58 protein-coding genes and 3 tRNA genes (1 of these 61 only partly in view) are annotated in these 54582 nt (G+C 64.8%); 36 read left to right on the forward strand and 25 right to left on the reverse strand.

Annotation, left to right across the window (positions count from 1 at the left end; all coding sequences use genetic code 11):
* Nucleotides 1-73 precede the first annotated feature (73 nt).
* Nucleotides 74-715 carry a hypothetical protein gene (locus Q4G14_RS02220; protein WP_303360093.1) on the forward strand — a complete coding sequence of 214 codons (642 nt, stop codon included), beginning with the start codon at nt 74-76 and terminating at the stop codon, nt 713-715.
* Nucleotides 716-837: 122 nt separating this feature from the next.
* Here the strand turns inward: Q4G14_RS02220 and Q4G14_RS02225 are convergent.
* Nucleotides 838-912 (reverse strand) — tRNA-Asn (locus tag Q4G14_RS02225).
* A 59-nt stretch (nt 913-971) separates the two neighbouring features.
* A complete protein-coding gene (locus Q4G14_RS02230; protein WP_303360094.1) occupies nt 972-1844 on the reverse strand; it encodes an MBL fold metallo-hydrolase in 873 nt (290 codons plus the stop codon).
* Nucleotides 1845-1878: 34 nt separating this feature from the next.
* On the opposite strand from Q4G14_RS02230, the gene Q4G14_RS02235 reads away from it, so the two are divergent.
* The 7 genes from Q4G14_RS02235 (at nt 1879) to Q4G14_RS02265 (ending at nt 9444) form a co-directional block, all read left to right on the forward strand.
* The gene (locus Q4G14_RS02235) at nt 1879-3237 is read left to right on the forward strand and encodes an ATP-binding protein (protein ID WP_303360095.1); all 1359 of its coding nucleotides are present in this window, start codon (nt 1879-1881) and stop codon (nt 3235-3237) included.
* Nucleotides 3238-3302: 65 nt separating this feature from the next.
* The gene (locus tag Q4G14_RS02240; RefSeq protein ID WP_303360096.1) at nt 3303-4607 is read left to right on the forward strand and encodes a DVUA0089 family protein; all 1305 of its coding nucleotides are present in this window, start codon (nt 3303-3305) and stop codon (nt 4605-4607) included.
* Between the two features lie 155 nt (nt 4608-4762).
* Nucleotides 4763-7180, forward strand: coding sequence for an endopeptidase La (gene lon, locus Q4G14_RS02245; protein ID WP_303360097.1), 2418 nt, complete (start codon nt 4763-4765; stop codon nt 7178-7180).
* Between the two features lie 211 nt (nt 7181-7391).
* Nucleotides 7392-7691, forward strand: a complete 300-nt coding sequence (locus Q4G14_RS02250; RefSeq protein WP_303360098.1) for an HU family DNA-binding protein — start codon at nt 7392-7394, stop codon at nt 7689-7691.
* Between the two features lie 58 nt (nt 7692-7749).
* Nucleotides 7750-7824, forward strand: a tRNA-Val gene (locus Q4G14_RS02255).
* A gap of 156 nt (nt 7825-7980) precedes the next feature.
* Nucleotides 7981-8826 (forward strand): calcium-binding protein, encoded by an 846-nt coding sequence (locus Q4G14_RS02260; protein WP_303360099.1) that lies wholly within the window; start codon nt 7981-7983, stop codon nt 8824-8826.
* Nucleotides 8827-8895: 69 nt separating this feature from the next.
* The gene (locus tag Q4G14_RS02265) at nt 8896-9444 is read left to right on the forward strand and encodes a histidine phosphatase family protein (protein ID WP_303360100.1); all 549 of its coding nucleotides are present in this window, start codon (nt 8896-8898) and stop codon (nt 9442-9444) included.
* A gap of 6 nt (nt 9445-9450) precedes the next feature.
* On the opposite strand, the gene Q4G14_RS02270 is transcribed toward Q4G14_RS02265, so the two are convergent.
* A tRNA-Thr gene (locus tag Q4G14_RS02270) sits at nt 9451-9525 on the reverse strand.
* Nucleotides 9526-9635: 110 nt separating this feature from the next.
* On the opposite strand from Q4G14_RS02270, the gene Q4G14_RS02275 reads away from it, so the two are divergent.
* From Q4G14_RS02275 to Q4G14_RS02285, 3 genes are read left to right on the forward strand one after another with little or no spacing between them, the layout of a single operon-like run.
* Nucleotides 9636-9809, forward strand: a complete 174-nt coding sequence (locus Q4G14_RS02275) for a hypothetical protein (protein ID WP_303360101.1) — start codon at nt 9636-9638, stop codon at nt 9807-9809.
* Nucleotides 9809-11092 carry a UDP-N-acetylglucosamine 1-carboxyvinyltransferase gene (gene murA, locus Q4G14_RS02280; protein WP_303360102.1) on the forward strand — a complete coding sequence of 428 codons (1284 nt, stop codon included), beginning with the start codon at nt 9809-9811 and terminating at the stop codon, nt 11090-11092. Before Q4G14_RS02275 ends, murA begins: the two co-directional genes overlap by 1 nt.
* Nucleotides 11082-11558 (forward strand): DUF2948 family protein, encoded by a 477-nt coding sequence (locus Q4G14_RS02285; RefSeq protein WP_303360103.1) that lies wholly within the window; start codon nt 11082-11084, stop codon nt 11556-11558. The genes murA and Q4G14_RS02285 overlap by 11 nt, the downstream gene beginning before the upstream one ends.
* Before the next feature lie 28 nt (nt 11559-11586).
* On the opposite strand, the gene Q4G14_RS02290 is transcribed toward Q4G14_RS02285, so the two are convergent.
* On the reverse strand, nt 11587-12381 hold the full coding sequence (locus tag Q4G14_RS02290) for a peptidoglycan-binding protein (protein ID WP_303360104.1): 795 nt from the start codon (nt 12379-12381) through the stop codon (nt 11587-11589).
* A gap of 141 nt (nt 12382-12522) precedes the next feature.
* Between Q4G14_RS02290 and hisD the strand changes: the two genes are divergently transcribed.
* From hisD to Q4G14_RS02305, 3 genes are read left to right on the forward strand one after another with little or no spacing between them, the layout of a single operon-like run.
* Complete coding sequence (gene hisD, locus Q4G14_RS02295; RefSeq protein WP_303360105.1) at nt 12523-13842, forward strand: histidinol dehydrogenase; 1320 nt, start codon at nt 12523-12525, stop codon at nt 13840-13842.
* A gap of 24 nt (nt 13843-13866) precedes the next feature.
* On the forward strand, nt 13867-14346 hold the full coding sequence (locus Q4G14_RS02300) for a UPF0262 family protein (protein ID WP_303360106.1): 480 nt from the start codon (nt 13867-13869) through the stop codon (nt 14344-14346).
* 1 nt (nt 14347) lies between these two features.
* Nucleotides 14348-14821 (forward strand): low molecular weight phosphatase family protein, encoded by a 474-nt coding sequence (locus Q4G14_RS02305; RefSeq protein WP_303360107.1) that lies wholly within the window; start codon nt 14348-14350, stop codon nt 14819-14821.
* 42 nt (nt 14822-14863) lie between these two features.
* Here Q4G14_RS02305 and purF read toward each other — a convergent pair whose 3' ends face one another.
* The 3 genes from purF to radA form a co-directional block, all read right to left on the reverse strand.
* The gene (gene purF, locus Q4G14_RS02310) at nt 14864-16348 is read right to left on the reverse strand and encodes an amidophosphoribosyltransferase (RefSeq protein WP_303360108.1); all 1485 of its coding nucleotides are present in this window, start codon (nt 16346-16348) and stop codon (nt 14864-14866) included.
* Nucleotides 16349-16463: 115 nt separating this feature from the next.
* The gene (locus Q4G14_RS02315) at nt 16464-17063 is read right to left on the reverse strand and encodes a CvpA family protein (RefSeq protein ID WP_303360109.1); all 600 of its coding nucleotides are present in this window, start codon (nt 17061-17063) and stop codon (nt 16464-16466) included.
* A gap of 41 nt (nt 17064-17104) precedes the next feature.
* On the reverse strand, nt 17105-18469 hold the full coding sequence (gene radA, locus Q4G14_RS02320; protein WP_303360110.1) for a DNA repair protein RadA: 1365 nt from the start codon (nt 18467-18469) through the stop codon (nt 17105-17107).
* 110 nt (nt 18470-18579) lie between these two features.
* Between radA and Q4G14_RS02325 the strand changes: the two genes are divergently transcribed.
* From Q4G14_RS02325 to Q4G14_RS02340, 4 genes are all read left to right on the forward strand, one after another.
* Nucleotides 18580-19881, forward strand: a complete 1302-nt coding sequence (locus Q4G14_RS02325) for a lipoprotein-releasing ABC transporter permease subunit (protein WP_303360111.1) — start codon at nt 18580-18582, stop codon at nt 19879-19881.
* Complete coding sequence (locus Q4G14_RS02330; RefSeq protein WP_303360112.1) at nt 19874-20533, forward strand: ABC transporter ATP-binding protein; 660 nt, start codon at nt 19874-19876, stop codon at nt 20531-20533. Before Q4G14_RS02325 ends, Q4G14_RS02330 begins: the two co-directional genes overlap by 8 nt.
* 90 nt (nt 20534-20623) lie before the next feature.
* Complete coding sequence (locus Q4G14_RS02335; protein ID WP_303360113.1) at nt 20624-21031, forward strand: c-type cytochrome; 408 nt, start codon at nt 20624-20626, stop codon at nt 21029-21031.
* Between the two features lie 3 nt (nt 21032-21034).
* Nucleotides 21035-21538: a phosphatase PAP2 family protein gene (locus Q4G14_RS02340; RefSeq protein ID WP_303360114.1), complete on the forward strand. Its 504-nt coding sequence runs from the start codon at nt 21035-21037 to the stop codon at nt 21536-21538.
* Here the strand turns inward: Q4G14_RS02340 and Q4G14_RS02345 are convergent.
* The 6 genes from Q4G14_RS02345 to Q4G14_RS02370 all read right to left on the reverse strand — a co-directional run bounded on the left by Q4G14_RS02345 (nt 21516) and on the right by Q4G14_RS02370 (nt 26312).
* Nucleotides 21516-22235 (reverse strand): gamma-glutamylcyclotransferase, encoded by a 720-nt coding sequence (locus Q4G14_RS02345; RefSeq protein WP_303360115.1) that lies wholly within the window; start codon nt 22233-22235, stop codon nt 21516-21518. The two genes, Q4G14_RS02340 and Q4G14_RS02345, sit on opposite strands and share 23 nt — an antisense overlap.
* The gene (locus Q4G14_RS02350; RefSeq protein ID WP_303360116.1) at nt 22219-22824 is read right to left on the reverse strand and encodes a hypothetical protein; all 606 of its coding nucleotides are present in this window, start codon (nt 22822-22824) and stop codon (nt 22219-22221) included. The genes Q4G14_RS02345 and Q4G14_RS02350 overlap by 17 nt, the downstream gene beginning before the upstream one ends.
* A 90-nt stretch (nt 22825-22914) precedes the next feature.
* Nucleotides 22915-24876: a DNA topoisomerase IV subunit B gene (parE, locus tag Q4G14_RS02355; RefSeq protein ID WP_303360117.1), complete on the reverse strand. Its 1962-nt coding sequence runs from the start codon at nt 24874-24876 to the stop codon at nt 22915-22917.
* Nucleotides 24877-24978: 102 nt separating this feature from the next.
* Nucleotides 24979-25356, reverse strand: coding sequence for a type II toxin-antitoxin system death-on-curing family toxin (locus Q4G14_RS02360; RefSeq protein ID WP_303360118.1), 378 nt, complete (start codon nt 25354-25356; stop codon nt 24979-24981).
* A gap of 5 nt (nt 25357-25361) precedes the next feature.
* Entirely contained in the window at nt 25362-25607 is a 246-nt protein-coding gene (locus Q4G14_RS02365; RefSeq protein ID WP_303360119.1) for a hypothetical protein, read from the reverse strand.
* 54 nt (nt 25608-25661) lie between these two features.
* Nucleotides 25662-26312, reverse strand: coding sequence for a glutathione S-transferase family protein (locus Q4G14_RS02370; RefSeq protein ID WP_303360120.1), 651 nt, complete (start codon nt 26310-26312; stop codon nt 25662-25664).
* A 142-nt stretch (nt 26313-26454) separates the two neighbouring features.
* On the opposite strand from Q4G14_RS02370, the gene ppk2 reads away from it, so the two are divergent.
* The 5 genes from ppk2 to ccoS all read left to right on the forward strand — a co-directional run bounded on the left by ppk2 (nt 26455) and on the right by ccoS (nt 32028).
* On the forward strand, nt 26455-27516 hold the full coding sequence (gene ppk2 / locus Q4G14_RS02375) for a polyphosphate kinase 2 (protein WP_303360121.1): 1062 nt from the start codon (nt 26455-26457) through the stop codon (nt 27514-27516).
* Between the two features lie 147 nt (nt 27517-27663).
* Nucleotides 27664-29109 (forward strand): cytochrome c oxidase accessory protein CcoG, encoded by a 1446-nt coding sequence (ccoG, locus tag Q4G14_RS02380; RefSeq protein ID WP_303360122.1) that lies wholly within the window; start codon nt 27664-27666, stop codon nt 29107-29109.
* Entirely contained in the window at nt 29109-29651 is a 543-nt protein-coding gene (locus tag Q4G14_RS02385; protein WP_303360123.1) for a FixH family protein, read from the forward strand. Before ccoG ends, Q4G14_RS02385 begins: the two co-directional genes overlap by 1 nt.
* A gap of 1 nt (nt 29652) precedes the next feature.
* Nucleotides 29653-31857: a heavy metal translocating P-type ATPase gene (locus Q4G14_RS02390; protein WP_303360124.1), complete on the forward strand. Its 2205-nt coding sequence runs from the start codon at nt 29653-29655 to the stop codon at nt 31855-31857.
* A 9-nt stretch (nt 31858-31866) separates the two neighbouring features.
* Nucleotides 31867-32028 carry a cbb3-type cytochrome oxidase assembly protein CcoS gene (gene ccoS / locus Q4G14_RS02395; protein WP_303360125.1) on the forward strand — a complete coding sequence of 54 codons (162 nt, stop codon included), beginning with the start codon at nt 31867-31869 and terminating at the stop codon, nt 32026-32028.
* Nucleotides 32029-32229: 201 nt separating this feature from the next.
* On the opposite strand, the gene Q4G14_RS02400 is transcribed toward ccoS, so the two are convergent.
* Entirely contained in the window at nt 32230-33876 is a 1647-nt protein-coding gene (locus Q4G14_RS02400; protein WP_368661291.1) for a D-alanyl-D-alanine carboxypeptidase family protein, read from the reverse strand.
* A 202-nt stretch (nt 33877-34078) separates the two neighbouring features.
* On the opposite strand from Q4G14_RS02400, the gene clpS reads away from it, so the two are divergent.
* The 3 genes from clpS to Q4G14_RS02415 are packed head-to-tail and all read left to right on the forward strand — an operon-like array spanning nt 34079 to nt 36225.
* A complete protein-coding gene (clpS, locus tag Q4G14_RS02405) occupies nt 34079-34405 on the forward strand; it encodes an ATP-dependent Clp protease adapter ClpS (protein WP_303360126.1) in 327 nt (108 codons plus the stop codon).
* Nucleotides 34406-34408: 3 nt separating this feature from the next.
* Nucleotides 34409-35404 (forward strand): class I SAM-dependent methyltransferase, encoded by a 996-nt coding sequence (locus Q4G14_RS02410; RefSeq protein WP_303360127.1) that lies wholly within the window; start codon nt 34409-34411, stop codon nt 35402-35404.
* Nucleotides 35401-36225, forward strand: coding sequence for an SDR family NAD(P)-dependent oxidoreductase (locus tag Q4G14_RS02415; RefSeq protein ID WP_303360128.1), 825 nt, complete (start codon nt 35401-35403; stop codon nt 36223-36225). The genes Q4G14_RS02410 and Q4G14_RS02415 overlap by 4 nt, the downstream gene beginning before the upstream one ends.
* Here Q4G14_RS02415 and Q4G14_RS02420 read toward each other — a convergent pair.
* Nucleotides 36207-36629, reverse strand: coding sequence for a hypothetical protein (locus Q4G14_RS02420; RefSeq protein WP_303360129.1), 423 nt, complete (start codon nt 36627-36629; stop codon nt 36207-36209). The two genes, Q4G14_RS02415 and Q4G14_RS02420, sit on opposite strands and share 19 nt — an antisense overlap.
* A gap of 74 nt (nt 36630-36703) precedes the next feature.
* Between Q4G14_RS02420 and hemF the strand changes: the two genes are divergently transcribed.
* Nucleotides 36704-37558 (forward strand): oxygen-dependent coproporphyrinogen oxidase, encoded by an 855-nt coding sequence (hemF, locus tag Q4G14_RS02425; RefSeq protein WP_303360130.1) that lies wholly within the window; start codon nt 36704-36706, stop codon nt 37556-37558.
* Here the strand turns inward: hemF and Q4G14_RS02430 are convergent, their stop codons facing one another.
* Nucleotides 37559-38431 carry an EamA family transporter gene (locus tag Q4G14_RS02430; RefSeq protein WP_303360131.1) on the reverse strand — a complete coding sequence of 291 codons (873 nt, stop codon included), beginning with the start codon at nt 38429-38431 and terminating at the stop codon, nt 37559-37561.
* Entirely contained in the window at nt 38428-39456 is a 1029-nt protein-coding gene (gene hemE / locus Q4G14_RS02435; RefSeq protein WP_303360132.1) for a uroporphyrinogen decarboxylase, read from the reverse strand. The genes Q4G14_RS02430 and hemE overlap by 4 nt, the downstream gene beginning before the upstream one ends.
* Before the next feature lie 74 nt (nt 39457-39530).
* Between hemE and hemC the strand changes: the two genes are divergently transcribed.
* A complete protein-coding gene (hemC, locus tag Q4G14_RS02440; protein WP_303360133.1) occupies nt 39531-40463 on the forward strand; it encodes a hydroxymethylbilane synthase in 933 nt (310 codons plus the stop codon).
* 131 nt (nt 40464-40594) lie between these two features.
* Here the strand turns inward: hemC and lexA are convergent, their stop codons facing one another.
* The 4 genes from lexA to trpC all read right to left on the reverse strand — a co-directional run bounded on the left by lexA (nt 40595) and on the right by trpC (nt 43817).
* Entirely contained in the window at nt 40595-41290 is a 696-nt protein-coding gene (lexA, locus tag Q4G14_RS02445; RefSeq protein WP_303360134.1) for a transcriptional repressor LexA, read from the reverse strand.
* Nucleotides 41291-41383: 93 nt separating this feature from the next.
* Nucleotides 41384-42565, reverse strand: coding sequence for a gephyrin-like molybdotransferase Glp (glp, locus tag Q4G14_RS02450; RefSeq protein ID WP_303360135.1), 1182 nt, complete (start codon nt 42563-42565; stop codon nt 41384-41386).
* A complete protein-coding gene (gene moaC, locus Q4G14_RS02455) occupies nt 42562-43029 on the reverse strand; it encodes a cyclic pyranopterin monophosphate synthase MoaC (RefSeq protein ID WP_303360136.1) in 468 nt (155 codons plus the stop codon). The genes glp and moaC overlap by 4 nt, the downstream gene beginning before the upstream one ends.
* Complete coding sequence (gene trpC, locus Q4G14_RS02460) at nt 43026-43817, reverse strand: indole-3-glycerol phosphate synthase TrpC (RefSeq protein WP_303360137.1); 792 nt, start codon at nt 43815-43817, stop codon at nt 43026-43028. Before trpC ends, moaC begins: the two co-directional genes overlap by 4 nt.
* Nucleotides 43818-43948: 131 nt before the next feature.
* Here trpC and Q4G14_RS02465 point away from each other — a divergent pair, with 131 nt between their 5' ends.
* Nucleotides 43949-45145 (forward strand): MFS transporter, encoded by a 1197-nt coding sequence (locus tag Q4G14_RS02465; RefSeq protein ID WP_303360138.1) that lies wholly within the window; start codon nt 43949-43951, stop codon nt 45143-45145.
* Here the strand turns inward: Q4G14_RS02465 and Q4G14_RS02470 are convergent.
* The gene (locus Q4G14_RS02470; protein ID WP_303360139.1) at nt 45054-45824 is read right to left on the reverse strand and encodes a DUF599 domain-containing protein; all 771 of its coding nucleotides are present in this window, start codon (nt 45822-45824) and stop codon (nt 45054-45056) included. The genes Q4G14_RS02465 and Q4G14_RS02470 overlap by 92 nt on opposite strands.
* Before the next feature lie 86 nt (nt 45825-45910).
* Between Q4G14_RS02470 and Q4G14_RS02475 the strand changes: the two genes are divergently transcribed.
* From Q4G14_RS02475 to Q4G14_RS02495, 5 genes are all read left to right on the forward strand, one after another.
* Nucleotides 45911-46156, forward strand: a complete 246-nt coding sequence (locus Q4G14_RS02475) for a YdcH family protein (protein WP_303360140.1) — start codon at nt 45911-45913, stop codon at nt 46154-46156.
* Nucleotides 46157-46162: 6 nt separating this feature from the next.
* Nucleotides 46163-47608, forward strand: coding sequence for an FAD-linked oxidase C-terminal domain-containing protein (locus Q4G14_RS02480; protein ID WP_303360141.1), 1446 nt, complete (start codon nt 46163-46165; stop codon nt 47606-47608).
* Between the two features lie 4 nt (nt 47609-47612).
* Nucleotides 47613-48650 (forward strand): FAD-binding protein, encoded by a 1038-nt coding sequence (locus Q4G14_RS02485; protein WP_303360288.1) that lies wholly within the window; start codon nt 47613-47615, stop codon nt 48648-48650.
* Nucleotides 48650-49921, forward strand: a complete 1272-nt coding sequence (gene glcF, locus Q4G14_RS02490) for a glycolate oxidase subunit GlcF (RefSeq protein ID WP_303360142.1) — start codon at nt 48650-48652, stop codon at nt 49919-49921. Before Q4G14_RS02485 ends, glcF begins: the two co-directional genes overlap by 1 nt.
* A 391-nt stretch (nt 49922-50312) precedes the next feature.
* Complete coding sequence (locus tag Q4G14_RS02495; protein ID WP_303360143.1) at nt 50313-50765, forward strand: Hsp20 family protein; 453 nt, start codon at nt 50313-50315, stop codon at nt 50763-50765.
* Between the two features lie 96 nt (nt 50766-50861).
* Here the strand turns inward: Q4G14_RS02495 and recR are convergent, their stop codons facing one another.
* From recR to Q4G14_RS02510, 3 genes are read right to left on the reverse strand one after another with little or no spacing between them, the layout of a single operon-like run.
* Nucleotides 50862-51464 carry a recombination mediator RecR gene (recR, locus tag Q4G14_RS02500; protein WP_303360144.1) on the reverse strand — a complete coding sequence of 201 codons (603 nt, stop codon included), beginning with the start codon at nt 51462-51464 and terminating at the stop codon, nt 50862-50864.
* Nucleotides 51465-51809 (reverse strand): YbaB/EbfC family nucleoid-associated protein, encoded by a 345-nt coding sequence (locus Q4G14_RS02505; RefSeq protein ID WP_303360145.1) that lies wholly within the window; start codon nt 51807-51809, stop codon nt 51465-51467. It abuts the gene before it with no gap.
* Nucleotide 51810: 1 nt separating this feature from the next.
* Nucleotides 51811-53586, reverse strand: coding sequence for a DNA polymerase III subunit gamma/tau (locus Q4G14_RS02510; RefSeq protein WP_303360146.1), 1776 nt, complete (start codon nt 53584-53586; stop codon nt 51811-51813).
* Nucleotides 53587-53755: 169 nt separating this feature from the next.
* Between Q4G14_RS02510 and Q4G14_RS02515 the strand changes: the two genes are divergently transcribed.
* Both Q4G14_RS02515 and nudC read left to right on the forward strand, forming a co-directional pair.
* Nucleotides 53756-54115, forward strand: a complete 360-nt coding sequence (locus tag Q4G14_RS02515) for a translation initiation factor 2 (RefSeq protein WP_303360147.1) — start codon at nt 53756-53758, stop codon at nt 54113-54115.
* A 55-nt stretch (nt 54116-54170) separates the two neighbouring features.
* A protein-coding gene (gene nudC, locus Q4G14_RS02520; protein WP_303360148.1) for an NAD(+) diphosphatase crosses the window boundary here: on the forward strand, nt 54171-54582 show its beginning. The gene runs 533 nt beyond the window's last position; only the first 412 of its 945 coding nucleotides appear in the window; the start codon lies at nt 54171-54173; its stop codon lies beyond the right edge, outside the window.

A 54582-nucleotide genomic window follows, 5' to 3' on the forward strand; every position in this document is an offset into this window, starting at 1 on the left:
TAGCTTAAGATCTGAGACCAGGATCAAAAGGCGGTCCCAATCGGGCCGTTACGTTTGTTCCTACAAGAAGACCATGATCGGCCATCACAACGAGCGGGCGGCATCGGCCTCGGGCAATCCGAGGGATGTTCTGTTCAACTTCGTTGGTCGCCTGCTGCTTGAGCGCGTCACGCATTATGTGGTCAATGCCGCGCCCCGGCACGGCATCCGCGATCCGGTCTTGCGCATCGTCATGGCAAGCCGGAAGGGCCACCATTTCGGGCAGTTCAAGGCATACCTTGCCCAACTGATGAATCAGGCCGTGGCCGGAACAACCTTTCTCAACACCCGCGAAATCAAGGCCAACGTGCTGCACTGGAACGAGATCGACCGTGCCACGGCCTCGCAGGTTGCCGGGTTGCAGTTGGCGGATGTTCTGGTGAGCGCGTTCTTTCAGTCAATCGAGCGGGCTTCCCCGCACTATGGCGACAAGGTTGCCCGGTGCTTGCTGCCATTGATGGCCGAGCGGGCAGCCCGACCGGGAGTGCAGACGAGCCGGGCCAATGAAGGTGTGACCTTCTATCCGGCCAGGCGAGTCGCCAAGCTGCTGACCGATGAGCAAAGCACCTTCTTCGCCCATTTTGGCTACGACATGGACGCGCTGAAGGGGCGAAAAGCCGTGAAACACGTTCAGGCGCTCTCACAGGCCGACCGCATGTGGTCTCAAGGTCGCTGACGAGCGCGCAGCACGATGCAGCCCATTTCCGTCACGGTGATGGCTCGGTGGCGATTTAAGCCTGAACGAAAAAGTCCCTTGCGAGAGCTTGCTCATAATCGCCTAATCTTAAAGGGGATTTTTGGCTCCGGCGGTAGGGATCGAACCTACGACCAATTGATTAACAGTCAACTGCTCTACCGCTGAGCTACGCCGGAACACGGGTGGGCATATAGCAATGGGTTTCGGGGGCGTCCAGTGGGTTTTGCGGAAAATTTTACAGAACTGCAAAATTCGTGTCGGCGTGGATCTCGCCCTTTGGGGTGATGGCGCCCAGATCGGCCAGGACGATCAGATGGGCCAGCACGTTGCGGGCGGCGGCGGGCATCAGGGGGGCGGGCACGTCGTAGAGGCGGGCGGCCAGTGTGGCGGCGTCCGAGGGGCCGTCGCGCAGGGCGGCGATGATCTGCGCTGAACGTGCGCGGCGGTGGGCGGCCAGCTCGGCGATGCGGGCGGTGGGGGTGCTGATCGGGTCGCCGTGGGCGGGCAGCAGGCGGGCAGGGGCCAACTGCTCAAGCCGGGCAAGGCTGCGCATGAAATCGGCCAGATCGCCGTCGGGCGGGGAAATCAGCGTGGTGGCCCAGCCCAGCACCAGATCGCCGCAGAAAATCGAATCGCCCCATTGAAAGCACAGGTGATTGCCGAAATGGCCGGGGGTGTGATGGGCAGTCAGGCTCCATTCGCCGCCATCCACCTGCGCGCCGTCGGCCAGTTTCACGTCGGGGGTGAAACCCGCATCCAGCCCCTCGCCGCCGCCAAGCCGACCAAGGCCCGACAGCCGCTCCATCGCGGGCGAGCGGCCGGCCTGCGCCGGGCCAAAGGCCAGCAGCGGCGCGCCGGTCGCGCGGGCCAAGGCCATCGCACCGCCGGAATGATCCAGATGCGCATGGGTCACAAAGATATGGCTGATCTGCCCGCCGCGCGCGGCTACGGCATCCAGAATCGCTTGCCTGTGGCCCGGCAGGTCGGGGCCGGGGTCGATGACCGCAACCCGGTCGCGGCCCAGCAGGAAGGTATTGGTCCCCGGCCCGGTCAGGGGCGAGGGGTTGGGCGCCAGCAAAACGCGCAGGTCTTTCGGATCGTCGTTCATCAGGTTAGCCTAGCGCCGGCGCAACGGGGTTTCCATGGCGAACAACGGCGATAATGGCTGGCTGAAACGGCTTGTGCCGCGCGGCATCTATGGCCGGGCGGCGCTGATCCTGTTTTTGCCGGTGATTACGGTGACGCTGGTGGTGACGTTGATGTTCCTGCAACGCCACTTTGAAGGCGTCACCCGGCAGATGACCGCCACCACCGCGCGCGAAGTGGCGCTGGTGGCCGCGCGGATCGCGGCGGCCCCCGATGCGGATGCGGCGCGGGCGGCGGTGGCCGACATCGTTGGCCCGCTGGAACTGGTGCTGACCATGCCCGTTCCCGCCGCCGCGCAGGATCAGCGCGAGTTCTATGATTTCTCGGGCCGCGTCGTGATCGAGGAACTGCGCGCCGAACTGCCCGATCTGCGCGCGGTCGATCTGGTCGGCAATTACCGCGATGTCAGGCTGACGCTGGACGCGCCGGCGGGGCCTTATGGCATCAGCTTTGACCGGCGGCGGGTGTCGGCCTCGAACCCGCATCAGTTGCTGGTGCTGATGGTGTTCACCTCTTTGCTGATGACGGGGATCGCCACGATCTTCCTGCGCAATCAGCTGCGCCCGATCCGGCGGCTGGCCCGCGCGGCCGAGGAATACGGCAAGGGCCGGATCGTGCCCTATCGCCCGGCTGGCGCGTCCGAGGTGCGCAGCGCCGGCACGGCCTTTGTCGATATGCGCAACAGGCTGGAACGCAGCAGCGAACAGCGCACGATGATGCTGTCGGGGATCAGCCACGATCTGCGCACTCCGCTGACGCGGCTGCGGTTGTCGGTGTCGATGCTGTCGCCCGATATGCCCCCCGATGCCGAAGACATCACCGCGATGGAGGGCGACATCGCGCAGATGTCGCAGATGGTATCGGCTTTTCTGGATTTCGCGCGGGATGCGGCGCAGGACCGCGCCCCCGAATCTGTCGCCGCGCTGCCGTTTCTGCAAGCGATCGTGGCGGATGCGCAGCGCGCCGGGCAGGCGGTGACGCTGACCCGTGCCGAAGGCGGCGAGTCGGTTCAGATCGTCGCCCGCCCCGACACGCTGCGCCGCGCTTTGGAAAACCTGATCGGCAATGCCGTGCGCCACGGCACCCGCGCCGAGGTCGAGGCGGTTCTTGGCCCGCGCAGCCTGCTGATCGCGGTCGAGGATGACGGCCCCGGCATTCCCGAACACCGCCTGGACGAGGCGATCCGCCCCTTTACCCGGCTGGACCCGGCGCGCGGGCAGAATGTCGGGCAGGGCGGTGCCGGTCTGGGCCTGTCGATTGCGGCGGATGTGGCGCGGGCGCATGGCGGGCGCCTGCGTCTGACGCGCGGCAACCGGCTGGGCGGTCTGCGGGCCGAAATCATGCTGCCGCGATGACGGTTGCCTTGTGCGGGGCGATCAGCCAGCTTGCGCACAAACAAATGTAAAGCGGAGAATCGGTCATGCGTAATGCTTATAGCCGCCGGGGTCTGGCCCTTGCGCTGGGGTGCGGCCTTGCAGGCTGGGCGACGGCGGGCGCGGCGCAAGAGGCCGAGGCAGGGGATCAGCCGCCCGCCTGCGCCTCGGAATGGATCGGCGGCACGGCAGCCTTGTCCCGCGTTTCCGGGTCGGAGGTGCTGCTGCGCGAAGGGGTGTCGCTGCGTGGCGATGAGGCGCACAGCTTTGCATTCCGCGTGGCCGATGAGGGGGCCGATCTGCGGCTGGAACTGCATGATCCCGATGGAAACGGCGATCCGCTTTTGACGCTGCTGGATTCGCAGGCGAATGAGCTGGATGTAAACGATGATTTCGGTGGCACGCTGTCGTCGCGCATCGACCGGCATCTGGAACCGGGCGATTACTGCGTGCATGTGACTGCGGTCGCGGGATCGACGCCCTCGCAGGCCAGTTTGCAGATTGCCACGGATTCCGCCCCGCCTCTGTTCGAGGCGCTGCCCGAGGAGGAAACCAGCGTCGCCGAGACCATCCCGGCCTGTGTGGCCGCGACGCCTTCGCAGCCGTTCCTGCCTGCGGCGCTGAACGCCGATGCGCTGGAACAGGGGGCGCTGAGCCTGCCGGTCGAAGTCGCGCTTCAGCCGGTTTACCTGCGCTTTTCCGTTGAACAGCCGTCACCGCTGACGCTGCGCGCGACCAGCACGGCGGTTGATCCGATGATGACGCTGTTTGATGCGCAGGGGGCGGAACTGGCGCATAATGACGATTCGGATGACGGGCTGAACGCACGGCTTGATTTCCCCGCAGGACTGCCCGCCGGGGAATATTGCCTTGGCGTGACCGCCTATGAAACCGCCAACGCGCGGACCGGCCAGATCGAGGTGCAGGCTCAGGCCTATGACCAGGAGGCCGAGATGCGCGCGCTTTATGACCGCGCGGAAATTGCCCCGCCCACCGATGGCAGCGTCGAGGTGGAAACGCTGGACCTGGGCGAAACCAGGGAACTGGTGACGCTGGGCGGCACGACGGCGCGCTGGTTCCGGTTTACGGTTGACCGGCGCATGGCGGTGATGATCGCGGGCTTTGGCACCGGGCCGGGGACGGATGCGCGGCTGAAACTGTTTGCCGCAGGCCGCCAGATGGTCGCGGAAAACGATGATGCCAATGGCACGCTGGACCCGCAGATCGGCCCGCTGGTGCTGCAACCGGGCGACTACGATCTGGCCGTGCTGACGCATGGATCGGGCGGGCAGGGGCTGCTGTCGATGCGCCCGATCCGCCTGACATTCGAACGGTTCTTCCCCGAAGAATAGGGGGGCTGCAATTATCCATTGCTTAACCCGCGAACGGTAAGAGAACATGCAGACGTATTGAACGCGGCTGCGCCCGTTCTTAGATATGGGCGCAGGCAGAGGCTGCGGGCTGCCGTGATTGGGGTCGCAGCTTCGGGCATGAAAGGATCGAATAGATGAACGATTTTTCCACTCAGACCTATCCGGTGCTGCCGCTGCGCGACATCGTGGTCTTTCCGCATATGATCGTGCCGCTGTTCGTCGGGCGCGAAAAATCCGTGCGGGCGCTCGAGGCGGTGATGGACGCCGACCGTCCGATCCTGCTGGCCGCGCAAAAGGATGCCTCGGTCGATGAACCCGCCGAAGACGGCATTTACCGCACCGGCGTTCTGGCCAATGTGCTGCAACTGCTCAAGCTGCCCGATGGCACCGTCAAGGTGCTGGTCGAGGGGCGCGACCGTGTGCAGATCACCGGCTTTGTCGAAAACGAAAACCATTTCGAGGCGGCGGCGGTGATGCTGCCCGAAACCGATGGCGACGCCGAAATCGTGTCGGCCCTGCTGCGCGCCGTCCCCGAGGAGTTTGAGCGTTACATCAAGGTGCGCAAGAACATCCCGGAAGAGGTCGTCACCGCGATTTCCGATGCCCGCGACCCGGCGCGTCTGGCCGATCTGGTCAGCGGCCATCTGGGCGTGGACATTGAAAAGAAGCAGGATCTGCTGGAAACGCTGGATGTCGCCGCGCGTCTGGAAAAGGTCTATGGCCACATGCAGGGCGAAATGAGCGTCCTTCAGGTCGAGAAAAAGATCAAATCCCGCGTCAAGAACCAGATGGAGAAGACGCAGCGCGAATACTATCTGAATGAGCAGATGAAGGCCATTCAGAAGGAATTGGGCGACGGCGACGATGGCCAGAACGAGATTGCCGAGCTTGAGGCAAAGATCGAGGCCACCAAGTTCAGCAAAGAGGCCCGCGACAAGGCCAATACAGAACTGAAAAAGCTGAAATCCATGTCGCCGATGTCCGCCGAGGCGACGGTCAGCCGCAACTATCTGGATTGGCTGCTGTCGCTGCCGTGGGGCGTGAAATCGCGCACCCGCAAGGACTTGGGCCGCGCGGAACAGGTGCTGGATGCCGATCACTATGGTCTGGAAAAGGTCAAGGAGCGGATCGTCGAATATCTGGCGGTGCAGAACCGCTCGGCCAAGCTGAAAGGCCCGATCCTGTGCCTCGTCGGCCCGCCCGGCGTGGGGAAAACCTCGCTTGGCCGCTCGGTCGCCAAGGCGACGGGGCGCGAATTCATCCGCATCAGCCTTGGCGGCGTGCGCGATGAATCGGAAATCCGTGGCCACCGCCGCACCTATATCGGCAGTATGCCCGGCAAGATCATTCAGGCGCTGAAAAAGGCGAAAACCACCAACCCGCTGATCCTGCTGGATGAAATCGACAAGATGGGGCAGGATTTCCGCGGCGACCCGGCCACGGCCATGCTGGAGGTGCTGGACCCCGAACAGAACGCGACCTTCGTGGACCACTATCTTGAGGTGGAATACGATCTGTCGAACGTGATGTTCCTGACCACCGCCAACAGCTATAACATGCCCGGCCCGCTGCTGGACCGGATGGAGATCATTCCGCTGTCGGGTTACACCGAGGATGAAAAGCGTGAAATCGCGCGCCGTCACCTGCTGCCCAAGCAGATCACGGCGAACGGGCTGCGCAAGGGTGAATTCAGCGTCACCGACGAGGCGCTGAACCACGTCATCCGCTATTACACCCGCGAAGCCGGGGTGCGCTCGCTTGAACGCGAAATCGCCAAGCTGGCGCGCAAGGCCGTGACCGAAATCCTGAAAGGGACGGTGAAATCGGTCGAGGTCACGCCCGAAAAGGCCGAAGACTATCTGGGTGTCCGCCGTCACCGCTATGGTCTGGCGGAAAAGGACGATCAGGTTGGCGTGGTCACGGGGCTGGCGTGGACGCAGGTCGGCGGCGATCTGTTGCAGATCGAGGCGCTGAAACTGCCGGGCAAGGGCCGGATGAAGACGACCGGGAAACTGGGCGATGTGATGAAGGAATCCATCGACGCCGCGTCGTCCTTTGTGCGGTCGATCAGCCCTGAACTGGGCATCCGCCCGCCGGAATTCGACAAGCGTGACATCCACGTTCACGTTCCCGAAGGCGCCACGCCCAAGGACGGCCCGTCTGCCGGTATCGCCATGGTGACCAGCGTGGTGTCGGTGATGACTGGAATTCCGGTTCGGAAAGACGTGGCCATGACCGGCGAAGTGACCTTGCGGGGCAATGTGCTGGCCATCGGCGGGCTGAAGGAAAAGCTGCTGGCGGCGCTGCGCGGGGGCATCAAGACGGTGCTGATCCCGGCCGATAACGAAAAGGATCTGGCCGAGATCCCCGCAAACGTCAAAGAGGGGCTGAAGATCATCCCCGTGTCCAACGTGCGCGAAGTGCTGAAACATGCGCTGGTGCGGATGCCTGAACCGCTTGTCTGGGACGAGGCGGCGGAAGAGGCGGCCGAGGCAGCACGCCACGCGGCCACCCGCTCGGGCGAGGGCAGCAGCGGCGCTTTGACGCACTGACCTGTTGCCGAACTGAACTGCTATACAAAGGCCGGGCGCGCAGCCCGGCCTTTTTCATTTTCGGTTCAGAATCCGAACTGTTTTCCTTGACTTCTGGTCTAGTGCGCGTCCAAAATAGATTAATAGTTCATTTTCGGATTTGGGGGCGATCATGTCTGAGGTTAACAGAGCTGTCGCTAGTCGTGCTGGTCAACGCGGGAACTTTGGGGCGATGGCCCATGCCAAGGGGCGTGGCGAGCCAGTGCCCGCCCGCATCGTCCAGAAAAAGGAATTTCTGGATCGTGTGGTCGCCGCATCCGGGGCTGGCCGGTCTGCCGCGCGCCCGATTATCGACGCCGTTCTGGAACAGTTGGGCGAGGCGATTGCCGCAGGCGAAACCCTGGCGATCCCACCGTTCGGCAAGGCCCGCGTCAGCCATCAGCGCGACGTTCGCGGCAGCGACATCATCACCATGCGGCTGCGGCGCAAATCTCTTGATGGCGCAGACCGCCTTGGCGACGCCGACGACTGAAAGACCGGCGACTTTCGTCTTGCATCGGGTCGCGGCTGTCGCTAGAAGCCCCTCCACCGGGTGATTAGCTCAGCGGTAGAGCGCTTCGTTCACATCGAAGATGTCAGCGGTTCAAATCCGTTATCACCCACCATTTTTCGCAAGGGTCGTCCAGCGGGGCGGCCTTTGTTTCTTCTCTGCCCGGCGCTGTCACAGAAAAATTGCAACCGGGTGGAATAAGGCGCGCAGCCGGGCGTTATCCGGGCATCGGCGCGACCGATGCGAACAATTTTAGGCAAGGACCAGAAACATGGCGAGAATCACCGGCTCTAGCAGAGACAACATGATCCGCGGCACCAACGCCAATGACGTGATCCGCGGCCTGGATGGCGACGACACCATCTATGGGCTGAACGGCAACGACACCATTTACGGCGGCGACGATGATGATCGGATCTATGGCGGCAACGGCCATGATCTGATTTACGGCGGCGATGATGATGACGTGATCTATGGCGACGCGGGCAACGACACCATTTACGGTGGCGATGACGATGATCGGATCTATGGCGGCAACGGCAACGACCGTATTTTCGGCGACGAGGGCGAAGACCGTCTGTTCGGCGGCAACGGTAACGACTTCATCTCGGATTCCAGCGGCGATGACTATATCGACGGCGGCGCCGGCAATGACACCATCCGCTCGGGCGAGGGCAATGACACCGTGTTCGGCGGTTCGGGCAACGACCTGATCCGCGCCGGCGAGGGCAACGACCGCGTGACCGCCGGTTCCGGCAATGACACCGTTCACGGCGGCGAGGGCAATGACGTGCTGCGCGGCAACGAAGGTGCCGACCGTCTGTTCGGCGGCGAGGGCAACGACGTGCTGGACGGCGGGCGTGGCAATGACACCATGACCGGCGGCGAGGGCGCGGACCGCTTTGTCTTTAACCACGGCCGCGACATCATCACCGATTTCGACCGCGGCGATGACACCATCGACCTCAGCAGCTTTAACGCGATGAACAGCTGGTCGGCGGTCAAGAATGCCGCCAGCCAGGTGGGCAGCCATGTGCATATCGACATCGGCGATCACAAGCTGATTATCCAGAACTTCCGCGTCTCGCAGATGGACAGCGACGATTTCATCTGGTGATCGCAACCACTTGTCATCACGCAGCAGGGCGCCAAAACTGGCGCCCTGTTTGCATTTTCAGGATAGCCCATGCCGCCCGATCTTTACCTGATGCGCCACGGCCAGACCCAATGGAACGCCGTGGGGCGGATGCAGGGGCGGCTGGATTCGCCGCTGACCGCCAAGGGCAGGGCGCAGGCCGCCCATCTGGTGCGGCTGGTGGCCGATGTGCAAGGGCTGCGGATCTCCAGCCCGCAGGGGCGGGCGCTGGAAACGGCGCGGATCGTGTTCGGCAACGGTTTCGCCACCGACGACCGCCTGGCCGAGATCGACATCGGCGATTTCAGCGGCCATCTGGACAGCGACCTGCGCGCCGCTCACCCGGCGATTTTCGCCCCGCCCCGCCTTGGCTGGTATGATCGCGCGCCCGGCGGCGAGGGCTATGCCGGGCTGGCTGCCCGCTGCCGCACCTTTCTGGCCGATCTGAACGGCCCGGCCATCGTTGTCACCCACGGCATCACCCTGCGAATGCTGCGCCTGCTGGCCATGGGCCGCGACATGGCCACGTTCGAGGATATGCCGGTGGAACAGGGCGCCGTGCATGTGATCCGCCGTGGAACGCATGAGGTGTGGCGATAGGGGGGATGGTGCTGTGAGAGAGGATTGAACTCTCGACCTCTCCCTTACCAAGGGAGTGCTCTACCACTGAGCTACCACAGCATCGTGGAGGGGCGTTTAGCCAATGGCGGCGCGGGGTGCAAGGGGGTATCGGGCATTTTCATCATTCTGCCATGCTGGACTGTTGCGGGGCGCGGCGCTAACAGGGGCAGATGAAGCAAAACCGACGCAGCGATCAGGACAGCGACAGCCGCGAGGCGCGCCTTGCGGCGGCGCTGCGGGCGAATCTGGCGCGGCGCAAGGCGCAGGCCCGCGCGCGGGCGGCGGACGAGGCAGACCCCGAAAACGGGCAGGCAGATCAGGCAGACAAGGACGGGCAGAACTGATGGATCAGATCATCGTGCAGGGCAATGGCCCGCTCAGCGGCGAAATTCCGATTGCGGGGGCCAAGAACGCCTGCCTTACGCTGATGCCCGCCACGCTGCTGACAGACCAGCCATTGACGCTGACCAATACCCCACGCCTGTCCGACATCCGCACCATGACCGCGCTGCTGCAAAGCCTTGGGGCCGAGGTCGCCAGCCTGCAAGACGGTCAGGTGCTGGCGCTGTCCAGCCACGATCTGACCAGCCAACACGCCGATTACGACATCGTGCGCAAGATGCGGGCCTCGATTCTGGTGCTGGGGCCGCTGCTGGCGCGCTATGGCCATGCCGAGGTGTCGCTGCCCGGCGGCTGCGCCATCGGCGCGCGCCCGGTGGACCTGCATCTTAAGGCGTTCGAGGCGATGGGGGCCGAACTGGACCTGCGCGAGGGCTATGTTCACGCCAAGGCCCCCATGGGGGGCCTGCGCGGGGCGGTGGTCGATTTCCCGCTGGTCTCGGTCGGGGCGACGGAAAATGCGCTGATGGCGGCGGTGCTGGCCAAGGGCACCACCGTGCTGAACAACGCCGCACGCGAACCGGAAATCGTTGATCTGGCCGTCTGCCTGCGCGCCATGGGTGCCCAGATCGAGGGCGAGGGCACCGGCACCATCACCATTCAGGGCGTCGATGCACTGGGCGGGGCAACCCATCCCGTTGTCACCGACCGGATCGAACTGGGCACCTATATGCTGGCCCCCGCCATCTGCGGCGGCGAGGTCGAATGCCTTGGCGGGCGCATCGATCTGCTGGCGGCGTTCTGCGAAAAGCTGGACGAGGCGGGCATCAGCGTCGAGCAGACCGCGCGCGGTATCAAGGTCAGCCGCAAGAATGGCCGGGTGCGCGCGGTCAATGTGAAAACCGAACCTTTCCCCGGCTTTCCGACCGACCTTCAGGCGCAGATGATGGCGCTGATGTGCACCGCCGAGGGCGTTTCCGAGCTTGAGGAAACGATCTTTGAAAACCGCTTCATGCACGCGCCGGAACTGACCCGGATGGGTGCCCGGATCGAGGTTCATGGCGGGCACGCCCGCGTCACCGGCGTAGACCGGCTGCGCGGCGCGCCGGTGATGGCGACGGACTTGCGCGCCTCGGTCAGTCTGATTCTGGCGGGGATGGCGGCAGAAGGCGAAACCGTGGTCAGCCGCGTCTATCACCTCGATCGCGGTTACGAGCGGGTGGTGCGCAAATTGTCGGGCGTCGGTGCCAGGATCACCCGCCTGCGCGAGGTCAGCCATGACGAATGATGCCAGCTTTGCCGATGGCGCGCCGCTGGCGCTGGCGCTGCGGGCCGAGGATACCAATGATCTGGCGATCATTTCCGCGCTGACGCAGGATGCGATCCTGCCGGTATCGGAAATCATCGTCGATGCCCGCGCGCGCCAGCTTGCGCTGTTGCTGAACCGTTTCCGCTGGGAAGACGCCGAGGCCGCCGCGCGCGAGGAACGCCCCTATGAACGTGTCCGCTCGGTTCTGCTGATCCATGATGCGCTGCGGGTGCAGTCGGACGGCATCACGCGCGATGGCGACACCGTGCTGGAATTGCTGACGATCACATGGCAGCCCGGCGAAGACGGCACCGGGCGCATGGTGCTGGATTTCGCGGGCGACGGCGCGCTGGCGGTGGATTGCGAATGCGTCAACGTCGAACTGCGCGACGTGACCCGCCCCTATGCCGCGCCGTCCGGGCTGCGGCCTGCGCACCCGGACTGACGCGCCGCGCCGCGCCGCGCCGCGCGCCTTAGCCGCGCGTTTCGGATCGCAACCTGTGCACCTGATCGGCGGTCAGATAGCCGGTCTGGCGCAGCCCGTGATCGCCCTGCCAGCGGCGGATCGCGTTGCGGGTGTTGGTGCCGAACACGCCATCGGTGCCGCGCGTGTCATAGCCCAGCAAGGTCAGCCGCAGTTGCAGTTCCCGCCGTTCGGCCGCGCCCAGTGACAGCAGGCGTTCCTGCACCTGCGCATCGCTTTGCCGATTGCCCGCGGGGGTGCGGTTGGTGGATGCACCACCCGCCTGCTGGTTGATCTGGCGCACCTGCGCGGCGGTGACATAGCCCGTCGCCGTATGCTTGTGCGCGCGCTGCCAGCTTTGGATTGCGCTGCGGGTGCGGTTGCCCCACAGCCCGTCAGCCCCGCGCGTGTCATAGCCAAGCCGCGTCAACTGCCGCTGCACCCGCACCCGGTCGGATCGGCTGAGGTTCAGCCCCGCTTCGGTCCGGGCGGCGCTGCTGGCCTGCGTGGCCGGGGTCGAGATCACCGGCGCGGTGAAGGACGGGCTGCGGGAATTGCCGTTCAGCCGGTTCAGCGCCTGCCGCGCGTTGCTGGCATGGGCACCGTTGGGAAAGCGGTTCAGATAGCCGCGATAGGCATTGGCGGTATTCGCCTTGCGCGCCTCGTCCCAGGCGTTGCGTTCCAGTTCCTGCGCCAGCAGCCCCTGGGCAACGCCGGTGATGATCTGGCCCAAGTCCTGAGCCTGCGCGGCAGGCGCGGCACTCAGCCCGGCAAGCATCAGGGCGGAAAAGATGGTGTTACGCATGGCATCCTCATATGCAGCGCGGTTTCATCTGCCGTATAACGCGGCAACCGCGCCGGTAATTCCCCCGCTCCGCATAACGTGATCGGCTTGAGCGGGGCGGCGCCAGCGGCTAAGAAACCCTGACTTGCGCAAGGACAGCCGATGCCCACGATCCTGACCACCGATGATACCGATTTCGAGCCGCGCTTCCGCGAGGTTCTGACCATGAAGCGCGAGGATGCCGCAGATGTCGGGCAGGCCGTGGCCGCGATCATCGACGATGTGCGCGCGCGCGGCGATGCGGCGCTGTGCGATCTGACGGCGCGGTTCGACCGGCTGGACCTGACGCCGGATCAGTTGCGCCTGTCTGCTGCTGACATCGCGGCGGAAACGGCCAAGGTCAGCGCGGAAGATCGCGCCGCGCTGGAACTGGCGGCGGATCGCATCCGCGCCTATCACGAACGCCAGATGCCCGCCGACGAAAGCTGGACCGACGCCAGCGGCGCGACGCTGGGCTGGCGCTGGACGGCGGTGGATGCGGCGGGTCTGTATGTGCCGGGGGGCACGGCCAGCTATCCCTCATCCGTGCTGATGAATGCGATCCCGGCGCGGGTGGCCGGGGTGCGGCGGCTGGCGATTACCGTGCCGACGCCCGATGGCGCGATCAACCCGCTGGTGCTGCTGGCGGCCGAGCTGGCGGGGGTGGATGAAATCTATCGCATCGGTGGCGCGCAGGCGATTGCCGCGCTGGCCTATGGCACCGAAACCATCGCCCCTGTGGACAAGATCACCGGGCCGGGCAACGCTTATGTCGCCGCCGCGAAACGGCAGGTGTTCGGCAAGGTCGGCATCGACATGATCGCCGGCCCGTCCGAGGTGCTGATTATCGCCGATGGCGAACAGAACCCCGACTGGCTGGCGCTGGACCTGCTGGCGCAGGCCGAACATGACACGGCGGCGCAGTCGATTCTGGTTACGCCCGATGCGGCGCTGGCCCATGCCGTGGCCGGGGCGGTGGACCGGCTGATCCCGACCTTGCCGCGCGCCGACATCGCCGGGGCAAGCTGGCGCGATTATGGCACGGTCATCGTCACCCGCGATCTGGAACAGGCGGCGGCTCTGTCTGATCGCATCGCGCCCGAGCATCTGGAAATCTGCACCGATGATCCCGAGGCGGTGGCGGCCATGGTGCGCCATGCGGGCGCGATCTTTCTGGGCGGTTTTACCCCCGAGGCGGCGGGCGACTACGTCAGCGGCCCGAACCATGTGCTGCCCACCGCGCGTTCCGCCCGCTTTTCGTCGGGTCTGTCGGTGATGGATTTCCTGAAACGCAGCACGGTGGCGCGGCTGTCGCCGGGCGCGTTGGCGGCTATCGGCCCGGCGGCGGTGCGGCTGGCGCTGTCCGAAGGGTTGCACGCCCATGCGCAATCGGTGCAATCGCGTCTGGACGCGCTGAATCAGAACGGCCAATCTGCCGACTAACCACGACCAAGGGGGACGCTGCCTATGACCCGCCTCTGCCATATTGAAATCGACGATTCCGCCCTGCCGCCCGCCACGCCCGAGATGGAGCAGGAACGCCGCGTCGCCATCTTTGATCTGATCGAGGACAACAGCTTTACCCTGCCGGGGCGCGACGGGGCCGAGGTACCGCCCGGCCCCTATGTGCTGGATCTGGCGATCCGTGAAGGGCGGCTGGTCTTTGGCCTGACGACTGAAGCGCAGGCGCAGGTGGCCGAATTTCATCTGTCGATGGGACCGTTCCGGCAGGTCGTCAAAGACTATTTCCAGATCTGCAACAGCTATTTCGATGCGGTGAAACGCCTGCCGCCCGCCCAGATCGAGGCGATCGACATGGCCCGGCGCGGCATCCACAACGAAGGTGCGCGCACCCTGCAAGAACGGCTGGAGGGCAAGGCGGAACTGGACATCGACACCGCCCGCCGCCTGTTCACCCTGATCTGCGCGCTGATCCCGCAGGGGTAAGATGACAGGCAACGGCATTCCCCATTCGGTGCTGTTTTGCTGCGACCATAACGCCATCCGCTCGCCCATGGCCGAGGGGATGATGAAGAAATATTATGGCCGCCGCGCCTATGTGCAGTCGGCGGGTGTGCATAACGATCTGGAAATCGACGGCTTTGCCATCGCCGTCAGCGAAGAAATCGGCGTGGAGCTGTCGAACCACCGCAGCCGCTCGTTCGAGGAAATGCAGGATTGGGGCGACGATCTGGGCGGCTTTGATCTGGTCATCGCCCTGTCGCCCGCCAGCCAGCGGCAGGCGCTGGAACTGACGCGGCTGTATCATCTGGATGTGGAATACTGGCCGATCATGGACCCGACCGGCATGGGCGAAACCCGCGACGCCAAGCTGGAGATGTATCGCCAGACCCGCGACCAGATCCGCAAGCGGATGATCGAACGCTTTGGCCCCCCCACCGAAGGTCAGGGCCGCGTGTAGGGGATGAACGGGCGGGCCGTTCATCCCGGCAAGGCGGGGGGTCTATTCGGCGGCGTGGGCGGTTTCGCTGCCTTCCAGCATCTGGAAACCACGCTCGATCTGGTCTGACGGGGCCACGGGATAGTCGCCGGAAAAGCAGGCGTCGCAATATTGCGGGCAGTCATTCTTGCGGCCCCCGGCCTCGCCCGCGGCGCGATAAAGCCCGTCCAGCGACACGAAGGCCAGCGAATCGACGCCGATCCAGTCGCGCATTTCCGCAGGCGTCATCTGCGCGGCCAGCAGCTTGCCACGGTCGGGCGTATCGACGCCGTAAAAGCATGGCCATGCGGTGGGCGGGCTGGCGATGCGGAAATGCACCTCGGCGGCACCGGCATCAAGGATCATGTCCTTGATCTTGCGGCTGGTGGTGCCGCGCACCACGCTGTCATCGACCAGAACCACCCGCTTGCCCTGAATCAGCGCGCGGTTGACGTTCAGTTTCAGCCGGACGCCCATGTTGCGGATCTGGTCGGTCGGCTCGATGAAGGTGCGGCCCATGTATTGGTTGCGGATGATCCCCATGCCAAAGGGAATGCCGCTTTCCTGTGCATAGCCGATGGCGGCAGGGGTGCCGCTGTCGGGGACGGCGCAGACCAGATCGGCCTCGATCGGGGCTTCGCGGGCCAGTTCGACGCCGATCTGACGTCGTGTCTCATAGACCGACCGCCCGCCGATGATCGAATCGGGGCGGCTGAAATACACATGCTCAAAGATGCAGAACCGGCTGCCCGCCGGCGCAAACGGACGCGAGCTTTCGACCTTGCCGGGCGAGATGACAACCATTTCTCCCGGTTCGATTTCGCGCACGAATTCGGCGCCGATAATGTCCAGCGCGCAGGTTTCCGAAGCCAGCGCATAGCCATCGTCGCCCACCCGGCCCAGAACCAGCGGGCGCACCCCCAAGGGATCGCGCACGCCGATCAGCTTGGTGCGGGTCATGGCGATGACGCTGAACGCGCCTTCGACCCGGCGCAGCGCGTCTTTCAGCCGTTCGGCCAGATTGCGCTGAATCGAGCGGGCCATCAGGTGAATGATACACTCGGAATCGCTGCTTGATTGGAAAATGCTGCCGCGTTCGATCAGCTCGCGGCGCAGGGCGGTGGCGTTGGTGATATTGCCGTTATGGGCAATGGCGCAGCCGCCCATGGCGAATTCGCCGAAAAAGGGCTGCACGTCGCGGATCGCCGTGTTCGCCTTGGTCCCGGCGGTGGAATAGCGCACATGCCCGATGGCCAGCGGGCCGGGCAGGGTGGAAATCACCTCGGCCTTGGTGAAATTGTCGCGCACATAGCCAAAGCGGTGGGCGCCGTTGAACCCCTGTTCGGGGTCATGGGCATAGATGCCCCCGGCCTCTTGCCCGCGATGCTGAAGGGCGTGCAGCCCAAGGGCGACAAAGCTGGCGGCGTCGGCCACGCCGATAACGCCAAACACGCCGCATTCTTCGTGCAGGCTGTCGGAATCGAACGGATCGGCCAGAAAGGGTTTCATCCGGTGCGTCCTGTTTGCTGGGGTCTGGGCTGTCAGCCGCTGTGTAGAACCGCAGGCCGGGAAAGTCACGCCCCCGCGCGCGGCACGGGGGCGAAATTGTTACGAAACTGTTAAATCAGTTGGCAGGTGCCGTCGTCGCGGGCGCTGTGGGCGCATCCGCCGCCGGGCCGCAGGACCGCACCAGTTGTTCATAGCGCGACACGATCCAGCCCGGCGCATCGGCGGGGATCTGGTTGTCCATCTGGCTGGAAAGCCGCGCAAATACCTGTGCCGAGCGGGAATTTTCCACCAGCGGCACCGTCTGGCTGGTCATCACCCGGTCATAGACGATAAAGGCGATCGCCACCAGCAGAACGCCGCGCGCGACCCCGAACAAAAAGCCCATGCCCTGATCGACACCACCCAGTGCCGACCGCTGCACCACCGATGAAAACAGCGGCGTGATGATGGAAAACACCACCAGCGCCAGCGCGAACACCACCGCGAATCCGGCAATGGTGGCCAGTTCGCAACTGTCGCCCAGAAAGCGGTCCAGCACCGGCACCTGCGCGATCAGCGGTTTGACCGCCGCCGCGAACATGAAGGCCAGAATGGCCGCCGCGATCCAGCCCAGAATCGACAGCGATTCGCGCACGAAGCCCCGGCTCCAGGCCAGGATGGCTGACAGGATGATGACCGCGGCCACCACTGCGTCAATGATCGTAAATCCGTCCATCGTCCTCTCACGCGCCGGTTTTTTTGTTGTAACGGCGGGTCTTAGCCGGCGCCAAAGACTTCGCCCACAAATCCAGTCAGATCGGCCATCCGCGCAATGCGCATGGCCCCGTCGCCCTCAAGCCGCTGGCTTTCGGGCAAAATCGCCTGTGAAAAACCAAGTTTTTGGGCTTCTTTCAACCTGTTTTCCGCTTGCGCGACGGGACGCAGCGCCCCCGACAGGCTGATTTCGCCGAAAAGCACCGCCTCGGGCGGCAGCGGCGCGTCTTCGCGGGCGGACAAAAGCGCGCCCGCGATGGCCAGATCGGCGGCGGGTTCGGCCACGCGCATCCCGCCCGCGACGTTCAGGAACACATCCAGCCCGGCAAAGGGGATGCCGCAGCGCGATTCCAGCACCGCAAGGATGGTGGACACGCGCCCCGAATCCAGCCCGACGACCGTGCGGCGCGGGCTGGCAAGGGTGGATGGGGCGACCAGCGCCTGAACCTCGGTCAGGACGGGGCGGGTGCCCTCGATCCCGGCGAATACCGCCGAACCGGCGACCGGCTGGCCGCGTTCCGACAGGAACAGGGCAGAGGGGTTGGCCACCTCGGCCAGCCCGCCGCCGGTCATCTCGAACACGCCGATTTCGCCTGCGGGGCCAAAGCGGTTCTTGACGCTGCGCAGGATGCGGAACTGGTGGCCGCGCTCGCCCTCGAAATAAAGGACGGTATCGACCATATGTTCGACGACGCGCGGCCCGGCGATCTGGCCGTCCTTGGTGACATGGCCGACAAGGATCACCGCCACGCCGCTGCGCTTGGCGAATGTCACCAGTTCGTGCGCGGCGGCACGGACCTGCGCCACCGACCCCGGCGCGGCCTGCACCTGATCCGACCACAGCGTCTGAACGGAATCGACCACCGCCAGATCGGGCTTTTCTGCGTCCAGTGTCGTCAGAATGTCGCGCAGGTTGGTTTCGGCCCCCAGCCGCACCGGCGCATCGGTTAGCCCCAGCCGGGCGGCGCGCATACGGATCTGCGACCCGGCCTCTTCGCCCGACAGATAGATCGCCTGCGCCCCGCGCCGGGCCAAGGCCGCCGCTGCCTGCAACAGCAGCGTGGATTTGCCGATTCCCGGATCGCCGCCGACCAGAATCGCGCTGCCCGGCACCAGCCCGCCGCCCAGAACGCGGTCGAATTCCTCGACCCCGGATGCGGTGCGGGCGGGGGGCGGTTCGTCCGTTGCCAGCCCGGCCAGCGGCACCATGCGCCCGCGCGCGGCACCAAGGCCGCGCCCCGGCCCCTGCGCCAGCGGCGCTTCTTCGACGATGCTGTTCCACGCGCCGCAAGCATCGCAGCGCCCGGCCCATTTCTTGTGCGCGGCACCGCATTCGGTGCAGGTGAAAGAGGTGACAGGTTTGGCCATGCCGCCCCGCATAAGCGCAATTGCCGCCCGCCGCCAGTCATCACGCCATTGTCGGCTTGATCTTTTGGCCCCCCGCGTCCAGTTTGCCCGCGCTTTGACCCGAGGTGCGAATGGCCAGCCCCGCCCCCTTTTCCCGCTATGAGTTCCTGATTGCATGGCGATACCTGCGTGCCCGCCGGTCCGAAGGCGGCGTCAGCGTGATGACGTGGATCAGCCTGATCGGCATCGCCTTGGGCGTGATGGCGCTGATCGCCACGCTGGCAGTGCGGTCGGGCTTTCGCGCGGAATTCGTGGACACGATCCTTGGGGCGAATGCCCACACCTCGGTTTATATGGCGTCAACCAGCTTTACCAACGAACTGACCGGCGAGGTTTATACCCAGTCCGGGCGGATCACCGACTATGACGACATGGCCGCCCGCATCGCCGCGCTGCCGGGCGTTACCCGCGCGGTGCCGGTGGTCAAGGGGCAGGTCATGGCTTCGGCCGGGGATCGCTCGAACGTGGCCGAGGTGTTCGGCGTCACCCGTGATGCGCTGGCCGCGATGCCGCGCATTGCCGACCCGTCCACATCGCTGGGAAGTCTGGATCAGTTCGACAATGGCATCGCCATCGGCAACGGTATCGCCCGCGAACTGGGCGTGGGCATCGGCGACAAGGTCAAGCTGATTTCCCCCGATGGTGCCCGCACGGCCTTTGGCACCACCCCCCGGATCGAGGTTTACGACGTCGCCTATATCTTTTCCGCCGGGCGCTATGACATCGACCGCACCCGCATCTATATGCCGCTGCCCGAGGCGCAGTCCTATTTCAACCGCGAGGGTGCGGCGGACGAAATCGAAGTTTTCGTGAACGACCCCGAGCGCATCGACATCTGGACACCCGATCTGCTGCAAGCCGCCGGGCAGGGGGCCTTGCTGTGGTCGTGGAAGGATTCGTCCTCATCCTTTCTGTCGGCGCTGGATATGGAGGATGATGTGATGTTCGTCATCCTGTCGGTGCTGGTGCTGATCGCGGCGATGAATATCACCTCGGGGCTGGTGATGCTGGTCAAGAACAAGGGCCGCGACATCGGCATCCTGCGCACCATGGGGCTGACGCAGGGCGCGGTGATGCGGGTGTTTTTTCTGTGCGGTGCCTTTACCGGGGTGCTGGGCACCATCGCCGGGGTGATCCTGGGCGTGTTGCTGGCGCTGAATGTCGATAACATCATGGCGGGGCTGAATGCGCTGACCGGCGGCGGCGCATGGCAGCCCGAGGTGCGCGGCATCTATCGCCTGCCTGCCGAATTGCGGCTGTGGGATGTGGGCCGCGCCGTGGCCCTGTCGCTGTTTCTGTCCTTTATCGTCACCATTTTCCCGGCCCGCCGCGCGGCACGGATGAACCCGGTCGAGGCGCTGCGCTATGAATGAAGTCCTGTCCCTGCGCGATGTGTCGAAAACCTATGGCGCCGGCGGCCCCTCGCCGGTGCAGGTGCTGCGCGACATCAACCTGACCGTCGCGCGTGGCGAGGTGGTGGCGCTGGTCGCGCCGTCCGGTTCGGGCAAATCGACGCTGCTGCATATCGCCGGGCTGCTGGACACGCCGACCGGCGGGCAGGTGGTGCTGAACGGGCGCGATATGACCGGCCTGCCCGACAAGGCCCGGACCGAGGCGCGGCGGCAGGATCTGGGCTTTGTCTATCAGTTCCACCACCTGCTGCCCGAATTTTCAGCCGCCGAAAACGTGATCCTGCCGCAGCTTGCCAATGGCACTGCCCAAGGCGCGGCTGCGGCGCGCGCCGCCGATCTGCTGGCCCGCGTCGGCCTGTCGCATCGCGCCGACCACCGCCCGGCCGAACTGTCGGGGGGCGAACAGCAGCGGGTGGCCTTTTGCCGCGCGCTGGCCAATGCGCCGTCCCTGCTGCTGGCGGATGAGCCGACGGGCAACCTTGACCCGGACACTTCGGACAAGGTGTTCGGCGTGCTGATGGAGCTGGTGCGCGACACCGGCCTGTCGGCGCTGATCGCGACGCATAACCATGATCTGGCCGCCAGGATGGATCGCGTCATCGGTCTGGGCTGAGGCAGGAAAACCGCCTGTCCGGCGTGAAACGGTTGCCCGCGCGCACGGCCTGCGGCACAGTCCGGGCAGCAGATAAAACCGGAGAACCTGATGAAACAGGCGATTGTGGCAGGCACGGCAGCTTTGGCGATGGCAGCGATGATCGCCGCCTGCTCCCCCGACCAACAGATCACCACCGCGCGCAGCGACTATATGAACCTGTGCGCCGGCTGCCATGGCACCACTGGCAAGGGCGACGGCCCGGCGGCAGCGGGGCAAGACCCGCGCCCCTCCGACATCACCACCATCGCCGCGCAGCATGGCGGCGAATTCCCGCGCCTTCAGGTGATGAGCCATATCTACGGCTATACCATGGGCCGTTCCGAAAGCCCGATGCCGCAGTTCGGCGACCTGCTGGAGGGCCGCAGCGTCATGTATGACGCGGGCGATGGCCGCGAAACGCCGACCCCGCGGCGGCTGGTGGCGCTGATGGAATATGTCGAGGGGATGCAGGAATAATCCGTGTTGCGCCCCGCTGTCCTCGGTCTGGTCCTGACCACGGCTGCCGCCCCGGCCGTGGCCGATCCGTTTGAAAATTTCGGCACGGCGATGAAATACGGCCTGCCCGCCGCCGCCGCGCTGTGCGCGCTGCGCGATGATCGCGGCGAGGATTTCGCCGTGCGCGGCGCGGTGCAGGTGGGGCTGGTTCTGGCGCTGAAACATCTGTTTCAGGACAGCGCCATCGGCCGGCGTCCGTCGGGTGGCGGCGACGGTTTCCCCTCGGGCCATACGGCGGCGGCCATGTTCGGTGCGGCGGATCTGGCGGGCAAATGCTTTGCCGATGATCCGCTGGCCGGGGCGGCGGTCTATGGCGCTGCCGGGATGACGGGGCTAAGCCGCATCCACGCGGGCGAACATACGCCTGCGCAGGTCATGTCAGGCGCGCTGATCGGGTTCAGCCTTGGCGCGGCCAGCCTGGGTATCGGCACGGATAAGGTGTCGATCAGTCTGGGGATGCGGTTTTAGGCTCATCGTGCAGCCGGTCGATTTCGGCGGCAACCAGACGATCCAGTTCCCAGATATAGGGGTCAAAGATACCGGCATCGCGCAGCCCATGGGCGGTGCGGTGCAGATATTCGGCACCTGATCCGGCCGCACCATTGGCGCGGGCCAGACGGCTGGCCTGTTCATCGACACTCAGATCGGCCAGTTCGGTGCCAACCGGATCGGCATAAAAGGTCAGCGCCTGTTCGCGGCCCTGTTCGGTCGCAACCTCGATCCAGACGGCATTCGCGGCCAGCTCATGCGCCACCAGTTCGCGCCGCAGCAGAGCGCACAGCGATTCGCCCTCGGTCCCCGGCGCGATGTCCAGCAGCAGCCCGTCGCATTCCCCGCCCGAGGCAAGGGCCAGCATCAGCCCCGGCTGATCGGGCGAGCCGCGAAAGTGATCCAGATGAATGCTGAACCGCCGATGCCAGCCAATCGCCCGCGCCCGCCGCCGCGCCTGCACCTCAAAGCCGGGGTTCCAGATCAACGAGCCATAGGCGAACACCGGGATCGGACGCGGACGATCACGGGTCAGCGCCTCGGCCAGCCGGTCCAGATCGGCATCGTCCAGCATGGTGAAATGCGGGCTGTGCAGTGGGCCACTGCTGTGATGCCGCACCCGGTCAAGATGCGTCTGTGTCAGCAGGGGGCGGGGGATTTCATGCATGGTTTTCATCGTAACCGATGTGGCGCACGTCATAGCCGTCCGGCTTGATCGCATTTTCATAAAGAAAGAACTTCTGAGTTGTTTCTATGCTTTTGGGATTTGTTGCGCGAAGATTTAAATACACACTTTTCGTGTCAAAATTGGGATCATCGGCAGGGCCGATTTTCACTTCCTTCATGTCGTTGGTAGCGATATTGGGGGCGAATATAATGGACTGATGCATGGGTTCCTGGTTCCCGATCTGGCGCGCCTCAATTTGCAGGAGTGATGAAAAGCTTCCTGTATTTGTGAGGGTGATCTGCCACACGCCACTGTCATAGCTCGTAATCTTCGCAACAAAACAGGGTGCGCGATCTTCAAGGTCTAGCTGACGGCGACGATCTTCGCTTAGCTTTGCAACATCAATCGCCTGACGCTGTGCCTCGGCCTGTTCTCGTGCCGCGTTCGTAGCTTCTTCCATCTCTTTTACCTGATGGCGAAGCGATTCCGAGCTGTTTTGCAATTCTCTGCCTTGCTGAAAGAACCCTAAAACCAGCCATAAAAACGCAATGGGTGCAAAGGCGCCTGCCAAAAAATCCCCAAGTTCATTGAGGCGCATGGCGTGAAATTCTTCCCATATGTTAGGGGTGCGAAGCCATATTATGCCGATAAGGTAAGTGAGGGTTGCTGCGATCCCGATTATCCACATTCATACATCCAGATCTTCGGCGAATTGCGCGTTTTCCTGAATGTATTCAAAGCGCAATTCGGGTTTCTTGCCCATCAGTCGTTCGACCAGATCGCCGGTTTCGCCGCCGTCGTGATCGTCGATGCTGACGCGGATCAGCTTGCGCGTGGCGGGGTTCATCGTGGTGTCCTTCAGGTCTTTGGCGTCCATTTCGCCCAGGCCCTTGAACCGCTGCACGTCGATTTTTCCCTTTCCGCCCAAGCCCTTGGTCAGCAGACGTTCCTTTTCCGCGTCATCGGCGACATAGACCCGGTTCGCGCCCTGCGTCAGCCGATACAGCGGCGGGCAGGCCAGATACAGGTGGCCCTTGTCGATCAGCGGGCGCATCTGGGTAAAAAAGAACGTCATCAGCAGGCTGGCGATATGGGCGCCGTCCACATCAGCGTCGGTCATGATGATGATCTTGTCATAGCGCAGGTCATCGACGTTGAATTTCGATCCCATACCGACGCCAAGCGCCTGACAAATATCCGAGATTTCCGAGTTCGACCCCAGCTTGGACGAGGCCGCCCCCAGCACGTTCAGGATCTTGCCTTTCAGCGGCAGCAGGGCCTGAGTCGTCCGGTCGCGCGCCATCTTGGCGCTGCCGCCGGCGCTGTCGCCCTCGACGATGAAAATCTCGGTGCCGTCGCGGTTGGTGGCGCTGCAATCGACCAGCTTGCCGGGCAGGCGCAGCTTTTTGGTGGCGGATTTGCGGGCGGTTTCCTTTTCCTGACGGCGGCGCAGGCGTTCTTCGGCGCGCAGGATCAGGAAATCCAGAATGGCGCCCGCCGATTTCGTGTCCGCCGCCAGCCAGTTGTCGAAATGGTCGCGCACCGCGCCTTCGACCAGCCGCTGCGCCTCGACCGTGGCCAGCCGGTCCTTGGTCTGGCCAACGAATTCCGGTTCGCGGATAAAGCACGACACCAGCGCGCAGCCGCCGGTCAGCAGATCGTCGCGGGTGATATTCGCGGCCTTTTTGTTGCTGACCCGTTCGCCATAGGCGCGGATGCCTTTGAGAATCGCAGACCAGAACCCGGCTTCGTGGGTGCCGCCTTCGGGTGTGGGGACGGTGTTGCAATAAGACTGGATAAATCCATCGCGCGATGGCGTCCAGTTGATCGCCCAGTCCACCTTGCCGGGGGCGTTGAATTTTTCTTTGAAATCAACGCTTCCGGCAAAGGGGCGGTCGGCATAGGTGCTGGCCCCGGTCAGGGTTTCGGTCAGATAATCGGCCAGACCGCCGGGAAAATGAAAGGTGGCCTCGCGCGGGGTTTCGCCATCGTCGATCTCGCTTTTCCAGCGGATTTCCACGCCGCTGAACAGATAGGCCTTGGATTTGACCATTTTCATCAGCCGCGCCGGTTTAAAGCGGTGATGGCCAAAGATCTGGTCGTCGGCGTGGAAGGTGACGGTGGTGCCGCGCCGGTTGGGCGCCGCGCCGATCCTTTCCACCGGGCCTTGCGGAATGCCGCGCGAAAAACGCTGTTCAAACAGTTCCTTGTTGCGCGCGACCTGCACCACCATGCTGTCGGACAGCGCGTTCACGACCGAGGCACCAACCCCGTGCAACCCGCCCGAGGTCTGATAGGCATCGCCCGAAAACTTGCCCCCCGCGTGCAGCGTGCACAGGATCACCTCAAGCGCCGATTTGTCGGGGAATTTCGGGTGCGGATCAATCGGGATGCCGCGCCCGTTATCGCGGATGGTGACGCTGTAATCGGCGGCCAGCTCTACCTCGATCCGGCTGGCATGGCCCGCCACCGCCTCGTCCATCGAGTTGTCGAGGATTTCGGCGACAAGGTGATGCAGCGCGCGTTCGTCGGTGCCGCCGATATACATGCCAGGGCGTTTTCGGACGGGTTCCAGCCCCTCAAGCACCTCGATCGAGGCGGCGGAATAGGCGTCGGACGCCGTGTCGGACTGGAAAAGATCGTCGGCCATATGTCTGCTCGGGTCATTTGTCATTTGGGCCGTTATCTCACGACCGGGCAGGGCGCGACAAGGGATAGCGTCGCCCCCGCGCCGGGGCGCAGAGGCTGGCGGCTAGACCCGGCCGCGCAGCCAGTCGGCCAGATCGCCATCGTCGATAAGCCCCTGCGCAAGAGCGATGATCTGGTTGCCGATTTCTTCGTCCGGGACCAGTGGCAGAATGCCGCCATTCATATGGAGCACCAGAAACATCACCTCAAATGCGGTCCGCTTGTTGGCATCGTTGAAGCAATGGCCTTGGGCGACCGCCATCGCATAAGCAGCGGCGAGGTCGTAAATATCGGCAATCAACCCGTAAGCGACCCGGTTTTCGACACGCGACAACGCGCCTTCCAGCGATTTGTCGCGCGCGCGGCCAGTCAGTTCGCCCGGATTGAGAACCAGATCATGCGCCCGCTCAACCTGAGCGGGCGATAAAAGACGCCATTCCATGACCGTCACTTATCCTTGAGATAGTCCAGAATCGGCTTGGCACGTTCGCGGGTCGCCTCGAATGCCGCTGCGAATTCTTCGTCGGTGGCATAGCGGTGGGTCGGGGCAGAGGCCTCTTGCGGGACCAGATAGGCCACCAGCTGCGAATTTTTCAGCACCGCCACGGGCTTGCCGCCGGCGCGGTCAAGCACCTTTTGCGGTTCGCGCAGTTCGGTGATGGTGCAGATGTGGTTGGTCAGCAGGCGGGTCATGGGGTGTCCTTTCAGATTGACCAAGTATCGCACATCTGAATGGGTATTTCAATGTCATTCCGGCTCGGCCAGTCGGGCTTCCCACATCTTGCGAAAGGCGGGGCGGGCCTGACAATCGCTCAGCCAGGCGCTGATCGCCGGAAAGCGCGCCATCAGCTCGGCCTGACCCTGCGCATAGCGGATCACCTCGGCCATGTTGATGTCGGCCACGGTAAAGCGGCCCGCGACCATCTGGCCGTGGTGGTTCAGATGATCCTCGACCACCGACAGCGGGCGGATCAGGCGCTCGACAGCGGTTTCGCAGATCGCCCGATCGTCGGGCTTGGCGGATGCCGACAGGAACAGCAGCGTCAGCGCATCGGGCTCGATGGCGGTCGCGGCATAGAACGACCATTGCATCATCTGCGCGTTTTCCGCCGCATCGGCGGGGCCAAAGGGCGCACCGTATTTGCCAGCCAGATACAGCGTGCAGGCCATGCTTTCCGACAGCACAAGCCCGTCATCCTGAAGCACCGGCACCGCCCCGGCGGGCGACAGGCGCAGAAAAGCGGGCGAGCGGGTGTTCAACGGCGCGTCGGCGGCTTCGGGGTCGGGCAGGCGATAGGCCTGAATCACCGGCACCTGCCGGAACTCCAGCCCGATTTCATGGCACAGCCAGATGATACGCGACGCGCGCGAACGGGTGACGCCGTGAATGGTCAGCATGGGTGGTCCTTTCCTGCCTGCCGCCGCAGGTTATGCGGCAGATTTGTGCGCGAAAAGGTGCAAATTTGATCCGCCTCAATGCGCAGATTACGAAAATGTGACATAAGCACGCATTCGTTCAAGAAAATGGAGTGCGCGAACAATGCCTGATGACAGCCTGACCCGGAATCGCCTTGACGTTGCCCCCCAGGCCGCAGCCCCGGCCGAGGGGGCCGATGCCGCCGCAGCGGCGCTTGACGGTGCGGCGGGCGTTGCTGCCAAACCGGCGCCTGCAACCACCCGAAAGCGTGCCAAGCCCGCCCCCGTCACCCCCGAACAGGTGCGTGCCGCATTTGAAAACGGCCGTTATCCTTACAGCCACCGCATGGGCCGCGCGGTTTACGAGGCGGAAAAGGCGCGGCTTCAGGCTGAACTGCTGAAGGTTCAGCTTTGGGCGCAGGAAACCGGCGAGAAATTCGTTATTCTGTTCGAGGGCCGCGATGCGGCAGGCAAAGGCGGCACGATCAAGCGGTTCAACGAACACCTGAACCCCCGCCTTGCGCGGGTGGTGGCGCTGCAAAAGCCCACCGATCAGGAACGCGGCCAGTGGTATTTTCAGCGTTATGTCAATCACCTGCCGACCAGCGGCGAAATGGTGTTCTATGACCGCAGCTGGTATAACCGCGCCGGCGTCGAGCGGGTGATGGGCTTTTGTTCGGCCACGGAATATCTGGAATTCATGCGTCAGGCACCGGAATTTGAACGGATGCTGGTCCGCTCGGGTATCCGGCTTTACAAATACTGGTTCTCGGTCACGCAAGAGGAACAGCGCCGCCGCTTTCTTGCGCGCGAAACCGATCCGCTGAAACAGTGGAAGCTGTCGCCCATCGACAAGGCCAGCCTGGACAAATGGGACGACTATACCGAAGCAAAAGAGGCGATGTTCTTTTACACCGACACCGCCGATGCGCCGTGGACCATCGTCAAATCCAACGACAAGAAACGCGCCCGCCTGAACTGTATGCGGCACTTCCTGTCGTCGCTGGATTATCCGGGCAAGGATGTCGAACTGGTCGGCCAGCCCGACCCGCTGATCGTGGGGCAGGCCAGCCATGTCGTGCATCGGTCTGAACATATGCTGGGCAGCGCCATGCATCCAGAAACGCGCAAAGCCGCGTCCGGGCGCCGCGCCGCCGGGCCGAATACGGCCACCAAGGCGGGCTGACAGGATGGCAGGGGGGCGATGGCTGCGACATTGCGCCCCCTTGCCGCGCATGGGCTGCGGCGTCTATGTGGGCGTTTGCGCGTTTGATCCGGTCCTGACCTTGGGCTATGTTGCTGCCGCCTCCCTGCGCGCTACAGGAGTATAAAGATGTCCTCAGAAGCCGAGCCGTCGCAACTATATGCGGCGCGCGAGCCAATCTTTCCCAAGCGTGTTTACGGCAAATTCCGCAATCTGAAATGGATCATCCTCGCCGTTACGCTGGGGATTTACTATGTTTTCCCGTGGTTCCGCTGGAACCGTGGGCCTGAGTTGCCCGATCAGGCGGTGCTGGTCGATCTGGCCAACCGGCGGTTCTTTTTCTTCTGGATCGAGATCTGGCCGCACGAATTCTATTTCGTGGCGGGCCTTTTGGTGATGGCGGGGCTGGGGCTGTTCCTGTTCACCTCGGCGGCGGGCCGGGTCTGGTGCGGTTATGCCTGCCCGCAAACGGTCTGGACCGATCTGTTCATCCTTGTCGAACGCTGGATCGAGGGCGACCGGAACGCCCGCATCCGTCTGTGGCGGCAGAAATACGATGGCCGGAAAATCCGCCTGCGCCTGCTGAAATGGACGGTCTGGCTGCTGATCGCGGTGATGACCGGCGGGGCGTGGGTGTTTTATTTCGCCGACGCGCCGACCCTGCTGCGCAACCTGTTCACCGGGCAGGCGCATCCGGTGGCCTATATCACCATCGGCGTGATGACGGCGACGACATTCCTGTTCGGCGGCTTTTTCCGCGAACAGATCTGCATCTATGCCTGCCCGTGGCCGCGCATTCAGGCCGCCATGATGGACGAGGACACGCTGACCGTCGCCTATCGCGACTGGCGGGGCGAACCGCGCGGCCGTATCGCCAAGGGCGAGCAGACCAAATCCGACGATCCGGCGGCGGCCAAGGGCGACTGCATCGACTGTTATGCCTGCGTGAACGTCTGCCCGATGGGCATCGACATCCGCAACGGCCAGCAGCTCGAATGCATCACCTGTGCGTTGTGCATCGACGCCTGCGACGAAATCATGGACAAGATCGGCAAGCCGCGCGGGCTGATCGACTATATGGCGCTGCGCGATGAAACCGCCGAACGCGCGGGGGGCGCGCCCAAGCCGATCATCAGGCACATCCTGCGCCCCCGGACCCTGCTGTATTTCACGCTGTGGGCCGGGATCGGGGTTGCGCTGGTCGTGGCGCTGTTCATGCGCTCTCCGTTCGATCTCAGCGTGTCGCCGGTGCGCAACCCGGTGTTCGTGCCGCTGTCCGACGGCTCGATCCGCAACACTTACGAGGTGCGGATGCGCAACAAACAGCACGAGGCGCGGCCCTTTGCCGTCACCATCGACGGGGCCGAGGGGCTGATCGTTACCCTGGAAGGGGTGCAGGGCAATGTCGTTACCGTGGCCGCCGACGAAACCTATTTGCAGCGCGTCTATGTGACCGCGCCCGCAGACAGCCAGATGGCAAGGGCGGGGCAGCAAAGGATTGAAATGGTGGTGACGGATACGACCGACGACATCTCTGCCTCGACCTCGACCGTATTCCATGGACGGGAACGCTGATGTTTGGAAACCTGACGCCTTACCTGATGGTTCTGGGAATCGCGGCGCTGTTTGTGCTGCCGTTCCTGCTGTTCACGATCGGGAAACGCTTTACCGGCTGGCATATGCTGGGCTTTGCCGGGGCCATGTTCGGCATCATCATCGTGGTTAACATCTTTATGGCCTTCAAGGCGGTGGGGACGTTTCCGGGGCTGGAGGTGCCGAATTCCTATATCGCCTCGCAGAGCTTTGAGCGCGAACGTGCCGCGCAGCAGGCCCTGGGCTGGACCGTGACCCCGGCCTATGACGGGCAGGAATTGACGTTGCAGATCGTCGATGAGGCCGGACTGCCCGCCCGCGTCGCCTCGCTTTCGGCGACACTGGGGCGCCCGACCCATGTGCGCGAGGATGTGACGCCCGATTTCACCTATGACAATGGCGTGTTCCGGGCGCCGCTGCATCTGGCCTCTGGCGTCTGGATCATCCACGTTACCGCCACGGCACCGGACGGGACCGAGTTTCGCCAGCGCATCGACCACTATGCAGGGGACCGGGTGAACTGAGATGACGGATCTTTCGGCAGACAGGGGCAGCTTCAGCGCCTGCCCGGCCTGCGATGCCGCGCCTTTGGCGCAGCAGATCGCGGCTGCCGGTGCAGACAAGGCCGCGGCGGGCGATGTCATCCTGTCGGTTCCGGCCGTGCATTGCGCCGTCTGCATCACCGACATCGAAGGCGCGCTGAACCGCCACCCCGGCGTGCGCGCGGCCCGCGTGAACCTGACCCTGCGCCGGGTGAACATCGACGCCCCCGGCCTGACCGCGCAAGACCTGATCCCGGTGATCGAGGCCACCGGCTATGACGCGCATGAACTGGACCCCGGCGCATTGTCGGCCACCAGCGCCGACCGGACCTCGCGCGATCTGCTGATGCGGATCGGGGTGTCGGGCTTTGCCATGATGAATATCATGATCCTGTCCATCGCCGTCTGGTCCGGGGCCGAAGATGCGACGCGCGACATGTTCCACTGGATCAGCGGCGCGATTGCCATTCCGACGGTGATTTTTGCCGGGCGGCCGTTCTTTGCCAGCGCGGGGCGGGCCTTGCGGGCCGGGCGGTTGGGCATGGATGTGCCGATTTCGCTGGCGCTGATCCTGGCGACCTCGATTTCGCTGTATGAGACGATCCATTCCGGCCATCACGCCTATTTCGACGGCGCGGTGATGCTGTGCTTTTTCCTGCTGATCGGGCGCTATCTGGATTACCGCACCCGCGCCGTCGCCCGTTCCGCCGCCGAAGAACTGACCGCGCTGGAGGTGCCGCGCGCATGGCGTCTGACCGACGCGGGCGAAGAACAGGTGCCGGTGGCCGACCTGCGCCCCGGCGACCTGATCCGCGTGCGCCCCGGTGGCCGCATCCCTGCGGATGGCGACGTGACCGAGGGTTATTCCGAGATCGACCGTTCGCTGCTGACGGGCGAAACCTTGCCGGTTGCCGCCGGGCCGGGGCAAGCCCTGATGACCGGCGAAGTCAACCTGACCGGCCCCTTGACCCTGCGCGTCACCGTCGCCGGGCGCGACAGTTCGCTGTCACGCCTGACCGAGCTGGTGGCGGCGGCGGAATCGGCGCGCGGGCGCTATACCTCGATCGCGGATCGTGCGGCGCGCGGCTATTCTCCGCTGGTGCATGTGCTGGCGCTGGCCAGCTTTACCGGCTGGCTTTGGGCAACGGGCGATCTGCGGCTGGCGGTGAATATCGCTGCGGCGGTGCTGATTATCACCTGCCCCTGCGCGCTGGCGCTGGCGGTGCCGGCGGTGGTGACGGCGGCCTCGGGGCGGCTGTTCCGGCGCGGGCTGCTGATTAAAGATGGCACCGCGCTGGAACGGATGGCGCAGATCGACACCGTGGTGTTCGACAAGACCGGCACCCTGACCATGGGCGCGCCGCAGGTCGTGTCGCTGGATGTTATCCCCGATGACCTGCGCCCCGCTGCGCTGGCGCAGGCGCAGGCGTCTGACCACCCGCTGTCGCGCGCATTGGCTGCCGCGCTGCAATCCGCCGGGGTTCAACCCGCGCCGGTCGAAGCCCTGACCGAGCATCCGGGCTATGGCGTGGCCGCGCGCTGGCAGGATCAGCCCGTGCGGCTGGGGCGCGCCGATTGGGTGGGGGCCGACGCCGGGCAGGGCGCCCTGTCGTCAAGCTGGCTGGCGGTGGGCGATGCGGCACCGATCCGGCTTGAATTTGCTGACAGCCTGCGGCCCGGCGCGCTGGATTGCGTGCGCAGGCTGCGGGCCGAGGGGCAGCGCGTGATCCTTTTGTCGGGCGATGTGCCTGCGGCTGTGGCCGACATCGCGGAACGGCTGGACATTCAGGAATGGCGCGCGCAGGTGACGCCGACCGGCAAAGCCGAGGCGGTGCAGGAACTGACCGCCAGCGGGGCGCATGTGCTGATGGTCGGCGACGGCCTGAACGACACGGCGGCGCTGGCTGCGGCCCATGCCTCGATCTCGCCCGCTTCGGCGCTGGACGCGGCGCGGGTTGCCAGCGACATCGTGCTGATGGGGCAGGATCTGTCGCCTGTTGCCGACACGCTGGCCACGGCGCGTCAGGCGGTCAAACGCATCCGCGAGAATTTCGCCATTTCGCTGCTGTATAACCTGCTGGCGGTGCCCTTTGCGATGGCCGGGCTGGTGACGCCGCTGTACGCGGCGCTGGCCATGTCCAGCAGTTCGGTCTGCGTGACGCTGAACGCGCTGCGGCTGCGCCGCTGAAAGGACGACATGGAAATCCTGACCATCCTGATCCCCGTTTCGCTTGGCCTGGGGGCCGTGGGCCTGCTGGCCTTCATCTGGACCCTGCGCAGCCGCCAATACGAAGACCCCAAAGGCGACGCCGAGCGTATCCTGAGCAAGGAATGGGACGACCGGCCCAAGCCTGACTGATTGGCGGTGCTGATCGGTTGCGGGCAGGTGCTGTGCCCCTGCGGCACAAGCTGTTTAAAGATGATGGAGCCGATGCAGTCCGGGGTGATGCAGGCGTTCTACAGCCTGCCTGACGGGCTGCCCCCTGAAATTAACCTTAATCCACAAAAAAACGCCAGTGCGCCGGATGGGCACTGGCGTTTCTGTTGGTCGCTGACGGCCTCAGGGGCCGGTGACTTGACAGCCTTCGCCCCGCGCGGTCAGCCGTTCACAGGCAAGCCGGGCGTCCGAGCGGGTCAGCCCGGAAAAGCGCGCTTCGAACCCGCGACGTGTGTCGGCCACGCTGCGCCGTGCCGCCGACAGCGACCCGCCATCTTGCAACGCATTTTGCAGCAACCGCTGTTCAGCCTCGGCGCGCGAGGTATATGTGCCCAGAACCAGCCCGTAATTGCGCCCGGTAGCCGCCGGACGGCGCACGATCTGCACCGCTTCGGGCGAAGAAATATCCCCCTCGCCCATGGCGGCAAGGATCACGGTTTCCGACCGCGGCTGCGGCGGTGGCGATGCCAGCAACGACAGGCTGCCAGCGGCACCGCCCGATGCCGCAGCAGGGGCGGATTCGGCAACCTGCTGCGGTTCCGGCGCGGTCTGGGTCGCGGCACCACGGTTGCGCGGGGCAGGTGCCGGGCGGGCGGATGCCACGATGGCCCCCGCGATGCTGGCCGATTGCGGTGCCGGTGCCGCAGGCTCGGGCGCGGCGGCGGTTGCGACTTCGGGTGCAGAACCGGCGGGACGCGGCGACGGGCGTTGGCTGGCGGCCAGAACCAGACGCGAGGTGGGCGCAACTGGTGCGGCCTCGGGCGTCGGGGCAGGGGCTGCGGTTGCCATCAGCGACGCCCGATCAGTGGCACGCTGCACCTGACGCGGCGGGGCCGAGCGGCTAAGGACAAGGCGCTGCGGCTGTGCTGCCACGGCGGTCGGTTCCGGCTGCACCTGTGCGCGGCGGACAACGCGCTGTGAGGGGACGTTCAGCGGCTCGGGTCGTATTTCCCGCACCCGATCAGGTGCGCGGCCAAACCCGGTATCCAGCAGTTGCGCCATCACCTGATTGCGCTGCGCGGTCGAGGTGCCGCCGAATACCGTCGCGATGATCCGCTTGTTCCCGCGCTGTGCCGAAGCGGTCAGATTAAAGCCGGCGGCGCGGGTATAGCCCGTCTTGATGCCGTCAGCGCCGGGATAATCGTCCAGAAACCGCTTGTTCGTCGAAGACACCTGCGCCACACCCGCATCCGCCGAACGGCGCGAAAACAACGAGTAATATTGCGGGAAATCATAGAACAGCCGCCGCCCCAGGATCGACATATCCTCGGCTGTGGAATAGTGGCCGTCTTGCGTCAGGCCGTTGGCGTTGCGAAAATTCGTGTTCCGCATTCCCAAGGCGCGCGCCGTGGCCGTCATCTGTTGCGCAAAAGCAGCCTCGGACCCGGCCAGCCCCTCGCCAATGGCGGTGGCGGCGTCGTTGGCCGATTTGATCGCCGCCGCGCGGATCAGATAGCGCAGTTCGATCTGCTGACCGGCGCGCAGCCCCAGTTTGGAGGGCGGTTCAGCGGCGGCATTGCTGCTGATCGTAAAGCGCGAATCCAGCCGGACGCGGCCCTGTTCCACTGCGGCAAAGGCCATATACAGCGTCATCATCTTGGTCAGCGAGGCCGGATGCAGCCGGGTTGACGCGTTTTGCGCATAGATTGGCTTGCCTGTTCGCGCATCCATCACATGGGCCGCAAAGGGCGCGGCGCTGACGGTTGCTGGCAAGGCCAGTGCGATAAGGGCAAAAGCCCATAGCCGGGCGGCAAGGGTGAATCGTTTCACTGTCGCGGTCTCTCTGCCTCGTGACGTGTCGTTTTTCGCACGTCTTTGTTAATATAATGACAATAGCATGGCTTGGCCCGTGCGGGAACCGTTTATTTCGTCGCATTCGGCGCGCATCAGCCGATACGGGGGCTTTTATTACCGGGCAGATTGACTATATTCCTGCCAACCCACCGGACAGATCATAACAACCAGACGCCCCATGACACATCGCATGAGCGATAACGACGATTTCGATCAGACCGATCTTGCGGTCAGGACGCGCCCGAAAACGCAGCGTCCGCCGCTGTATAAGGTGTTGATGCTGAACGATGATTTCACGCCGATGGAATTTGTCGTTCATGTGTTGGAACGGCTGTTCAGCATGTCGCGGGCGCAGGCGGTCGAAATCATGCTGACGGTCCACAAAAAAGGCGTGGCGGTTGTCGGCGTCTTCTCGCACGAGATTGCGGAAACCAAGGTCGCACAGGTGATGGAACTGGCGCGCCGGCAACAGCATCCGCTGCAATGCACTATGGAAAAAGAGTAAAATTTGACAGGTTCCCGCCTCGACATCGCCTTTCCGGCTGCGCCACAAGGCGACGCTCTGATCCTGAACGCCCCGGCAGATGCGGCGCTTGATGTGTTTGATCCGGCGCGGCTGACGGTTGTGCAGGGGCAGTATCCGGCGCATCAGACGCTGGCGGCGCGTGGGTTTGACACGCGCCCCGATCTGCCCGGCGACTGGCGCGGCGATCTGGTGCTGGTGTTTTTGCCGCGTGCCAAAGCTGCGGCGCGGGCGCTGATCCATCAGGCCGCGACCAGCCTGCCCAAGGGCGCAAGCCTTTGGATCGACGGGAAAAAAACTGATGGAGTTGATGCGGTCCTGAAGGAAATCAAAGCCTTGACCGAGGTCGCCGAAGTCCACAGCAAGGCGCATGGCAAGATTTTCCGTATCACCGCCGGGCCTTGGGTGCCGGCGGATTGGGCGGCTGTGTCGCAGGAAATCGCGCCCGGCTTTCGCACCGTTCCCGGCGTGTTTTCCGCCGATGGCATCGACCCCGGCTCGGCCATGCTGGCGGCACATCTGCCTGACCGGATGCCTACGCGTGTGGTTGATCTGGGCGCGGGCTGGGGCTGGTTGTCGGCGCAAGTGCTGGCACGGCCCGGCGTCGAGGTGGTGCATCTGGTCGAAGCCGACCACGCCGCGCTGCAATCGGCGCGGCTGAATGTCGCAGACGCCCGCGCGCAGTTCCACTGGGCCGATGCCCGCGATTTTCACCTGCCCGATCCGGTGAACGGCGTGGTGATGAACCCGCCCTTTCATCAGGGCCGCGATGCCGATCCGGGCCTTGGCCGTGATTTCATCGCGGCGGCGGCGCGGTTGCTGACCGGGGCGGGGCGGCTGTGGATGGTTGCGAACCGGCATCTGCCCTATGAAACGACGCTGGCCCAACACTTTGGCAAGGTTGCCGAAATTGCTGGCGATACCCGCTTCAAGATCATCGAGGCCAGCGGCGCCCGCCGCCCCAAAGGTTCCCGCAAATGACCGTTTCCGTTCAGGGCAAGGTTGCCATCGTCACCGGTGCTGCCCATGGCGCGGGGCTGGCCATCGCGCGGGCGCTGCATCAGGCGGGTGCGCGGGTCATGTTCGCCGATGCGGACGAGTCGGCGCTGAATACCGAAACCGCCGCGCTGGAAAGTGGCGAGGATCGTTCCGCCCGCAGCTTTTCGGCCAATCTGGGCGACCGGCTGGCACTGGCCAATCTGCTGTCGGCCACCATCGACGCCTTTGACCGCGTTGATATTCTGGTAAACGCGCATCGCCTGCTGAAGCCTGGCGATCCACTGGACAGCGACCCCGAACAGATCGAGGAAATGCTGCGTCACAACATGATGTCGGCGCTGCGGCTGTCACAAATCGTGGCGCGGCGGATGATCCGGCAGGCGCAGGACGACAGTTCTATGGCCGAGGCGGGGACGATCGTGAATGTCACGACGCTGGCCGGAACGCGGCCTGTCCCGCAATTGCTGGGCTATTCCATCGCCTGCGCTGCGCTGGATCAGACGACGCGCGCGCTGGCCCTGGCCCTGGCACCGCATCGCATCAGGGTAAACGGGCTAAGCTATTCCAGCCTGATGACGCCGGAAATGAAGGCCGCGCTGCGCCATGATCCCGCGCTGCGCGACCGTATCATCAAGGGCACGCCGCTTGGCCGTATCGCCTCGGCCGACGAATTGGTGGATACGGCGCTGTTGCTGGCCAGCCCGGCGTCTGGCTTTGTCACCGGGCAGATCCTGACGGTGGACGGCGGGCGCGGGCTGGCCGATCCGGTAACGGCGCAGTCGCTTTACCCGTTTTCGGGATAGGCCGACCGGCAGGCGGCGATGCCCGCCCGCGCGCGCGGTTCCAGCGCGGCCTTGCGCGCCACCAGATTGTCGCGCTTGCGGGTTTCCACCGCAGGGTCGATGGGCACGCGATAGCGTTCGGTATCCCAGCGATCTTCCCAGCAGCCGCGCTCGATAATGCGGTGGTTGCCGTTGCGGTCGCGGATCACATCGCGGCACATGCGATAGACGGGGCGAAGAACCTCGCGCTCTTGCCAGGCATAGCCACGGTCCAGATTGCCCTGAACCTGGGCCAGCAGGTTGCTGACGACGCGATATTCACGGGTTTGCTGGCTGATGCAGCGTTCCTGTTCGGTCGCGCAGGCGGCCAGAAACAGGGGCAATGCCAGGGCGAAAACAAGGCGGGGTGCGCGGTTGCGGGTCATGTCATACTTCTTATACTGATCCGTTGATCTTTGCGCCTGGTTTCGCAAAACGCAAATCAACAAATGAGGACATCATGGACGCCGCCCGCCGCACCGCCGCCGATTGGTTCAGATCGCTGCGCGACCAGATCACCCAGGCGTTCGAGGCGCTTGAGGATCGCGGGCCGGGCACTGCCGCGCCGGGCCGGTTCGAGGTGACGCCGACACAGCGCGGCGAGGATGGCGGCGGCGGCATCATGTCGGTGATGCGCGGCGGTCGCGTATTCGAAAAGGTCGGCGTCAACTGGTCCGAGGTGCATGGCAAACTGGCCCCGCGCGCGCAGGCGGCGATGGCGGCGCGCGGGGTGCCGGGGATGGCGGATGACCCGCGCTTTTGGGCCTCGGGGATCAGCCTTGTCGCGCATATGCAGAACCCGCACGCGCCGGCTGTGCATATGAACACGCGCATGTTCTGGACCCCCGGCGCATGGTGGTTCGGCGGCGGGGCCGACCTGAATCCTTGCATCGAATATCCCGAAGATACGCAGCATTTTCATGCGGTTCTGCGCGATGCCTGCACGCCACACGGGGGCGATTACTATGATCGCTTCAAGGCATGGGCGGATGAGTATTTCTTTATCCCGCACCGGGGTCGGGCGCGCGGTGTGGGCGGTATCTTTTTCGACGACCTGAACACGGGCGATTGGGACGCGGATTTCGCCTTTACGCAGGCGGTTGGCGCGGCGTTCCTGCCGGCCTTTTTGCCGCTTGCCGAAACGCGGATGACGCAGCCATGGTCCGATGCCGACAAGGATCAGCAACTGATCCATCGCGGGCTTTATGCCGAATATAACCTCGTTTACGACCGGGGCACGAAATTCGGGCTGGAAACCGGCCATAACGCCGATGCCGTGTTGATGAGCCTGCCGCCGCTGGCGAAATGGGTCTAATCAGGCGGCGCGCAGCAGCAGGATAACGCCCGCCAGAATCAGCGCCATGCCTGCGATCTGACGCGGGCTGGTGCCCTGCCGGAACACCCGGCCCGACACGATCTGCGCAAAGACGACCTCGATCAAGGCCAATGTGCGCACATTGGCCGCGGGGGTTAGCGCGAAGCCGATGAACCAGAACAGGCTGGCCGCTGCGCCAAGCCCCCCGGCCCCGACGGATGCGCGCCACTCGCGCCGCATTCCGGTCAGCGTGGCGGGGCTGGTGAGGACCAGCCAGATCAGGCACAGCGCCGTCTGAATCAGCAGTGTCATGGCCAGAACCAGTGCCGCCTGAGGCAAGAACGCGCTGCCCGGCAAGGTCAGGATCGCGCCGCGAAAGCCGATGGCCGACAGGCCGAACAGCGCGCCCGCCGTGATGCCGGTTGCGATGCCGCGCAGGCTGGCGCGGCTCCAATCGGCGGCGGACATCAGGACCACCCCCGACACGGCGATCAGAATGGCGGCAAGCTGCGGCAGGCTTAACGGCTCGGCCAGCAGCAGCGCGGCGATCAGGGCCAGCGTGATCGGCTCGGTCTTCATCAATGCGGTGGCGACGCCAAAGCCGCGCCCGCGCATGGTCAGCAGCATAAAGACCGTCGCGACGATCTGGGCGACGGCCCCGAACGCCGCCCAGCCAAAGGTTGCGGCAGAGGGGCGTGGCAGCCCGGCCACCGCCAGGATCAGCGCCGCCGCCAGCAGGGCAAAGGGCAGGCCAAAGATGAACCTGACCGACGCCGCCCCGACCGAGCCGATGCGTTGATCCAGCCCGGCCTGCGCGGCATTTCGTGCTGTCTGCAACGCTGCCGCGATCACCGTGGCGACGGCCCAGATCATGCGCCGCGCACGGTCTCGATCATCAGGGCGACGTTATCAGGGTTGGCGTCGGGGGTGATGCCGTGGCCAAGGTTGAAGATATGCGGCCCGCCCCGGAAAGCATCGACGATACGGCGGGTTTCGGCGACCAGATCGGCCCCGCCCGTGACCATATGCCGCGGGTCCAGATTGCCCTGAACGCAGCCATCCTTTTGCACATTGGCGGCGGCCCAGTCGGCGCTGACCGAGTTATCCAGCGCCACGCAATCGGCCCCGGTCGCACGGGCAAAGCCGATATAGCGATCGCCCGCCTCGCGCGGGAAGGCGATGACCGGAATGCCGGGGTGACGGGCCTTGAGCGCGGCAATGATCTTGCGCGCAGGCTCAAGCGAGAATTCAGTGAAATCATCACCTTGCAGGCTGCCTGCCCAGCTGTCGAACAGTTTGACAACCTCTGCCCCGGCCTCGATCTGGGCGGACAGATAGGCGATGGTGGCGTCGGTGATCCGGTCGATCAGCGCGCGAAACGCGGCGCGGTCTGCGGCAATCATGGCGTGCGCCGGGCCTTGGTCCTTGGTGCCGCGCCCGGCGACCATATAGGTCGCCACGGTCCAGGGCGCCCCGGCAAAGCCGATCAGCGTCGTGTCCTGCGGCAATTCGCGCGACAGGATGCGGACGGTTTCATAGACCGGCGACAGCGTGTCATGGATCGCATCGGTCGGTTTCAGCGCGGCCACCTGATCTGCGGTGGTGACGGTGGACAGCCGAGGCCCTTCGCCCGTCACGAACCACAGGTCCAGCCCCAAGGCTTGGGGCACCAGCAGAATATCGGCAAAAAGTATCGCCGCATCAAAGTTATAGCGCCGAATGGGTTGCAGCGTTACCTCGGCCGCAAGGTCGGGCGTATAGCACAGCGACAGGAAATCCCCGGCCTCGGCGCGGGTCGCGCGATATTCCGGCAAATAGCGCCCGGCCTGCCGCATCATCCAGATCGGCGGGGTGGGCAGGGCCTCGCCCGCAAGGGCGCGCAGGATCGTCTTGGTCATCTTAGCCTCCTGCTGCCTATCGACAGGGCGGGGGGCGCATTGTCAAGCGCCGGTCGGGGCGGTATGCGCAGGGCATGGATATGCCAAACGAAAACCGGCCGCTGAAAATCGGCACCCGAGGATCTGCGCTGGCGCTTGCGCAGGCACATGAAACCCGCGACCGGCTGATGGCTGCCCATGGCCTTGGCGCGTCCGATATTGAAATCGTGGTTATCAAGACCACCGGCGACCGTGTTCTGGACCGGCCGCTGAACGAAATCGGCGGCAAGGGCCTGTTCACGCGCGAGATCGAGGATGCGATGCTGTCCGGCGCCATCGACATCGCCGTGCATTCCTGCAAGGACATGCCGACGCTTCAGCCTGCGGGCCTGGTTCTGGATTGTTTCCTGCCGCGCGAAGACGTGCGCGACGCCTTTGTCAGCGCCGAATTCGATTCGATTGCCGCCCTGCCGCAGGGTGCGGTTGTCGGTTCGTCCAGCCTGCGCCGCCGGGCGCAACTGGCCCACCGGCGCCCCGATCTGCAACTGGTCGAGTTTCGCGGCAATGTGCAGACCCGGCTGCGCAAGCTGGATGAGGGCGTCGCCGTTGCGACCTTTCTGGCAATGGCCGGGCTGAACCGGCTTGGCATGAGCCATATCGCCCGCAGTGCCATTTCGCCCGATGACATGCTGCCCGCCGTCGCCCAAGGTGCGATCACGGTGGAAAGGCGCGCGGATGATGAAGTGGCGGCGCATCTGCTGTCGGCACTCCATGATGATGCCACCGGCATTCGGATCACGGCCGAACGCGCGTTTCTGGCGCGGCTGGATGGTTCATGTCAGACGCCGATTGCCGGGCTGGCCGAAATCGACGGCGACAGCTTGCGCCTGCGCGGCGAGATTTTGCGCCCCGACGGGTCCGAGGTGATCTCGGGCGAGCGTCAGGGCACAGTTCAGGATGCGGCGGCTCTTGGGACTGATCTTGCGAATGAGCTGTTGTCGCGCGCCGGATCAGGGTTTTTCGTCTGACCGTCTGACCGTCTGACCCATACAGGGAATGCTGCAACGGCCGTGCGTTCCCTTTGCTGCCATGTGGCGAATGCGAACGGATGGCTGGTCGCCAGCCATCCCTGACAACGCCCGCAACAATCGGTGGCCCGTCAATAACTGCGGATCAACCCGACCAGGCGGCCTTGAACGCGCACAGCATCTTCGGGCAGGATGCGAGTTTCATAGGCAGGATTTGCGGCCTCTAGTGCGATCATGCCGCCGCGGCGGCGATAGCGTTTCAGCGTGGCTTCATGCCCGTCAACCAGCGCCACGATGATGTCGCCGTTCTCGGCGTTGTCCTGTTCACGGATCACCACGACATCGCCATCGTTGATCCCCGCTTCGATCATCGAATCGCCTTTGACCTCAAGCGCATAGTGGCGTTCACGACCGCCGATCATGCTGCCGGGAACGGCGACGTGATGCGACACTTCGGAAATTGCCTCGATCGGGACACCGGCGGCGATGCGGCCCATCAGCGGCAATTCCACCGCCGGGCTATCCGTGACCGCCATCGCCCCGCGCGGTTGCGACGGGCGGTTATTGCTGATGACGGTCGGGGTAAAGCCCGCCTTGGGATCGCGCGCCAGACTTTCGGGCAGGCGCACGATTTCCAGCGCGCGGGCACGATGCGGCAAGCGGCGGATAAAGCCGCGTTCTTCCAGTGCGGTAATCAGTCGATGGATGCCGGATTTCGACCGCAGATCCAGCGCATCTTTCATTTCATCAAAAGACGGCGGCACACCATCGCGAGCCATGCGCTTCTGGATGAAATCCAACAGCTCGATCTGTTTTTTGGTCAGCATTGGTTCACCTTTCCCGGCCCGGTGTTCGGGGTATGTTCTAGACTGTGCAACGAATCGCGTCAATATCTAGACCACAAGAGCGTGAACAAAAGATTAACCTGCGCCCAGCGGCAGATAGTCCGCCACCTCTCCAGTCTGCCGGGCGGGGTCGTTCGCGGGCCGCACCAACAGCGCGCTTGCGTCGGCCAGAACCGACAGCCGCGCCGAATCCTGATCCTCGAACGGGGTGATGCCGGGCAGGTCGTCGCCCGGCGTCAGGCGCGCGCGCAGGTAATGCTGGCGCGGCCCCTCGGGCGGCAAATCGCAGGTCAATCGGGCGCGCAGCGTTTGCGGCTGTGCGGGCAGGCCCTGCATTGTGCGGATCAGAGGTTGCATGAATAATATCGCACAAACATATGACGAAACAGGATTTCCCGGCAGGCCAAGCATCGCCGCGCCCCCCATGCGCCCCGCCATCAGCGGTTTGCCGGGGCGCATGGCCAGCTTGTAGAATGACCGTTCCAGCCCCAGATCAGCGGCAACCTTGCCGACAAGATCGTGATCGCCAACCGAAGCGCCGCCGATTGTCACGATCAGATCCGCGTCGGCGGCCAGCGCAAACACATCGCGCAGGCTGGCCTCGGTGTCGCGGGCAATTGGCAGAATATCGGCAACGGCCCCCGCGTCGCGCGCCAAAGCGGCCACGATCAGGTCGTTCGAGTTGACAATCTGCCCCGCCTCTACCGTTGCGCCCGGCCGCACCAGTTCGTCGCCTGAAGCGATGACTGCCACGCGCGGGCGACGTGCTACCGTGACCTGCGGCACGTTCATTGCCGCCAGCAGGCCAATGTCGGCGGCGCGCAGCAGGCGCGGGGCCTCGACCGTCTGACCTTGGGCGAAATCGCCGCCGCGCGCGCGGATATTCGCTCCGCCGGACGGGTCGGTGACAGTCACCTGATCGCCGTCGCGCGTGCAGTTTTCCTGCATCACCACGCGGTCATAGCCCGCAGGCACCGGGGCGCCGGTAAAGATGCGGATCGCGGTTCCGGGGGCGGGCTGACCTGCCCATGAATGCCCCGCCGCCGCCTCGCCGATCACGCGCAGCGGGCCGGGCAGATCGGCCGCGCGCAGGGCGTAGCCGTCCATCGCAGCCGCATCGAACGGTGGCTGAGTCAGCCGCGCGACGGCCGGTTGCAGCAGGACGCGGCCCGCTGCATCGGCCAGCGGCAGCGTTTCGGCCTGCGGCGGGTTTGCCAGTGCCAGAACGCGGGCCAGCGCCTCGTCCACAGATATCATGCCTGCCAGTCCCCTGATTTGCCGCCTGTCTTGCGCAGCAGGCGGATACCATTGATCTGAATGCCCTTTTCGGCGGCTTTCAGCATGTCATACACCGTAAGGCAGGCGGTCGAGACGGCGGTCAGCGCCTCCATCTCAACCCCGGTCTGGCCGGCGGTGCGCACGGTCGCCTGCACGCGGATGCCGGGCAGGTCGGGGTCGGGTGTCAGATCCAGCGCGACCTTGGTGATCGGCAGAGGGTGGCACAGCGGGATCAGATCGGCGGTGCGTTTCGCGCCCATGATCCCGGCCAGCCGCGCCACGCCCAGAACATCGCCCTTGGCCGCGCCGCCCTGCGCCAAGGCCAGCGTTTCGGGCGACATGATGACACAGCCTTCGGCCACGGCCTCGCGCATGGTTGATGCTTTGCCCGAGATATCGACCATATGTGCCTGACCCGATTGGTCAAAATGCGTCAGGCTCATGCAGAGACCGTCAGGATGTCGCGCGTTGCGCGGGCCACGTCATCTTGTCGCATCAGGCTTTCACCGATCAGAAAGCGGCGCGCGCCCACTGCCATCATTGCGGCCAGATCGGTGGGTGTGAACAGCCCGCTTTCGCAGACCACATCGCGCCCCGCCGGGATATGCGGCGCAAGTTCGCGCGTCACATCAAGAGTAACCTCGAACGTCTTGAGATTACGGTTGTTAATCCCAATCATCGGTGATTTCAGCCGCAGCGCGCGATCCAGTTCGGCGCGGTTGTGAACCTCGATCAGCGCATCCATGCCCCAATGGATCGCCGCGTCCTCTAGTTCCGCCGCCAGCGCGTCATCGACCGAGGCCATGATAATCAGGATGCAATCGGCGCCCCATGCGCGGGCCTCGGCCACCTGATAGGGATCATACAGAAAATCTTTGCGCAGTGCGGGCAGGGCGCAGGCATCGCGGGCCTTGGTCAGAAATTCCGGCGCGCCCTGAAAGCTGGGCGAATCCGTCAGCACCGACAGGCAGGCCGCGCCGCCTTGTTCATAGGCGCGGGCCAGTGCGGGCGGGTTGAAATCTGCCCGGATCAACCCCTTGGAGGGGCTGGCCTTTTTGATTTCAGCGATCAGCGCCGGGCCATGCGCCGCCTTTTGCGTCAGGGCGGCGGCAAAGCCACGGGGGGCAGACGCGGCGCGGGCCTGATCCTCGACCAAAGCCAGCGGGCGGGCACGCTTTGCAGCGGCAATTTCATCGAGCTTGTAGGCCCGGATTTTATCCAGAATATCCATAACGCTTTCTACCGCGCCCGCCGCCGCAGGAAAAGCCGCCTTGTGCGCCGCGCAACCCCGCCTTGCGGTCTGCGGTATTGTGTCGCAAGGCCGTTAACGCAATCTAGACACTTATCCCTTAGAGAGCCGCCATGACTCCGCAGACCAACACGCTGCCCATGATTCTTGCCCTTGCCCTGGGTGCCTTTGCCATTGGCACGTCGGAATTCGCGGCCATGGGGCTGCTGCCCTTCTTTGCCGCCGATCTGGCGATTTCCGAACCCGAGGCCGGGCATGTCATCAGCGCCTATGCGCTTGGGGTGGTGATCGGTGCGCCGCTGACTTCGATTCTGGGGGCGCGGTTGCCGCGACGGCGCTATCTGGCGGCGCTGATGGCGTTTTATGCGGTGATGAACCTCGCTGCGGCGGCGCTGCCGGGCTATGCGACGCTGGCGGGGACGCGGTTTCTGGCCGGGCTGCCGCATGGCGGCTATCTGGGTGTGGCGATGCTGATGGCCGCCGATGGCGCATCGCTCGGCCAGCGTGGACGGGCGGCGGCGCAGGTGCTGCTGGGGCTGACGGTTGCGAATATCTTTGGCGTGCCGCTGGCGGGCTGGATGGGGCAGAATATCGGCTGGCGCTGGGGTTTTGCCATGCCGGGGCTGATCGCGCTGGTGGCGGCGGCGCTGATTTTGCGTTTTGCGCCACGCGGGACCGGCACGGCAGGCCATCGCCCGCTGGACGAACTGGCCGCGCTGGCCAATCCGCGTGTGCTGTGGATTCTGGCGGTAGGTGCCATCGGCTTTGGCGGGCTGTTTTCCGTCTACGCCTTTTGGACCGCAGCGATGCTGGCCACCACGCAGGCGCCCGGCTGGGCGGTTCCGGCGGCGCTGGCGATGTTCGGTGTCGGCGGCACCTTGGGGACGTGGTTCACCGGGCGGCTGGTCGAACGCTGGGGCACGGTGAAAACCGCCTGGGCCTGCCTTGCCGCGATGGGGGTGACGCAGGCGCTGGCCTCGCTGACGGTGGGGCATTGGGGCGCGATGATTGCGGCGGCGTTTCTGATCGCCGCCGGATCGGGCCTTGTGATCCCGCTGCAAACGCGGCTGATGGATGTGGCGGGCCGCGCCCAAAGCATGGCCGCCGCAATGAACCACGCGGCCTTTAACGCCGCCAATGCGCTTGGGCCGTTTCTGGCCGGCATGGCGCTGAGCGCGGGTTGGGGCTGGCGCTCGACCGGCGTGGTCGGCGTTGCGCTTACGGCTGCGGGGGCGGTGATTTTTGGTCTGTCGCTGCTGTCTGCGCGGCGGCATCAGGCAGGCGCGCCGGGGGCAGGGCGCGCAGAATAACCTGCCGCGAGCTGGACGCGAACTCGCGCCGCCATGTCACCCACAGCACCAGCCCGGCCCCCAGACACAAGGTCCAGCCGCCACCGAGCCACGCCAGCGACCCAAGCGCGAAATAGACGCTGCGCAGCCCGGCGTTGAAATTCTTGGCCGCCTGAATGTTCACATCCGCCGCCTGATCGGCGCGCGGCAGCGCCTGCGGATCGCCGCCATGGTCGGGCACCGCCGCCATCAGGATCGCGCAATATCCAAACAGCCGGTGCGCCCAGACGAATTTCAGAAAGGCGTTGGCAACAAAGATCAGCGTCAGCAACAGCTTGACGGCCGGATCAACCCCCGCCATCGGGGCCAGATCCAGTTCTGCGGCCAGACCGCGCAGCCGTTCCACATTGCCAACCAAAGCCAGCCCGCCGCCAAGCGCAATCATGCAGGCCGATGCGAAAAAGGCCGTGCCTTCCCGCAGGCTGGACAGCACGTTGCCATCGAAAATACGCGGCGCGCGATTGACGAAATGGCGCATCCATTCACGCCGGTAACGCTGCATCAGCACGCTGACCGAAGGCTTGCCCTGCGGCGGGTGTTCGATCAGCCAGCCCAGAATCAGCCATCCGGGCACCAGCAGCAGCAGGCCCAGCAAATCAACGGGTGTAACGCCCGCAAGGGTCAGTTCAGGCAAAATCATGGCACCAGATTATGCACGAGTTTGCGAGGTTGAAAGCCCCCTGCACTGGGGCTAACCTCTGGCCAACGCCAAGAGAGGAGAGCGCCATGGCCGCTGCACATGCGATTCACGAAGAATTCCCCAACGATGCCGACAAGATCCACGAACTGAAGGTGTCGAACGCCCATTTCGCCCGCCTGCTGGACGAATATGACACGGTCAACGACGAAGTGGCGGCCGCCGAAACGCTGGTCAAGCCGACCTCGCAGGAACATGAAACCGAACTGCGCAAGCAGCGCGCCCGGCTGAAAGACGAAATCGCACGTTTCCTGTCGCAGCACACGGCGGCCTGACCTGCCATGAAAATGCCGGCCCCCGATGCCCGCCTGCTGGCCCGGCGCGATCAGATCGTCGCCCTGCTGGAACAGGCGGCGCCGGGGGCCGTGATCTCTGATCCGGCGGAAACGCGCGCCTATGAATGCGATGCGCTGGCCGCCTATCGCTGTGCGCCACTGGCCGTCGTGCTGCCGCGCTCGACCGCCGAAGTCGCCGCGATTCTGCGGCTCTGCCATGCCGAACGGGTGCCGGTGGTGCCGCGCGGGGCGGGGACCAGCCTTGCCGGTGGCTCGATGCCGACCGCCGATGCGGTGGTGATCGGCCTTGCCCGCATGAATGCCGTTCTGGATGTAAGCCCCGGCGACCGCACCATCCGCGTGCAGGCGGGCCGCACCAATCTGTCGGTGTCGCAGGCGGTCGAGGGGATCGGCTTTTTCTACGCCCCCGATCCGTCGTCGCAACTGGCCTGCGCCATCGGCGGCAACATCGCCATGAACTCGGGCGGGGCGCATTGCCTGAAATACGGCGTCACCACCAACAACCTGCTGGGGGCGACGATGGTGCTGATGGACGGCAGCATCGTCGAACTGGGCGGCCCGATGGGCGAGGCGCCGGGCCTTGATCTGCTGGGTGTGACCTGCGGTTCCGAAGGCCAGCTCGGCATCGTGACCGAGGCGGAGCTGCGTATCCTGCCGCGCCCTGCCGGTGCCCGCCCGGCGCTGATCGCCTTCGATTCCAGCGAAACGGCGGGGGCCTGCGTGGCGGGCATCATCCGCGCCGGCATCCTGCCCGTCGCCATCGAATTCATGGACCGCCCCTGCATTCAGGCGACCGAGGCGCACGCCCGCGCCGGTTATCCCGACTGCGAGGCATTGCTGATCGTCGAGGTCGAGGGCACGCCCCTCGAAATCGACGAACAGCTGCGCCTGATCCGCGACATCGCCCAAACCTTCGCGCCGCTGGAATTTCGCGAAAGCCGCAGCGAGGCGGAATCGGCCCGCATCTGGCTGGGCCGCAAATCCGCCTTTGGCGCGATGGGTCAGCTTGGCGACTACCTGTGTCTTGACGGCACGATCCCGGTGTCCAGCCTGCCGCATGTGCTTGGCCGCATTGGCGAAATGTCCGCCGCCGCCGGGCTGCGCGTGGCCAATGTCTTTCATGCGGGCGATGGCAACATGCACCCGCTGATTATCTTCGACGCCAATACCCCCGGCGATCTGCAACGGGCCGAGGATCTGGGCGCCGATATTCTGCGCCTTTGTGTGCAGGTCGGTGGCTGCCTGACCGGCGAACACGGTGTCGGCATCGAAAAGCGCGACCTGATGGCCGAACAGTTCACCCCCGCCGATCTGGATGCGCAGATGCGGATCAAGGATGCCTTCGATCCGCACTGGCTGCTGAACCCGGCCAAGGTCTTTCCGCTCGCGTCATCCGCCACCCGCCGCAAGGGGCAACCGGATGCCGCCTGAGCCGCTGCGCCCCGCCACCGAAGACGAACTGGCCGAGATGATCCGCACCGCCCGCGCGCCGCTGGCTGTCCACGGCGGCGGCACCCGGCTGTGGCCGGGCAAGGGGCAGGGCACGCCGCTGACCACCGCCGCCATGACCGGCATCACCCTGTATGAACCCGCCGCGCTGACGCTGGTCGTCCGGGCCGGAACCCCGCTGGCCGAGGTGCATGCGACTCTGGCGGCGCAGGGGCAGATGCTGGGGTTCGAACCCGACACTCGTCCCGGATCGACCATTGGCGGGGTGGCGGCGGCCAATGCCTCGGGGCCGCGCCGGGTGCTGGCCGGGGCCTGCCGAGATGCGATGATCGGGCTGCGTATGGTCGATGGCACGGGAACCCTGATCCGCAGCGGCGGAAGGGTGATGAAAAACGTCACCGGCTATGATCTGGTGAAACTGACCGCAGGCAGCCGGGGCCAGCTTGGCGTGCTGACCGAAATCGCTTTCAAAACCACGCCGATCCCGCCCGCCCGCGCCATCCTGCACCTGCCGGGGCTGACCGCCCCCGCCGCCATCCCGGCGCTGACAGCGGCTCTGACCGCCCCCTTCGACGTGTCGGCGGCACAATGGCAGCCGGGGCAGGGCGCATTGCTGCGGATCGAGGGCCTGCCCGAATCCGTCGCCATCCGTCGCGATGCGCTGGCCACGCATCTGTCGCGCTTTGCAACCGTGCAAATTGCACCCGACAGCCAGCCGCTTCCTGTTTGCCCAAATACGCAATCCGGCGGCGATCTGTGGCGCATCGTCACGACCCCCGGCGCGGCGCCCGCTCTGCTGGCGGCGCTGCCGGAACCGGCGCTGATCGACTGGGGTGGCGCGCTGATCTGGGTCGAACTGCCGCGGGGTCAGCCGCCGCATCTGCCGCCCTTTCCCGGCCATGCGCGCAAGGTCAACGGCATCCATCCGGGGCTGATTCCGCCCGAAAACCCAGCCATCGTGGCCTTGGGCGCGGCGATCCGCAGCCGGTTCGACCCGCGCGGCCTGTTCGGCGGGGGCGCCTGATGCAGACCCATTTCACCCCCGAACAACTGAGCGACCCGGCCATCGCCCGATCAAATCAGATCCTGCGCGCCTGTGTGCATTGCGGCTTTTGCACCGCGACCTGCCCGACCTATCAGATATTGGGCGACGAACTCGACAGCCCGCGCGGCCGCATCTACCTGATAAAAGAGATGCTGGAATCCGGCCGCCCCGCCGATGCCAGAACCGCGCTGCATATCGACCGCTGCCTGTCCTGCCTTGCCTGCATGACCACCTGCCCTTCCGGCGTGCATTACATGCACCTGATCGACCACGCCCGCGCCCATGTTCAGGCCACATATCGCCGCCCCTGGCGCGACAGGGCGCTGCGCTGGCTGCTGGCGCGGATCATTCCGCACCCGCGCCGGTTCCGGCTGGCCATGCTGGGCGCAAAGATCGTGCGGCCCTTTTCGCGGCTGATCCCCGATACGCGGCTGCGGGCGATGCTGGCAGTGGCCCCCGCCGCGATCCCGCCGGTCAGTCGCAATGACGATGGCCAGACCTTCGCCGCCATCGGTCCTCGCCGCGCGCGTGTCGCACTGATGATCGGCTGCGCACAGCGGGCGCTGAACACCGACATCAATGATGCCACCATCCGCCTGCTGCGCCGCGCGGGGTGTGAGGTGGTGATCCCGCATAATTTCGGCTGCTGCGGCGCGCTGCCCCTGCATATGGGGCGCGATGACGATGGCAAGACCAAGGCCCGCGCCGCCATTGCCAGCTTGATGGCCTGCGAAAATGGCGGGCCGCTGGATGCGGTTATCATCAACACCTCGGGCTGCGGCACGACGATCAAGGATTACGCCCATCTGCTGCCCGATGACCCGGATGCGGCGCGGATCGCCACGCTGGCGCTGGACGTGACCGAGTTTCTGGAGCGTCACGGCCTGCCCCCCGGTCAGGCGCAAGGCCGCGTCGCCTATCACGCGGCCTGTTCCTTGCAGCATGGTCAGCGGGTGAAAACCGCGCCCAAGGCCTTGCTGACGCAGGCGGGTTTTGCCGTGGTCGAACCCGGCGACTCGCATCTGTGTTGTGGTTCGGCTGGCACCTATAACCTGCTGCAACCCGACCTGTCTGCCGAACTGCGCCGCCGCAAAGTTGCTACGCTAAAGGCCACCACGCCCGACATTATCGCCGCGGGCAATATCGGCTGCATGATGCAGATCGGCGATGGCGCGGGGGTGCCGGTGGTGCATACGGTCGAGTTGCTGGATTGGGCGACGGGCGGGCCAAAGCCGAGGGCTTTGACGTGAGGCGTGCCGTTCTTGGATGGTTTGGCGCTGTTGTCGCTTTGGTGGCCGGTCTTTTGTGGTATTTAGCCACTACTTACAGTTGTAGCTTTGCGTCCATCAACCCGGCGCAATGCGATAAGGTCTGGCTGTGGGAACTGTTCACATGGGATGCCCTTAACCATTTTTGGCCATTTTTCTTGGGCGGGCTGGCTCTGGCGGTGTGGGGCGCGCGGGGATCGCGCTGACAACGCGCGGTCTTTTGTTGCGGGCGAGGTGCTCGCATGACAGCGGGCTGCGCCCCTTGAAACCCGCATCATCGACCCCAAATTCGTTGCTGCCGGATGGCCAGATGGCGCCGGTATCGCCCGCCCGACAAGGGGGGCACCCACGCATCGCTGTGAAAGGATGTCTTATGCGTAACCTTGATCTGACCCCGCTTTACCGTGCCTCGGTCGGCTTTGATCGTCTGGCCGATGTGATGGACCGCGCGCTGAGCGCCGATGTCGCCGCGCCGACCTATCCGCCTTATAATATTGAAAAAACGGGCGATAATGCCTATCGTATCTCGATTGCCGTGGCCGGCTTTGCCGCTGATGATCTGAATGTCGAAATGCGCGATGGCGCCGTTATCGTATCCGCCCGCAAGGCGACCGAGGACGAGAGCCGCACCTATCTGCACCGTGGCATCGCAACCCGCGCGTTCGAGCGGAAGTTCACCTTGGCCGATCATGTGCGCGTCGAAGGGGCCAGCCACGCCGACGGGATGCTGCACATCGACCTGATCCGCGAGATCCCCGAGGCGCTGAAACCGCGCCGGATCGAGATCGCCAAGGCGGCCGCCAAGGTGGAAAAACTGGACGCCTGATGATTGCGTCCCGCGACGCCGGGGGATTTTACATCCCCCGGACCCCCTGTAGGATATTTGGAAACGAAAGACGGGGCGCGGGTTTACGCGCCTTTTCTAAAGCCGCCGTCTTGCCCGAAGGGCTGCGGTGATGGTTCCGTCGTCAAGATAATCGAGCTCGCCGCCGATGGGCACGCCTTGGGCCAGTCCGGTTACGGCGACGGCTGTGCCCTCTAACGCTTCGGCGATGTAATGGGCTGTGGTCTGCCCCTCGACCGTGGCGTTCAGGGCCAGAATTACTTCGCCAATCCCTTCGCGCGGGATGCGGTCGATCAGGGCCGGGATGCCCAGGTCATCGGGGCCGATTTCATCCAGCGCCGACAGGGTTCCGCCCAGAACGTGATAGCGGCCGCGAAAGGCGCGGGCGCGTTCCAGTGCCCACAGGTCGGCCACGTCTTCGACCACGCAGATTTCGCCCGTGGCGCGGGCCGGATCGGCGCAGATCGCGCATGTGTCGCGGTCGGTGATATTGCCGCAGGTCAGGCATTCGCGCGATGTGGTGGCCACCCGATCCAGCAGCGCGGCCAGTTGCGCCATCTGGCCGCTGCGTTTGCGGATCAGGTGCAGCGCGATGCGGCGGGCCGAGCGGGGACCAAGCCCCGGCAGCCGCGCCATCATCGTTATCAGCGCCTGAATGTCGTCGCTGTCGGCGCTGGTCATTCAGAACGGCAGCTTCATGCCCGCCGGCAAGCCCAGATCAGCCGAAATCCGGGCCATTTCCTGTTGAGCGCGATCCTGAGCGCGGCGCTGCGCGTCTTTGATCGCAGCAAGGATCAGATCCTCGACCACCTCTTTTTCCGAGGCGACAAAGATCGAGGGGTCAATGTCCAGCGCAGTCAGTTCGCCTTTGGCGGTGGCGGTGGCCTTGACCAGACCGGCCCCGGCTTCGCCGGTGACGGTGATGCTGTTCAGGTCTTCTTGCAGTTTTTCGACCTTGCCCTGCATATCCTTGGCAGCAGCCATCATTTTGGCCATGTCGCCAAGTCCGCCCAAACCTTTCAGCATCTTATACCTCGTCCTCAAATGGGTCCCACTCATCGGTGACGGCGGCGATCACGCCTTCTGCCGTCTCATGCTGGGATGTAGCGGGATCGAGCGCGGATTCAACCGGCTGCGGCGGGGTTTCGATCCGGGTGATGCGCGCGGATGGGAAGGTGGCGAACACGGCCTGCACCAGAGGGTTTTGCATCGCCGCCGCCTGAGCCTGCTCGGCCTCGGTTGCGCGGGTTTCGGCGATGGTCGCGCCGCCGCCGCTGTTGACGACGGAAACGCCCCAGCGTTGCCCGCCGGTCCAGCCGCGCAGCCGTTCAGCCAGCCGCTGTGCCAGATCGGGCGGGGAGGGGCCGCGCGGCTCGAACTCGATCCGGCCGGGGGCGTAGCGCACCAGCGCGACGTGATTTTCAACCTGCACCAGCAAGGTCATGTCGCGCATCCGCCGGATCAGGTCCACCACCGAGGCAAAATCTGGGAAGGCCGCCATCGCATCGGGTGACAGGGCCAGCGCGGTTGCCTGACCGCTGGGCTGCGCCACCACGCGGGCCTGCGGGGCTGGCGCATGTGCCCCGGCTGGTGCAGCAGGGGCGCGGGTGAATTCGCCCGCCGCCTGTGCCTGCTGAACGCGGCGGATCAGCGATTCCGGGTCGGGCAGATCCGCGACATGGGTCATGCGGATCACCGCCATTTCGGCAGCCATCATGGCATTGGGCGCGGCGGATACTTCCTCTAGCGATTTCAGCAACATCTGCCACAGGCGCGTCAGCACCCGCATGGCCAGACGGGTTGCCAGATCCTCGCCCCGTTTGCGTTCGTCGGGGGCGACGGTGGGATCGTCCAGCGCATCGGGGGTGATCTTCGCGACCGAGACCCAATGCGTGATTTCCGCCAGATCGCGCAGCACTGCAACCGGGTCGGCGCCATCGGCATATTGCCCCTGCAATTCGGCCAATGCCGCCGCCGCATCGCCGCGCAGGATCATTTCGAACAGGTCCAGCACCCGCCCCCGGTCGGCCAGACCCAGCATGGCACGCACCTGTGCCGCACCGGTTTCGCCCGCGCCATGGCTGATCGCCTGATCCAGCAGGCTGGTCGCATCGCGGGCCGAGCCTTCGGCGGCGCGGGTAATCAGCGCCAGGGCATCATCGCTGATCTGCGCGCCTTCGGCTGTGGCGATGCGGCGCAAAAGGGCGATCATCACCTCGGGTTCGATGCGGCGCAGGTCGAATCGCTGGCAGCGCGACAGAACCGTGACCGGCACCTTGCGGATTTCGGTGGTGGCAAAGATGAATTTGACGTGCGGCGGCGGTTCTTCAAGCGTTTTCAGCAGCGCGTTGAAGGCGCTGGTGGACAGCATGTGAACTTCGTCGATGATATAGATCTTGTAGCGCGCGGATGCGGCGCGATAGTGAACGGATTCAATGATTTCGCGAATGTCGTTCACGCCGGTGCGGCTGGCGGCGTCCATTTCCAGCACATCGACGTGGCGGCCTTCGGCGATCGCCACGCAATGTTCGCAACGGCCGCAGGGTTCCGTCGTCGGCCCGCCGGTGCCATCGGGGCCGATGCAGTTCATTCCCTTGGCGATGATCCGCGCGGTGGTGGTTTTGCCGGTGCCGCGAATGCCGGTCATGATGAACGCCTGCGCGATCCGGTCGGCGGCAAAGGCATTTTTCAGGGTGCGCACCATCGCATCCTGACCGACCAGATCGGCAAAGGTTTCGGGCCGGTATTTCCGGGCCAGCACCTGATAAGTCTGTTCGCTGTCGGTCATGCTGTCCCTTTTCACCGGGGCAATGTTAGCCGGGAGCGTGTCGCTTCGCAACGGTTTGCGGGGTTGTTTTCGTTCCTGTTTCGTTCAAATTTTAAGGATGAAATGATGGAAAATTTGGGTGGTTCAGGTTAGGGCAGGGCATCGGAAGTTAAAAGCTAACACCATGATTGGTAAAATAATTCTTATGGGTTCCATCCTGTCTGTCGCAGGTTGTGCAACCATCACACGGGGGACAACGGATGTTCTGGTGGTGAACTCAACCCCATCGGGTGCGCAAGTTCAGTTAAGCGATGGGCAAACCTGCAACGGCACCCCCTGCACCTTTAAGTTGCCGCGAAAATCCGAGCTGAATGTGCTGGTCAAAAAGGACCGCTGCGAACCTCAGCAGGTGCGCGTCACCAACAAAATCGCAGGCAGTGGCAGCGCAGCCATGGCGGGTAATGTGGTGCTTGGCGGGGTTATCGGTGCCGGTGTCGATGCCAGCAGCGGTGCCATGCGCGACTTGACCCCCAACCCGGTCGAGGTCACGTTGAACTGCCGTTGATACCGGGGATCATCGGCGCCCGTGCCGGATTGCCGGTGATCTGAAAGAGGTTTCGATGAAAGCGATGGCTTTTGCGGGCGGTGGGCTGGATCGCGCCGCGCATCTGCGGGCTGGTGACGGTTGGCAGCGCAGCGTCCGGTTGCTGCCTGTCTGGCGGGGCAAGCTGCTGGTGGGGGCTGACGGCGGGCTGCACTTGCTGGACCCCGGCCATCCGGCGCTGTCGGGGGCCGAACCGCCTCTGTTTCTGGGGCTGGCCGATGGGCAGGCGGTGGCGGCGGTGGATATGTCGGCGTGGACTCCGGTCAGCCTGCCGGAGCTTGGGCTGTTCTTTGACCCGACCGAACAGGTGCATCCGCTGATCGCTGACGCGCGCTTTGTCGAATTGCGGGGCGTGATGCACAGCCTGTCGCCGCTGGATGCGGAAATCGCTGCGACGGCGCGCGCGCTGACGGGGTGGCACGCGACGC

Origin of the sequence: Paracoccus sp. (in: a-proteobacteria), assembly GCF_030538755.1 — a bacterium.
GTDB lineage: Bacteria > Pseudomonadota > Alphaproteobacteria > Rhodobacterales > Rhodobacteraceae > Paracoccus.

Coding starts and splice junctions, on each gene's coding strand:
- Q4G14_RS02465 (WP_303360138.1), top strand. CDS start 43,949: ATGACTCCGCAGACCAACACGCTGCCCATGATTCTTGCCCTTGCCCTG.
- Q4G14_RS02420 (WP_303360129.1), bottom strand. CDS start 36,629: ATGACCCGCAACCGCGCACCCCGCCTTGTTTTCGCCCTGGCATTGCCC.
- Q4G14_RS02335 (WP_303360113.1), top strand. CDS start 20,624: ATGAAACAGGCGATTGTGGCAGGCACGGCAGCTTTGGCGATGGCAGCG.
- purF (WP_303360108.1), bottom strand. CDS start 16,348: ATGAAACCCTTTCTGGCCGATCCGTTCGATTCCGACAGCCTGCACGAA.
- Q4G14_RS02325 (WP_303360111.1), top strand. CDS start 18,580: ATGGCCAGCCCCGCCCCCTTTTCCCGCTATGAGTTCCTGATTGCATGG.
- murA (WP_303360102.1), top strand. CDS start 9,809: ATGGATCAGATCATCGTGCAGGGCAATGGCCCGCTCAGCGGCGAAATT.
- Q4G14_RS02505 (WP_303360145.1), bottom strand. CDS start 51,809: ATGCTGAAAGGTTTGGGCGGACTTGGCGACATGGCCAAAATGATGGCT.
- Q4G14_RS02390 (WP_303360124.1), top strand. CDS start 29,653: ATGACGGATCTTTCGGCAGACAGGGGCAGCTTCAGCGCCTGCCCGGCC.
- Q4G14_RS02370 (WP_303360120.1), bottom strand. CDS start 26,312: ATGCTGACCATTCACGGCGTCACCCGTTCGCGCGCGTCGCGTATCATC.
- Q4G14_RS02300 (WP_303360106.1), top strand. CDS start 13,867: ATGACCCGCCTCTGCCATATTGAAATCGACGATTCCGCCCTGCCGCCC.
- Q4G14_RS02250 (WP_303360098.1), top strand. CDS start 7,392: ATGGCCCATGCCAAGGGGCGTGGCGAGCCAGTGCCCGCCCGCATCGTC.
- moaC (WP_303360136.1), bottom strand. CDS start 43,029: ATGAGCCTGACGCATTTTGACCAATCGGGTCAGGCACATATGGTCGAT.
- Q4G14_RS02235 (WP_303360095.1), top strand. CDS start 1,879: ATGGCGAACAACGGCGATAATGGCTGGCTGAAACGGCTTGTGCCGCGC.
- hemE (WP_303360132.1), bottom strand. CDS start 39,456: ATGACCAAGACGATCCTGCGCGCCCTTGCGGGCGAGGCCCTGCCCACC.
- Q4G14_RS02315 (WP_303360109.1), bottom strand. CDS start 17,063: ATGGACGGATTTACGATCATTGACGCAGTGGTGGCCGCGGTCATCATC.
- Q4G14_RS02385 (WP_303360123.1), top strand. CDS start 29,109: ATGTTTGGAAACCTGACGCCTTACCTGATGGTTCTGGGAATCGCGGCG.
- Q4G14_RS02330 (WP_303360112.1), top strand. CDS start 19,874: ATGAATGAAGTCCTGTCCCTGCGCGATGTGTCGAAAACCTATGGCGCC.
- Q4G14_RS02360 (WP_303360118.1), bottom strand. CDS start 25,356: ATGGAATGGCGTCTTTTATCGCCCGCTCAGGTTGAGCGGGCGCATGAT.
- Q4G14_RS02265 (WP_303360100.1), top strand. CDS start 8,896: ATGCCGCCCGATCTTTACCTGATGCGCCACGGCCAGACCCAATGGAAC.
- Q4G14_RS02240 (WP_303360096.1), top strand. CDS start 3,303: ATGCGTAATGCTTATAGCCGCCGGGGTCTGGCCCTTGCGCTGGGGTGC.
- Q4G14_RS02285 (WP_303360103.1), top strand. CDS start 11,082: ATGACGAATGATGCCAGCTTTGCCGATGGCGCGCCGCTGGCGCTGGCG.
- ccoS (WP_303360125.1), top strand. CDS start 31,867: ATGGAAATCCTGACCATCCTGATCCCCGTTTCGCTTGGCCTGGGGGCC.
- Q4G14_RS02290 (WP_303360104.1), bottom strand. CDS start 12,381: ATGCGTAACACCATCTTTTCCGCCCTGATGCTTGCCGGGCTGAGTGCC.
- Q4G14_RS02495 (WP_303360143.1), top strand. CDS start 50,313: ATGCGTAACCTTGATCTGACCCCGCTTTACCGTGCCTCGGTCGGCTTT.
- hemC (WP_303360133.1), top strand. CDS start 39,531: ATGGATATGCCAAACGAAAACCGGCCGCTGAAAATCGGCACCCGAGGA.
- Q4G14_RS02350 (WP_303360116.1), bottom strand. CDS start 22,824: ATGCGCCTCAATGAACTTGGGGATTTTTTGGCAGGCGCCTTTGCACCC.
- parE (WP_303360117.1), bottom strand. CDS start 24,876: ATGGCCGACGATCTTTTCCAGTCCGACACGGCGTCCGACGCCTATTCC.
- Q4G14_RS02415 (WP_303360128.1), top strand. CDS start 35,401: ATGACCGTTTCCGTTCAGGGCAAGGTTGCCATCGTCACCGGTGCTGCC.
- Q4G14_RS02260 (WP_303360099.1), top strand. CDS start 7,981: ATGGCGAGAATCACCGGCTCTAGCAGAGACAACATGATCCGCGGCACC.
- Q4G14_RS02475 (WP_303360140.1), top strand. CDS start 45,911: ATGGCCGCTGCACATGCGATTCACGAAGAATTCCCCAACGATGCCGAC.
- glp (WP_303360135.1), bottom strand. CDS start 42,565: ATGATATCTGTGGACGAGGCGCTGGCCCGCGTTCTGGCACTGGCAAAC.
- Q4G14_RS02275 (WP_303360101.1), top strand. CDS start 9,636: ATGAAGCAAAACCGACGCAGCGATCAGGACAGCGACAGCCGCGAGGCG.
- Q4G14_RS02220 (WP_303360093.1), top strand. CDS start 74: ATGATCGGCCATCACAACGAGCGGGCGGCATCGGCCTCGGGCAATCCG.
- Q4G14_RS02305 (WP_303360107.1), top strand. CDS start 14,348: ATGACAGGCAACGGCATTCCCCATTCGGTGCTGTTTTGCTGCGACCAT.
- Q4G14_RS02345 (WP_303360115.1), bottom strand. CDS start 22,235: ATGAAAACCATGCATGAAATCCCCCGCCCCCTGCTGACACAGACGCAT.
- Q4G14_RS02515 (WP_303360147.1), top strand. CDS start 53,756: ATGGGTTCCATCCTGTCTGTCGCAGGTTGTGCAACCATCACACGGGGG.
- ccoG (WP_303360122.1), top strand. CDS start 27,664: ATGTCCTCAGAAGCCGAGCCGTCGCAACTATATGCGGCGCGCGAGCCA.
- clpS (WP_303360126.1), top strand. CDS start 34,079: ATGACACATCGCATGAGCGATAACGACGATTTCGATCAGACCGATCTT.
- Q4G14_RS02230 (WP_303360094.1), bottom strand. CDS start 1,844: ATGAACGACGATCCGAAAGACCTGCGCGTTTTGCTGGCGCCCAACCCC.
- hisD (WP_303360105.1), top strand. CDS start 12,523: ATGCCCACGATCCTGACCACCGATGATACCGATTTCGAGCCGCGCTTC.
- hemF (WP_303360130.1), top strand. CDS start 36,704: ATGGACGCCGCCCGCCGCACCGCCGCCGATTGGTTCAGATCGCTGCGC.
- Q4G14_RS02470 (WP_303360139.1), bottom strand. CDS start 45,824: ATGATTTTGCCTGAACTGACCCTTGCGGGCGTTACACCCGTTGATTTG.
- lexA (WP_303360134.1), bottom strand. CDS start 41,290: ATGCTGACCAAAAAACAGATCGAGCTGTTGGATTTCATCCAGAAGCGC.
- recR (WP_303360144.1), bottom strand. CDS start 51,464: ATGACCAGCGCCGACAGCGACGACATTCAGGCGCTGATAACGATGATG.
- radA (WP_303360110.1), bottom strand. CDS start 18,469: ATGGCCAAACCTGTCACCTCTTTCACCTGCACCGAATGCGGTGCCGCG.
- lon (WP_303360097.1), top strand. CDS start 4,763: ATGAACGATTTTTCCACTCAGACCTATCCGGTGCTGCCGCTGCGCGAC.
- ppk2 (WP_303360121.1), top strand. CDS start 26,455: ATGCCTGATGACAGCCTGACCCGGAATCGCCTTGACGTTGCCCCCCAG.
- Q4G14_RS02430 (WP_303360131.1), bottom strand. CDS start 38,431: ATGATCTGGGCCGTCGCCACGGTGATCGCGGCAGCGTTGCAGACAGCA.
- Q4G14_RS02480 (WP_303360141.1), top strand. CDS start 46,163: ATGAAAATGCCGGCCCCCGATGCCCGCCTGCTGGCCCGGCGCGATCAG.
- trpC (WP_303360137.1), bottom strand. CDS start 43,817: ATGGATATTCTGGATAAAATCCGGGCCTACAAGCTCGATGAAATTGCC.
- glcF (WP_303360142.1), top strand. CDS start 48,650: ATGCAGACCCATTTCACCCCCGAACAACTGAGCGACCCGGCCATCGCC.
- Q4G14_RS02365 (WP_303360119.1), bottom strand. CDS start 25,607: ATGACCCGCCTGCTGACCAACCACATCTGCACCATCACCGAACTGCGC.